Genomic DNA, 57671 nt, shown 5'->3' with positions numbered 1-57671 from the left:
GTTTCAGAAACCAAACCCTTTTCCAAAATCGATATATGACAATATAGCGTATGGTCCTAGGATACATGGGATTAGGAACAAGAAAATACTAGATGAAATTGTGGAGAATAGCCTACGCGGAGCAGCTATTTGGGATGAGGTAAAAGATCGTTTAAATGCAAATGCCTATAGCCTTTCTGGTGGGCAACAGCAAAGGATTTGTATAGCACGTTGTCTAGCAATTGAACCTGATGTAATTCTGATGGATGAACCGACTTCAGCGCTTGACCCAATCTCTACTTTAAAAGTAGAAGAGTTAATGGCCGAGCTAAAGAAGGATTATTCCATTATAATTGTTACACACAATATGCAGCAGGCAGCAAGGATTTCAGATAAAACTGCTTTTTTCTTAAATGGCGAAATAATTGAATTTGACCAAACAAATGTTATTTTTTCAACCCCGGAGGATATACGCACAGAGGATTATATTTCGGGCCGCTTTGGATAACGAAAGGGGAAAAACATTATGGTAGGAAGAGAGAAATTTAATGAAGAGCTTAAACAAGTACAGCAGCTATTGGTTGAAATGAGTAACACAGCTATACAAACAATTGACCATGCAATGGATTATTTATTGGCAAATGATATTGAAGGTGCATTAACCATTATTAATAATGATGTTCATATTAACCGAATGGAAGAGGAAATTAATGATCGGGTTATTTTACTTATTGCAAAGCAGCAACCAGTGGCTACAGACTTAAGAAGGCTAATGGTTTTAGTGAAAATTGCTGCAGATATGGAGCGTATAGGGGACTATGCCGTAAATATTGCAAAAGAAACTATTCGTATAGGTAAAGACGAACATATTGCACCCATTTACTTGTTAGATGAAATGCGTGTAAAAACAATTGCTATGTTAAAACAAACGTTAACAGCATTTATAAAAGAAGATATGGAAGAAGCTAAAGCAATCGCTAAGCTAGATGATGAGGTCGATGAAATGTACGGCTACACAATTAAAACTTTATTAGGAGTAGGAGTAAGTGATCCCACTCAATTGAGTCAGGTAACACAACTATCCTTTGTCTGTCGATATCTCGAAAGGTCTGCCGATCATGCAACTAACATGGCAGAGCGTCTTTTATATTTACTTAAAGGAAGACATTATGAGTTAAACAATTAAAGCATACGAATATAGCTAAAACTATATTTTATAAAGTGTAAAAAGCTCCTTCCATTTTACTGAATGATAAAATGGAGGGAGCTTTTCTAGATGTATTTATTCTCGCCGTTTAGTTAGTGATCAACTCTGTAATTTGTTTGATAGTCATGGAAGAGTTAACTTCATAATTCCCTATTTGGATTCGTCCTGCCAAATTTTGATCTACTATATAATCGTGTAAATCCATTTGGTTTTGAATGATTCCAGCTTCCTCTAATAAAGAACTAATATCAGAGGATGTCATGCCTGAAGTGATGGATAAAGTAAAGCCTTGAACAGGCGGAGAAGATGCTTGTTGTTTGTTTTCTTCTTTATGTGGTTCATTTGGTTGCTCTTTTTGTGCATTTTCCAAGTTTAGTTGGAGTTGAGCAAGCTGTTCTTTGACACTCGATAGCTCTTTTTGAGATTGCTCATATGCTTGGTTCGTAACAACACCAGTCGAAGTTATATCTTCTTGGAAAAACCGTTGATCTATTTGAATCATGGTGCCGCCAAGGAATAAGCCAATGCCTAAGAAAAGAATAGATGTTTTTTTCATCCCTGAGAACCGCCTATTACTGATTTAACTTCCTCTACAGAAAGGGAGGAGCGAGTGCTAATTTCCTTTAAGGAGTATCCTTGCTTATGTAATTCCAGTACTTGATTTCTTATTATTTCATGTACAATTGGTTTTACCACGGTTTGACTTTTTTTAGGGGCAGCATGGATAGGTTCTATCATTAATTCTTCTTCAATAACCTTCATTCGCCGTTTAAGAGCACTTGTTTCCTGGTAAACAGTAAAAGAAAGGTCCTCTACTTCTGCTTCCACTTTTTTAGAAGTGTCCTTAACAAAGAAAGAAATTGCGATTAAAAGTACCCCGAGAACCATAATTATAAATGATAAGTCCACTTTTTTTCACCTCAAAATTTAAATATCTTCTATCTATACTACCATATTGGAAAAAACTTTAAACAAATTCTTCTATAATATTGTAGATTTTCTTCAATTGTGTGCTATAATTGGTTAGTCGTATAAATCATGCTCAAGTTTTATATTTAATCCTGGCAAAGAGTGGGAGGGACAACCATGCGCGTTAATATTACATTAGCTTGTACAGATTGCGGAGAGCGCAACTATATTTCTAAGAAAAACAAGCGTAACAATCCAGAACGTCTTGAACTTAAAAAATATTGCTCTCGTGAAAAGAAAATGACTCTTCATAGAGAAACTAAATAATAACCTAAACCAAAACCTTTAATGGTTTTGGTTTTTTTCTTTAGCTAATCTAATATTGGGGGTAAAAATATGTCCAAACAATTAATAAGAAAAAAAATGCAGGAGAATTTATCTAGATTAGATTATGATTCATACATATTATATTCCGAGCAAATAAAAATAAATTTTTTACAAGAAATTTCTACCTTAAATTTTCAAACGATTGGCCTTACGATATCTTCTTTTCCAGAGGTAGATACGGAGGGACTCATTAAGGAACTTTGGAGTATGGGGAAGACAGTAGTTGTACCAAAATGTTCTCCCAAAAGTCGAGTGATGACTTTTTATCACATAGAAAGCTACGATCAGCTTGAAACGGTCTACATGAATCTAAGGGAGCCAAATCCAAATATTACGAGGGCTATTAGTTCGGATGCAATTGAGTTGTTAATAGTCCCTGGTATTGTGTATAATAAGTCAGGTTATCGGATCGGGTACGGTGGTGGATATTATGATCGATTCTTATCTACTTACCTTGGCTTAACAATGTCCTTGGCTTTTGATATGCAGGTTAATGATGAAGTAGTACGAGAACAGTTCGATCTACCGGTTGACCGCATAATAACTGAGAGTGCAACCATACCATGTTATGAATATCGAAAAAAGGATGATTGTAATTGAAGTCTGTATATGATGTGATGCAGTTATTAAAACGTTTTGGAATTTATGTATACACGAAGGATCGAGTAGCAGATCTTGAAATAATGGAAGAGGAAATAAAAGAATTATATGCTTTGCAGATGATCCAGCCTCAAGATTTTCAACAGGCTGTATTATTACTTAGACAAGAAAAAAGTAGAATCATTAAAACTTTATGACTAGTAACTAATAAGCTGGCATAAGACTAAAAAGCTATATTACGAAAGAAATGAAACTTTTCGGGTTTGAGAACGTCTAATAAAGGGTATATAAAAAGGGATTGTAAAATTTTATATGAATATCCCAATTCATTGATATTGATTTATTGTCAATAAAGGATTAATATATACACTGTTACTTTACTCGCATAAGGAGTAAATAAGGAGGATGTAGGCATTGAAAAATAACTGGCCCAAACATTCTATTCTTGTAATTGCAATTGTGGCAACTTGGATAAAAACGTATATTGTGTACCACACGAGCTTTGATATGAAAATCGAGAATATAATGCAACAATTTATTTTATTTATTAACCCATTGAGCTTTTTGCTCCTGATCTATGGAATTTCTTTATTTTATAAAACCAATAAGGCTCGAAATAGACATATAGTAATTACTAGTGTGATACTTTCCATCGTGCTTTATGCAAATGCTGTATTTTATCGCTTTTTCACGGATTTCATAACCATTCCAGTCTTGTTTCAAACAAGTAATTTTGGAGATTTAGGTTCTTCTGCAGCAGCAAGTATCTTCCTTACTGATATTTTCTATTTCACCGATATTGCGATTATTTTAATCGCGATGAAATGGTTAAAAACTAGAGAAAAAGGTACGAGTATTAAACCAGCAACAAGAAGAGCATATTTTGTGCTTTCTGCTGCTATATTATTTTTAAATTTAGGACTTTCTGAAATTGAGAGACCTCAGCTTCTAACAAGAAGTTTTGACAGAGAGATGCTTGTTAAAAATCTTGGCTCATACAATTACCATTTATACGACATTTATATTCAATCCAAGTCCCATGCTCAACGTGCACTTGCAGATGGAAGTGAGTTAGTCGAAGTAAATAACTATGTACGCTCAAATCAAGCAGATCCGAATGAGGAAATGTTTGGCTTAGCTAAAGACAGAAACCTAATTGTTGTTTCTATGGAATCTTTACAGTCGTTTGTTTTAAATAACGAAATGAACGGGCATGAAGTAACACCATTCTTAAACAGTCTAACGAACGATAAAGATACATTCTATTTTTCAAATTTCTATCATCAAACAGGATTAGGGAAAACATCTGATTCAGAGTTTCTTATAGAAAATTCTCTTTATCCTTTAGGTGGCGGTGCGGTATTCTTTACACACGGAGAAAACACATACCACTCAATGGCAGAACGTTTAAATGAGGAAGGTTACTTTACGAACGTCATGCACTCTAACAAGAAAAGCTTTTGGAACCGAGATATGATGTACCAGTCACTTAATATTCAAAAGTTTTATGATGTAATGAGTTATGATGTAAATGATGAAAACTCAGTAAACTGGGGACTAAAGGATATTCCATTCCTAGAGCAATCTGTAGATTTAATGACAGAAATGCCTGAGCCTTTTTATTCACGTTTAATCACGTTGACGAATCACCATCCATTTACATTGGATGAAGAAGATATGTTAATACCTGAATATGATTCTAATTCTGGAACATTAAATAGATACTTCCAATCCGTTCGTTACATGGATGAATCATTAAAAGTATTCTTTGATGAATTAAAAGAAAAAGGATTATATGATAATTCTATTATTGTAATGTATGGAGACCATTATGGTATTTCTGAAAATCATAATGCTGCAATGTCTAAGTATTTAGGTAAAGAAATCACGCCTTATGAATCTGCTAAGTTACAAAGCGTTCCTATGTTCGTTCATATACCAAATAGTGATGCTGGGAAAGAAATTACGGATATTTCCGGTCAAATTGACTTACGTCCAACAATTTTACACTTATTAGGTTTAGAAACGAATAAGGATATGCAATTAGGTGCAGATATTTTCTCTGAGGATCACGAGGAATTTGTTATTTTCCGTAATGGTGGATTTGTTACAGAAGATTATTTATACACTGCAAACACATGTTATGAGAATGGAACAGGTTTAGAGGTCGAGATGGAAAACTGTCAACCATATGTTGATCGAGCAACACAGGCACTAGGCTATTCTGATAAAATTATCAATGGAGATTTGCTACGATTCTATGATTTGAAGACAGGTAATCTTTTAATTGATGAAACGAAGGATTCAACTGAATAATTTCTTAAAAGCACAGACTAAAAAGTCTGTGCTTTTTTAGCTGATAAATAAAATTCGTAAAAATTACTGGCGTCTTTTAGTTAAATCTTAAGCAGTTAGAAAAGTCTTAATTTTATTATGCCCTTTTCAAAATTTTAAGCTAAAAAATATGTAGATAATGTAAAGTGGTGTGACTTTTTGTGTTATCCTATAAAATAACGATTATTATTTTATTGAATTAGCTCATTAGAAAAAGTTAGAGAATAAAATATAAGATGTTTACTTTTTTTGAAACAAAATGTAGTTTGAATCGTCTAATGTGTATAGGATGAAGGGGGGAGAATGTTGAAAAAAGCTTTATTATTTATATTTTGTATAATGTTTTTACAGGCCTGCACAGAAACAGAGAAGTCACCAGAAGTTCCCCCTGACGATATCTCCGAGCAGCCCACATCTGCAAATGAAAATGATATCACAAATAATATCCCATCCATTCATTTAGAACGTAACAAATTTCATAGTGTTATTGGTTGGTTATCTGATGATGAAATCTTACTTATATTGGTCGACAAAGGAGAGTGGATTTTAAAATCTTACTCGGTCACTAAAGAAGAATGGAAAGAGATTTATAGAACTAAAACACCAGTGATTCAAGGAATGATTCATCCGAGCAAAGAAATGATAGTTTTACATACTTCTAACAATTCCTCCTCAGCTGAAGTGCAATTAATACATATGAACGGTGTAGTGGAGCAAAGCTTGTATTTTGAATCTGCTGAACTGTACATGGATTGGCATCCAACAGATCCAAATTTAATTGCTTTCACTGCTTTTTATGAAGATTGGAGTTATAACAGCGTAGTTTACAATGGACATACGCAAGAAATGGAAGCGATTGATGTAGAGAATCCATTTGTAAAGTGGTTGGACAGCGAGAATTTAATGGTATTCGATTGGAGTGAAACTAGTTTAGATGGAAGTAATCTAAAACAGTATTCTATAGCTGATCATTCCATTAAGGCTACGGAGTGGAGTAATATTATAGATGTACAAAACTTAGGGGATTCTCTAGTCTATATTCAAATAGATGAAGAAAACATGCAATTTAAGTATCACTTAGTGAACAAAAGTAGTGGAAAGAGCTTTGACTGGGTATCTCCAGCCGTAAGTAATTACTCCGAGTGGGTTATACCTACCATATCCATAATCTCTCCAAATAGCTTTATTGCCTTCCAAGCGAAAGAAAAGGGAAATAAGGATGAAACAAACGAAAAAAGTATAATAGGTATGTACTCCATAGAAGGGGAAAAACAATATGGGGAAATAATAGAACGTCCTATTGACTGCTCGCCAAACGGTATGATTTGTCTTGGTGGATATGAGAAAGAACAATGGATTAACTTAAATACCTTAAAAGAAGGTAAATGGTTAAATATATTGGAATAGAAAAAGCTGCTATACATTTGTATAGCAGCTTTTTTCTGTATGTTTTAGTGTAAGCTTGGTGGAAAGCCTTGGTTGATTACTGTCATAACTGTAAAGAAACCAAAAACTGCAAATGTACCAAAGTTAAATAAAACACTTAGTAAATTTTTTTCTTTGATTGCTTGGTAAGTGCCTATAATAGCTAGCACTGTAACAAGACCAAAAATAACTATTAATAAGTTCATGAAAGACACTCCTTCCGACATATAAAATAAATGTCGCGATTGCATATTCCTCTTCTATTGTAATTGTTATCTGTTCTTTTGTCGAGTAATAAAAGTGGCGAAAGATTGAACAAAGGTAAACAAATCGTTTAATATAGAGAAGAGGTGAAATTATGTTAAATATACGTACATACCCATTAGGTTTTATACAAACGAATTGCTACGTCATTTCCAATGCTAAAAAAGAATGCCTAATTTTTGATCCAGGAGGCAACGGAGAGCAGTTAATTAAGGAGCTAAACAGGCTGCATTTAAAACCAATTGCCATACTGCTGACCCATGCTCACTTTGATCATATTGGGGCTGTAGATGACGTAAGAGATGCATATCATATTCCAGTCTATATACATCCTACAGAAAAGTCATGGTTAACTAATGCGGAGAAGAATGGTTCTGCCAAATATGCAGAAATCCCAAATATTATTGCTAAGGAAGCCGACGTAATGTTAAACCTTGAAGAAAAGATTAGTATTGGTGATTTTGAATTTACCATCTCTCACACACCAGGACATTCTCCAGGCAGCATAACCTATTACTTTGAATCAGATGGCTTTGCAATAGTTGGAGATACGTTATTCCAAAACAGTATAGGTCGTACAGATCTACCTGGTGGTAACGAGAAGCAGCTGTTAAAGTCGATACACACAAAGCTATTAACACTTCCTGTAGAAACTGTAATATATCCTGGGCATGGCCCAGCATCAACTGTTCAAGTAGAAATGGACAGCAATCCATTTTTGAATGGGTTTTAATAAAGACCAAATAAAAAGCAGCCTCCATTATATGTGGAAGCTGCTTTGGACTTTATTAATGTCCACCTGGTACATGTATGAATGTAGTGTAGTATGTAAAACCAGCGAAGAAGAACATTAAGTAAGCCCCGAAGATGTACATATACATACGCTCAGATAGGTTTAAGAACCCTAAAAGAAGGAATAACCCCGTATTTGCTAAAAATAGTAAAGACGCTTCTGTCATATCACCTAAATAAAACATAACTGCAAAAATCCCTGTCCAGAATGCCATTACTTTATACATATTGCCCAATTGTAGTCCCTCCTTTTGCAAAGAATACAAATAATTCTCCTATTCATTATAAATGAAAGTGTTCTTACATGTAAACTGATTATTAGATATCTACATATGAATAACATAAGTTTGTCACAATTAAGATACATCTTCAATTCATTATAGAACTTCGACGTGATATACGCAATTAATACAGTGATTTTGCTTACTTTCTAACTGGATGAATGAATTCTCTGGGAATAACTTGTCAAACTGTCCTTTTAGAAAGGATTCATGTAATAAGCATATAAATTGTGGGTATTTATTTAAAAAATCTTTATAAGGACAATTGAATATAGAAAAAGTGATAACTTTTTTATTGTTCTTTTCCATGATAGTAGGGATATAACCTATAGAGTGGGCAGTTTCCTTTAAAATATCCAGTTTCTCTTCAAAGGACATGCTATCCATTAGTGTATGATTAACCACTTTTTGTCCGTTTTGATAAGCGATATCCTTAGCTTTTTCAAGCGCTTCCTCACCCATTGTATCCACTAATTCCAATAGCCATTCAAGCAGTAAATGATTTTCTTGTTTAGGAAAACTTAAATGTATTGGTTCTTCAGCAACAACATAAACTCTTGCTGGCCGACCACCTTTTTCGTTTTTAACGAATTTCGAAGTCAGTAGCTTCGCTTCGTTTAGTTTTGTAAGATGTAGTCTAGCCACATTTGGATGAATACCAAAATGTTGGGCAATTTGCTGTACATTTACTTCCTTATTTTCTTTTATAATATATTGATAGATTGAGAATCTAGTCTCATCTGCCAGGGTACCTGTTAGTTTTAATGTATCGGACAAGTATATCCCACCTTCCATTAATTTTATTATAAGGGAGAATTTAAGAATGACAAACGATATCATCTAATAAATAAAAATTGTGAAAAATCACTTTATTTATTTAGGAATAGGAAGTATACTATGTTTTATAAGCTTCGTGCGGCCAAGCTTGTGACTGGGGAAAGGACGACTAAATGCAGCAAGAAGAAAATGTAGTGGAACAAAGATGCTTCCAACTATTAAAGAAGGCACATCAATTTGGAGCTTCTGATCTTCACATGATTCCCAATGAAGAAAATTACATCTATTATTTCAAGAAGACATCCCAAATGTTCGAGGCAGGTCAGCTGCCATTAAATCTCGGGATTAGAATCATATCATACTTCAAGTTTTTATCCTCTCTTGATATCAGCGAAAAACGAAAACCACAAAGCGGTTCCTTCCAACATATGTTTAACTCACAAAAATTTTCGTTTCGAGTTTCTACCTTACCATCTGTGTATGGAAAGGAGAGCTTAGTCATTCGACTTCAACAGCATGACAATGCAAAAATTATCCACTCACTTTCCTTATTTAGAGGAGCATCAGACAAAATCGTAGAGCTTGCTAACCAACGGCAAGGAATGATTCTATTTGTTGGACCAACTGGCTCAGGTAAGTCTACCTCTATGTATTCATTGACAAAATACTGTGCAGAAAATATGAACCGGCATGTCATCTCTTTAGAGGACCCTGTTGAAAATAGCCAATCATATCTACTTCAAATTCAAGTGAATGAGCGCTCAGGTGTTACGTATGCCAAAGGGCTAAAAGCCATCTTAAGGCACTCGCCAGACGTGATTATGATTGGAGAGATAAGAGATGAGGATACGGCTAAAGCGGCAATACAGGCTTCCTTAACGGGCCACTTAGTAGTATCCACGATTCATGCCAAGGATGGATTAGGTGCTTTATATAGACTAATGGATCTTGGTGTTAAATCTCATTATCCATGGCATTGAGTTAACATCCTTGGCATTTCTTTCAACTCCTTGGCACGAGCGAAGCTTAAAACTATTGGTATGTCTAGAGTCTGTTTCAAGTAGTTTGGCGAGACATGATTTTCTAATGTAGAAGAAGAAACACCATTTCAAAGTTTGGCAATGGAAGGTATTTCGGTCAGCATGTTAGGCGCCACACGAATCAAAGTTTGACACCACAAGTAATATTGAGCAACAAGCTTGGCAAAAGTGTGATTAAACGAACAAATATAGCTATGATATTTAAAAATATTCATTTTGGTTTTAATCCATTAAAACACATAACAGATGATATTTTTAGTGAAATGTAAAGAATATTTTTACTGATACAAATAACAAACAGAAGGATGAGTATAGGGTCTTGGTATATCCGCACAGACACAGACAATAATTATTTAAATATCAAACGCTTGATTATATTTTTAATAGAAATTCCCCTAAACAGTTGTTAATGGACATGATTAGGGGAATTTCTATTATTCTATTGAATTGATAGAAAGGATAGATTCTTTTGGAAATTTACTGGTATAATAATAAATAATGAAACTAAAATTAACCAAGATTGAATCTTGCTATTTTCTTGCGGTGTAAGGAGGAAATAATTTATGTCGAATATGTTTTCTGCTGGAAATTCAGCAATTGGGTACCTTTATCAAATAAGATACGCATTACTAATGATTTTGAAAAACAATGATAAGGATATTTCTATTGAAAATTTAGATGATATTGAATTTGGAAAAGAAGGTACCCCTATCGAGCTTCTTCAGTTAAAACACCATTCAAGCAAACGAGTGGCTAATCTATCTAATGGTTCTAGTGATTTTTGGAAAAGCATTCGTATTTGGGCTGAGGCGGTTAAAAATAATAGCATAAGAGTACCAGGAGTATTTTTCAGTCTTGTTACAACTGCGTTAGCATCACCAAATTCTGCTATTTATTATTTGAAAAATGATAATAACAGGAATTCAAAAGAAGCACACATAGCGTTATTGAATCATATTACAGCGTCAAAGAGCGAGGGGAATAAGGTAGCATATGATTCATTTCTTTCACTTGATAGTGACCAACAATTTAGATTAATAGATAGCATCTATGTATTGGATCAAGCTGAGAATATGATTGACGTTGTCGATACAATCAAAAATGAGTTGCGTCTTGTTGTAAAACACGAGCTAATAGAACCTTTCTACGAAAGACTGGAAGGATGGTGGTTTGAGGAGACAGTTAAACATCTATTTTATGGCTCTAAAGATCCGATTAGAGGATCTGAAGTGCATAGAAAAATACAAGATATTCGTGATAACTTAAAGCCAGATGCACTTCCAATTGATTTTGCCAATGCAGAACCCAGTGAAACCGAACAAATTTGGGATGAAAGAATTTTCGTCCATCAGTTAAATGCAATCGCTGTTTCTCATCCACGAGTGAAAAGAGCAATAAAAGATTTTTATCGGGCTTCCAACCAAAGAGCTAGATGGATTGCGGATCAGCTAGTGAGTATAAGTGAGTTGGAAGATTACGAAAGAAAATTAATAGAAGAATGGGAAGAACAGTTTGCAATGGCTGAGGAGGGTATATCTGATTATTCAGACGAACATTTACAAAAAAGTGGTAGGGTACTATACAATGAGGTAATGAGGATTCCTTATTTAAATATAAGACAAAATGTAACAGAGCGGTATGTAATGCAAGGGAGTTTCCATATACTTTCGGATCAAATTCCATTTAGAATAGGATGGCATCTACAATATAATGATAAATTAGCCTATCTAAAGAAAAAGGAGTTGGATAAACATGAATAGTTGGGAAAATCGCCCTGTTGAAATTGCTAATCTCATTAATCCAGCCTTTTGTGGATTTTTAATTTACGAGTTCATTAAAGGGTATGAGGAGAAGGATGATAGCGAAACTGGTACACCATACGATCTATTTTTTTTAATGTTACCAATAATATTACACAAACCAACAAAGCTTGTCTTACCCCGTTCTGTCAGTACATATATGCATGTATGGCTCCAAGAGAAACCAGAAGTACGAGTTGGGTTTGCATTAAGAGCTAAAGAGTTAGTTCCCTATACAAAAGAAGCAATTCATTTTTTGATGAAAAGAGAAATAGTTACTGTAAACGAGAGTGGAAATTTCAAAATTTCCAAAAAATTAAAACCTTCTTTAATAAATTCATTAGAAAATGATTCAAAGATGTATCTAAACGATTATCAAACTAAAGCTAAAATGCTAGGTAGATGGTTCGCTGTTACAGGAACAAGTTCAACGATTTATACAATGTGGGGGGTAAGTCCATGACCATGCAAATAAAAGAAATAATACTTTACAATAAACAAGGTAAGTTAAGAACGATTCCTTTTGAAACTGGCAAAGTCAATATCATTACTGGTAAATCGAAAACAGGAAAATCAGCAATAATAGAAATCGTTGAATATTGTTTAGGTAGATCGGAATTTTTAATTCCCGAGGGAATTATTCGTAAAAATGTAGCAATGTATGGAGTAAAATTTCAATTAAACAAAGAAGAATTATTTATTGCTAAAGCCCCCCCAGAAGGGAATAATCAAAGTCAAAATAGGGTTTATATGGAAATAGGGAATGATATAATACCACCTGAACTAACAAAAATAATTCCAAATACAAACGACGATGGCTTGACAGATTACTTGGGAAATTTTATAGGAATATCTCCGAATTTGAATACTCCAAAAACAACAGAATCAAGAAACCCATTAGAAGCTAATTATAAACATTCAAGACTTTTTCTTTTTCAAAAACAAAGTGTAATTGCAGATGAAAGTATATTATTTCATCGTCAAAAAGAACCTTTCCTGCCGCAAGCAATAAAAGATGTATTACCTTATTTTCTGGGAGCTGTAAGAGAGGATCACTTAAAATTAGAAGCAGAATTACGTGCGACTAAAAGAGAATTGAAGATTCTAAAGAAGAGAGAAATCGAAGCTGAGCTACTAAGTACCAGCGGTTCAACAAAAGCGCAAAATCTACTCGATGAAGCAAAACAAGTTGGACTAATAGAGGAAAGTTTTTATGTGGACAACCAAGAAGAACTTATAGATAGGTTAAAAAAAGCCCTGTTATGGAAACCTTCTGGTATGTTAGGAATAGAAATGAATCAATTAGAAAAACTTCGGGAAGAAAGAGCGCAACATGTTGAGCAACTAAATGATATTATTGAGCAAATTCGTGCAGCAGAGTCTTTTGCTGCCGAAGCATCAGGTTATTCTAAAAACGGCAATGAACAAAGATTAAGGTTAGAGTCAATTGCTTTGTTCAATGAAGAACCAGATGATGAAAGTTGTAAATGTCCTCTGTGTTCATCAATTCTTGAAGAAAAGATGCCAAGAATAGAAAATATGACTAATTCGCTTAGAAGATTGAATATAAATTTACAAGCAGTGGTTAGAGAACAACCAAAGCTCCGTAATTATATAGAGAGTTTGGGAAATGAAAAGGAAGCAAAAAAACAACTAGTAAATAATTTCTCTAGGTCAATCGAAACACTGATACATGAACAAGATGTAGCTAGAGAGATAGAGGACTTAAATAGACGAGTATCGCGAGTAGTTGGAAGAATAAGCCTTTATTTAGACAATTATCAAGAATTACAGGAAGATAATGATTTACTAGAAAAGGTAAGAGCGACAGAAAGTCATATTGAATATCTTGAAACCTTACTTGACCAAGAGAAAAAAGAAGAAATTTTATCCTCTATTTTAAGTCGCATATCTAAGTACATGACAGAATGGGCGAAAGAGTTGGAATTAGAGCATTCAGACGCTCCGTATCGCTTGGATATAAAAAACCTTACAGTAATCGCAGACCAAGAAGAGCGTCCAATACCAATGAATCGCATGGGTAGTGGTGAAAACTGGTTAGGTTGTCATTTAATAAGTCATTTAGCATTACATAAATATTTCATTCAAAAGAATAGACCAGTCCCTTCATTTTTAATACTTGATCAACCAACGCAAGTGTATTTTCCTCCTGAAAAATACGGAAATATGGAAGGGGATGTCGAGGAATTAGATGACGAGGATAGGAAAGCAGTAAAGATGATGTTTGATCTATTGTTTAAAGTATGTAAAGAACTTTATCCAAATTTGCAAATAATCGTTCTTGATCATGCTAATTTACAGGACGATGAATTCCAAAGTGCTTTAGTTGAAAAACCTTGGAGAAACGGAAGGGCACTGATACCTTCTGAATGGTTATAGTCAAAAATAAACAAAAGACCGAACTTCTATGTTCTTTTACTTTGAGCATATTTTTTAATGAATTATAATCCGAAAAGTAATTTCAAATTTATAATATATTTTTACAATTGTTTGGAGCAAACAAGCAGTGCTAGGAAACGAGTGAGCAAAGGATGGAGCGTACTTACGTACGTGACTGACTGACTGAACGAGCGAAGTTGACAACGCAATGCGCAGTGGTTTGAAAGCCGTAAAGTCTAGTGATGATGGCGAAGAGGTCACACCCGTTCCCATACCGAACACCTAACTAATCAAGTAACGGGTGCTTTATTTAAAGTAGGAGTAAAGCACAGTTCATTAAATAGTTGGGTTACCAAACCTTCTCTAGTAGGAGAAAATTCTTTTTTTAACCAAAAAGAATTAAATTAGACAAATTAGGAGAGAAGTTTAAAGGCATTCATAAGAAAGAAATTAAAGAATTGAATAAGCAAAGTTTATAAAAAGCGGGAAAAGCTTACGATAAATTTGATAGTTTTCTGTCTCATTTGTATAAATGGAGGCGTATTGGTCTTAACAGTTTCAAGAAGGAACTAACTCAAACACTGTTATGGATTACATTTTTTATATAAACATTTTGATATGTTTTTAGACCATTGGAAACTGCTTTTGGAGTAAAATATATATATATCTATTAATGGGATTTATTGCTAAAATATTAATAAAAAGAGTTTTGTCCAGGAGGATTTATGTGGAAAATAGCTGCAATAATTTTGATTGGAATTTCCGTTTTTTTATTCTTTAGAAACTTATTACATAGTTGGGTCCTTTCTATTAAACTAAAAAAAATTCCTAATGGAATAAGCCCTAACTCCTTATTAAATATAATAAGTGTTTTATTGGCAGTTTTATCAGTGGCATTTACAATAAATGCTTCACTAGTCAGTCTAATTAATACTCATATTACTAACAACGGACAAACATATTTAATCATATTCCTAATAATTTTAGCAATCACATTCTATGCTATGAACTTAAAGGTAGATAGAATTCAGTATCTTGAAAAACAATTAGATTCTGACACAAAGAAATTATGGGAAAACTACGCTGAGTTAAATGAATTTTACAGACAAAAATCATTAATTAGTGCAATTGAAATTTTTACAAATTCGACACCAACAGTAGTATCTGTACAAAGATATAGATATCGAGTACTAAAAAATCATAAAAAATTAGGCTATGTTAAAGGTAAAGGTTGATTTATAGTGAAATGGTATTGTGACATGTACCCTACATCTGTAAAAATAAGTTCACTTTAACTGGATATTTATGTTAAAATAGGAACAAGTTTGTGAAGGTTTACACTTAAACTAACGCAGCAGGTTAGAGCAACAAGAACTATCGTCAGATTTACACCGCTAAGTAAAGAAGTGCTACCAAAAGACGGGCTGGTAACTTGACTTGTTATTGCAAATTATTTAGGTTCCCGCAAATCGCTACAACGTTAAAGATTCCAAAGACCGCTTGGGGAACTAATATTATAATTATGAATGTCTAGCTAATTCTACTTTTCAAAAGTTGAATTATACATATTTAAAGAGTCATAACTATATTTGGAAGGTGAGATTGCTTTGCTAGAGTTAAGAAAAATTAATAGTGACAATTATGAAGAATGTTTAAACTTGCGTACAACTGATACAAGTGTGGAATTTGTAGATTCTGTGGCGTTTTCATTAGCCGAAGCGTGGGTATTTTATGAAGAGTCACGTCCTTTTGCAATTTATGCTGATAATGTGATGGTAGGCTTTGTTTCAATGTCTATTGGCGATAATAACCCCCAAATTATCAATTTTATGATTGATAGCCGTTTTCAAAAAAGAGGCTATGGATCAGCAGCGGCAAAGCTTTGCATTGAATATTTGTGTAAAGAATTCAATGCACGTCGGATTTCCTTACCAGTTAATTTAGAAAATAAAACCGCACGAAAATTTTGGAGTAGCTTAGGCTTTGAGCGATCGGACAATATAGAAAATGGTTATCTTTATATGCGGTTGTACATAGCAGAAAAATAGGTGAGCTACAAAAAGACTTTTCAAGGTTTTGCAGAAAATGTTATGGGGGTTGTCTGAATAAAAACCTGTATATAGAAATAATTTATTAACACTGTAAACCTCATTTTTTCGTCCCTATACTACAATTCCAGGAGTTTTAGTGGGATAAGCTTTCCTTTTCTTATTCCACTAACGGGTGCTTTAGTAAAAAATGGACATCAAATACAATGAGCTTGGAGACACATTTTCCAGCTCTTTTTTATGTGCACTTTTATTTAGAATGCATAGTCTCTCAGTCTTAACTTGTCTGCGGTTTCCCACGTTCCATGAACGCTTGCCAAGATAAGCATTTGTTTTTTCTTGCTTAAATCGCTTTCCATTTTCCTGTTGTCGAGGAATTGAAACCACACTAAATAAAGTTGTAAATACTTCGTAGAAACACCATTGAACCGACTTATCCATTTCTTTAAACGAGAATGGTAATTATTAATATTATTGAGGTGGTAGATGCCTTTCTTTACATATTCTTTCTTACTGCCGTTTATAATGATGTGCTCCACATCGTTACTAGATGTATAAGATTTGTAAGAATTGTGAGCATCGGAAATAAGCACCGTATCATTCTTAAAATGCGATGTAAGGGTGTTATCAATTTGTTCCATTAGAATTCTACCTGAACCGACCCGTTTTGAAAGGGTTGTTTTGTTTCGGTCTCTAGCGACTAATACACAGATTTGTTCATTAGAAATACCTCTTTTGGAAGCAGAACCCCCACGTTTTCTTGGTTTACGATTTGGAATAACTCTTCGTCCTTTATGGCTTTCTAAGAAGTATGTTTCATCTACTTCTACTAGTCCTTCAAATATACCGATACTTTCTTTTGCGAGTGCAGAGAGCACTTTATGCCTCCAGTAAAATGCAGTTACGTGAGTAATACCAATATTTTTAGCGGTTTCCCGAAGTGAGAGACCATTCAACATACACTCAATAAATGGAATCCATTTGTCTGCCTTTTTCGAACGATACATAGGGGAATTAGTCAAATCACTGCTTAATTTATAACAGTCCTTGCACTTATAACGTTGGCGACCATCTCGCTTCCCGTAACGAACCACAAATGTACTTCCACAATGGCGACAATGAAAACCATGAGAAAACTTTCTCTCTCTCAATTCACCGATTAAAGCTCCTTGTTGTGAGGATGACGGCGAGAAATGGCGAGTTAGATAATCTAAGATGTATTCTTTTTCTTTATCATTCAAGGAAGAAATATTAGCTATTATGTTCGTTAAAGTCATTTGAATTGCCCCTTTTGTAATGTATACAGTCAGAATACTACAAAAGAGGACGTTTTATTCAAAATCAACCAATAACTTTAACATAGCCAAAAATTAAAAATAATAATAAATGGTGATCATACTACCGTTAGAGAAGGTGATGATTTAAACCTCGTTTCACAAGCATATTTTGAATTTAATTTGGATGAAATTAATACGATTATAAGTGCGTATTTGAAAGCGACTGTTAGTTTTAAAACTTATAATGAACGGGACGATGACATCGAAGAATTGCAAGATATCTATTTAAAGCTTCTTGAAGAATTAGATAAACTATCAACTGAGCGAATTGATAATTTCTATACATATAAATTCGAACTAGTTAAGTTGCTACACCCATTATTAGAAAAAAGCATGAATGTAAACTTTAATATCGAATTACCTCCAGATAAAATAGAAAAACTAAATGGACGTAAATCGGGTATCGACATAGCAATGTTTTTACTTAAAGATTATATGTCAATAAAAGCAAATCTAGATCTTTTCAATTACAAAGGTACTTCGGATTCAAAAAAAGCAAGAATGTATTCTAACTTACAATTAACAAATAAACTTGGAGAAAATTTCATATATGTGATAGCCCATCAAACTGATGAAAATTGGACTCAAGAAAAAGTAATTCAAAAGATTGAAGAAGACACGGAAAAATTCCTCGATATAGTTGATGCAGAAATTCATTTTATTTCATAAAATATGATATCATATCATTAGGAGGTGTTTTAAATGCGTCATTCAATTTTTAATGTTGAAAAAACAATCAATGTGCCAGTAAATCCTTCGATTCAAGAAGAACGACGCAAACGTTTTAATGAAAAATACAAAAAGACTTTTAATTCTGATTTAAATATGGTCGAAAATCCAACTTCTACACCTAAGCAAGTAGTGGTTAATGTATATGGATTAAAATCCAAATGGTTATAACTTTCTCCCCATCCAGGTTACAAATATGGATGGGGATTTATATTACAATTCGTTAAATGAATACCGTAAGCCCGAAATAAAAAGAAACCTTTCCGATATGCATGACAAATAACCGTATCATTTCTTGGACAAGCCGTATAAAGAGATTGTCTTGCTACGGATACTCGGTGTCTTATTCATTAAAGAAATCGGAGAAATACACCGAAAAAAAGAAAATTGGGCAAGGGTGACCTTTTACCGAGCCAAGATAAAATTAAGAGAGCGAAGAATAAATGAAGAACAGATAGAAATACCAGCGATTAGCTAATCAAAAATGGATAGTACAATATGGATATAAAGAGTCCTATATGGAAACGATTGAAAACGAACATCAAATTAAATACTATGCGCCTTCTAATTGGATAGTCTTTCATATACCAATACTTTTTACTATCATTACAGTGTACCTTTTAGGAAACTTCCTGTACCAAAAGCGCATTACAAAACGTGGTGAAATTCTTCTGATTCACTATGTCTGTGTACTTTCGTAGAATGAACGATACATTGTGCGTGACTTATTACCACTTATATAGATCATCCATGTACTGAGGAAACTGTCGAATTTGTAGAGCAACATATATATCCACTTCTGAACAATTTTTTCAAATCTTGAATCAAATGCGTGACGAATTCGATTCTTAGTGATAATGCTTCTCTCAACTAACCCCTTATATTTCGCTTCAATTAAACTATATAATTCTTCGTATCTAGGACTTTTCAATGCTGCATTAATTTCTTCCACATCAACTACATGTAGTTGATGAAGCAATGCTAAAGCTGAAACCACTACATCCTTTTGTGTTTTCGAAACACTTCCCCCTTTATTTATAATATGACAATACCAAATCGTCCTTTGGCTAATTCTTATTTAATAACCAAGCAAAAAATGGATGCATAGAGTATCTATTTTCCTTACTTCTTTACTTTTATGTGTTAATATTAGTTACTAAAGATTTAATTTCAATTATTTTCTAAAATATTGACCTTTTTCGACTATTTATATATAATACTATTAATAAAACAAATGTTCTTATTTTGGAGTGGTGGAAGGAAGAGATTGCCCTTGTTATTTACCAATCGGGATTTAAAAAAATTTATTGAAAATAAAGTAAATGTTGACTCGGAAAAAGTAAAAAAATATAGAAAACAAGTGAATAACTTAAGAGATAATTTAACTGACTACATTAAAGAAAATCCTGATTTCGGTTTAGTAAAAATGCTCCATTCAGGCTCTGTTAGGAAAGGAACTGCTATCAGCACTCTTAATGATATGGATGTTGCTGTTTATGTGAAGCCTGAAAAGATTGAAAATTATACAGAAGAGCAAGTGCTTTCTTATATAAAAGATGGATTGGTGAAAGTGTACAAACGTCATAACATGACGGAAGATCAATTCAGTTTAGGAAAACATTGTCTGAAGGTTTCCTTTAAAGGTTCTGGATTAGATGTTGATGTGGTTCCAGTAATTCCTACTGGAGCGCCAAATGATATGGGTCATTTAATTGCTCAGGATACGGGTGAAAGAGTCCTAACTTCTATTCCTCTACACTTGTCATTTATTCAGTCAAGAAAAGCTAGTAACCCTAACTACGCAACAATGGTGCGTATTACAAAGTGGTGGAGAAATAAAAATGAATTTAAGATGAAATCATTTTTAATAGAAATGATATGGGCACATATTGCGGATACAGAAGGAATTTCAGACGACATTGTTACAGCCCTGCAACAGTTTTTTCGGTACATCGTTAATACGGAATTGAAAGATCCGATTGTTTTTGAAGATAATTACAAAAAGTCTGAGGTGATCCTAGTAGAAGGAGAAGTTAATATTTTTGATCCAGTGAACCCTGAAAATAACCTCGGATATAGCTTGGATTATACAAAGCTTGAGCGGATCTTAGATGAGGCGGATGAAGCGTTGGGTTATCTTTCTCTTGCTATGCAAGCTTCTACAAAAAATGTTGCTGAGGCATCATTAAAACAGATTTTTGGATCGTCATTTTCATTATAAGGGGTCTTGTCCATGTCATTTTCATATACGCAATCTAGCACAAAGTCGTATACATATGCGAATACAAGATATGTTAACGATAAAATTATTGCTGATTTAACATACCTTGCTGCTCGGTTTCCTGGATTATTTACAGAAGAACGTTTAACTAGTTGGAAAAGTGACTTTTACCAATGGTTAAATGACGGATATGCCAAAGTGATAAAAGTTCAATTCAAAAGAAATAACGTGTGTTTTTACCAAATTGAGTATGGTATGAAAGATGATGGTACGATAACATCTGATGATAATGTAGGACGATTTAGAGGAATTGATCTATCCGATTCATCTACTTATATAGTTATTGAAATGACTCCCAAATGGTACGAGTTATCGAAAGAAGAACAAGTAAAATACAAGGGAACACTCATTTTAAGTTGGGGAGCTGCTGAGCAGACTACATATGCAAGCGGTCTAATGCGAACTTATGATAAACAATATTCGAGTGGTTCTCTAGGTGTTCAACGATCAATTTTAGGTGGGTAAAATATGCAGATCAATTTATTTGATGAAAAAGAATGTTTGGTCCAAAAGCTTGACTATGACTTCGATTCAATAATGGAAAATGCAGAATCACAAAGCGGTGATACTTTTTCTAACGCAGTACAGTTAATTGAACAAGCAATTATGGAAGAATGGGAATACGAAATCAGTCCCACTCCTTCAAGTATCGTTAAATATTTGAAGTCATATGCAGCGCTCGGATATGCAAACGAGCCTTTAGCAATCAGTGTGATAAAAAGAATCGAGGGGAACGCTCCTATGAAGGATATTTCGTCCACAACATTTGAAGAAATTATACATTTCCCTAATGAAGAGTTTCAAGGTAGATACCATAGATTGGTTGGGTTAGATAATTTAAAAAGCCTTATTCAAAAAGAGGGTGCCACTATCATGGCACCTGAAATACTTCGGAAATGGAGTAACCAGTATCACAACAAAATGATAGAAGCTTTACAAGCATTTAGTGATCGTTATCCTTTTTTTATATTTGAAGGAGACGTAGGTACGGGGAAAACTGAATTTGCTATGACGTTTGGTAGCGAACTTGCACAGTTTACAAATCAAGAAATCATCTTAGCGCGTATGAGCATGAAGTCCCGAGGAAATGGTGTAGTTGGGGAGATTAGTAAGCTGATTACTAAATCATTTCAGGATGCAAGACAAATAGCTTCAAGTTCCAAAAAACCTGTAATTATGTTATTAGATGAAGCTGATAGTCTTGCTCAATCAAGAGAAGAAAATCAAATGCATCACGAAGATAGAGCTGGTGTAAATGCATTAATACAGGGAATTGATCATATTCGTAGTTCGGAGATTCCTATTCTAGTAGTTTTCTGTACAAATAGACTTGGAGCAATTGATCCCGCTATTAAGAGGAGAGCAGCACTAGTTCATACTTTTTCTCGCCCTAATCTAGAACAAAGATACGAAGTTTTCCAAAAATATTTTGGTGATATAGCCTTAACACCTAAGGAATTAGCATTACTTGCTCAGATTACAGGTGAGAATGAAAAATATGGTTATGGATTTACCTATTCGGATTTATTGACCAGGGTCGTACCTCAATCTATTTTATATGCCTACCCTGATAAACCAGTAACATTCGATATTATTGAACATGCTATTCAATCGATTAAGCCATCTGCTCCATTTGTCGAACAGAGCCAAAAAGGGGGTAATGACTTGGGGTAAAGTCAGCTAAACTTTATGAAATATCCGATTCCAAAAAAAATCCAGTTATAATTTTCATTCATGGACTTAATGGTGACCCGATGGATACGTGGAAACGGGACAGGTTTACAAAATCACTTCCTGACTTAATTGATTCTGACTTAGATATTAAAGATTTTGATGTGTATTCATTTGGGTATAAAACAGGATTTACACCTGTACAATATGATTTTAAACAAGTAGCAAGACTTCTTTATTCTGAAATCATGGCAAAAGTACCTAATCGAGAAATTGTATTTGTAGGACATAGCATGGGTGGATTGGTTATTCAACAATACATCATTGATCGTTTTAAAGCGAATGAAGAAATAACTCTAAAGCTAATTAAAGGGGCTGTTTTTTTATGCGTCCCTTTTAAGGGAGCACCATTGGCTAGCGTTTTCGGTAGTTTTAATAAACAAATTCGATCACTACAAAAAAGAAGTAACCATCTTAAAGAACTAAAGGAAGATTGGACAACGTATACCCTTCGAGGTGGTTCCAAAATTGTTCCCAAAAACTTGGTGCATTCCATCCCTCAACTGTTGATGTACGGTGCCCAGGATGGCGTTGTCAAGGAACAATCCTCATCGCCACTTCATCTGGATGATGCTATTAAATATGCTGTTGATGTAGATCATAAAGGGGTTTGCAAAATAGATGAAGGCGATACAATCTATAAACACATTAAAACCTTTCTATTAACCTGTGTGAAAGAAACAAAGATTTCGATGATGCTTAGTATACAGGGTTATGACAAACAAAAGGGTGATGGAGAAGGAGTTTCCTTAGATTGGACTTCGCACTTTAAGTATAAACCGCGTCTCATTCCCACAAAAGAAATATGGGAAACAAAATTAAACCCTGAATTAGCTTACTCTATGAATACTTGGGAAGAAAATTGGTCGAAAAAAACCAACAGAATAAGAGTGCATGGTAAATTGCCTCTTACGGCAGGTATTGCAATAGGGTCACACTTTTCTAAAACAAAAGGAATTATTTTAGAATTCGAACATTATGGAGAACTCTGGTCTACTGAAAAAATTGATAAGACCTATAAACCATATGCTGAATATCATACTGGAAATTCATTACAAAATAAAAGGGCGGTATTAGTTTTAAGCGTTTGCAAAGATATTCATTCAGAAGTAAAAGAGGCATTAGATTTAGAGAATAAAAGTTACAGCATGTTAGTTAATGTCCTGCCTGAAACTGGTCCGAGTCAGACCTCAATTGAAACTGCGGAACAAGCAGTTGCATATGCATCAAAGGTAAAAGAAGTTGCTGAATATTTTAAAAGCAAAGGAGTAAATGAGATATATTTATTTCTAAATACCCCTTATAGCTTGGCTTTATTTGTTGGACATTATCTTACTGCCATGCCAGCAATTCAAACGTATGATTACGCCATGCCAGGATATTTGGAGTCATGCTTGATATAATTTTTAAAACTGACATATAGGAAGATGGATGAATGTTTATACAGGAATTCTTCTTATATGTTTTTTGTTTTTTCACAAATATTGTATATCAACAAAAGCTGAAATGGAAAAGTTTTTTTCAAACCCTACGAACCTTAGCCTTGTGAAAGTGGAAACAAATATAAATCCAAAAATAATTACTACATGTTGTAAAAGGTAGGCATCCATTTGTAATAATAACAGGGATGCCTTTTTTGAAATTACAAAGTCAAAGGACAACAAATCATTTTGAGGACGGTGTGATACATAAATGAACACAGCTTTTCGTAAAACGTCGGATGTAATGGGTATGTTTATTACTTATTCCGATTTATTTAATAGGAAGCCAAAAGTAGAAGAGGTTGTAGAGGACATTCGGAAAATTGAATTAAAAAAAGCCTTGACAATTATATCTAATTACAACTTATATACGGACGAACAAAAAAGGGAGTTAACTAAACGTTTACATCCTTTTATAAGCACCCCATTCATTTTAGAAAATATAAATTTGACACATGTATTTGATATACTTAATTTAACTTATTCGTTGAAAATGTTCTTAGCTTATGGAACCGAAAAGCCAGTTAATAAATTTGATAATACGTTTGATGACTTTTGGAATGTTTTAATGACTATATTCAAAATTAGTGATTTGATGGAAGATAGTTTAGCTGATGATATACAAGTACAACAGACTTTTCAAAAACTGTTGCTAATAAATAGAGATCGATCTTTTTTACCAACTCTTGCGAGACAACAATTATTCTTTGAAGAAATTTCAAAGAATCGACTTCTATTTGGTAATGAATTTGTGGATATACACACATATTTCGAAGCGGAATACGGTTATACAATTCGAGATTATCTATCAGTATTAGCATCTGTATGTGCAAATATAGAATCCAGAACGCAAGGGTTTGAAGATAAAAAGCTAATTGGAGTTTCTGTTGATTACTTCAAAACAACTAAAAAACAAGATATTGCTCAAGCCATTTTTAGTGATTTAACCGCAAATTTATCTGTTTTGAAAAAACAAGCAAATCAAAGCTTAGCCAACATTTATGATAATGAGTTTTTGATAAGTAAGCCTTTTTTTAAATATGACAATCACTATGTCTTATTTTCACTACCTCTATTAAATTTAGGGTTGTTTGATAGTTTATGTTTTAAGTTACAAAGAGTTTGTCAAAAAAATAAAAAAGACTTTTTCACATTTTTCGGAAGGTTATTTGAAAAATATGTCGAGTTTATTTTAGATGATGTTACAAAAAAGGCTAAAGGGATTTCCTATGCATTTACCCCTGAGTATAAATATACTCCAGGTAAGGACTCGTCTGATGCTTATATAAGATTGGGAAATAATTTGTTAATTATTGAATGTAAAGGAGGAAGAATTACTAAAGAAGCAAAAGTAAATGCTGATTTAACCGATACGGAAGATAAATTTCAAAAGTATGTAATAGAACCAATAAAACAAGCAAATGAAGCGTTTGAAAATATATTAAAAATAGACCGAAAGAAATTTTATGGTGTAAAAAAAGTTTATATTTTGTCTGTTGCTTTGCAGCGATTTCCTAAACTCCCTATGTATCATGAGCGATTAGAAAGTGAACTCCAAGGCTTACATCCAACCATCGTGCACTATGATTATATGAGTTTACTTGATTTAGAAGTGATTGCTGCCTATATTGAGAAACAAAAAAAGAGTGTGTTTAAATTTATAGAGAATAAGAAGTATTATCATGAATATCTCTCATATGAACATTATTATGCTAAGAAATATGGAGAGGTACCTTATTTAACGTTGCATAAACAACATTTTTTTTCTTCGACTGAAAAAATATTGGAGAATCTTAAACAAAATGAGGTAGGGACCACTCTTCCGAAGATTGTACTTTAATGTATACAATTACTATTCGGGTTTTACTTAACTATTGTTGATCTTTTATTTGCTAATAGGTAGCTTAATTGTGAGAATTGTTTCTATTTATAAATTGAGCAAGGTCGTGATGATTACTTAAGAGTTAAGAAATGCGAAGTAACTAAATTGATTTTAATGGCTCATCCAATTGATAACCTTTCCGTTCCTTCGGGATTTGTATTGGATTAATGCTTTAAGAAAATACTTTGTTGCAATAAACATAAAACAACTATTATGGGTAAATTTTGATAATTGTTGTTAAATATTCAATTATGTGTTGAATGAAAACAAAGAAGGTACTGAACATTTTATCTAATAGGTTTCCGTACAGTTGAGGGGTTTTAGGAACAATTATGTTTATAAAAATATTATTTTTAAAATGGGGCAATTACAATAGGATATTGTGTATATTACAAAAGTCCGAACAATTCTTACATTTTGATAAAGCAGAACACATAATACCAGCTGGCTTAGGAGGAATACAAAAACTTGAAAAAGGTTCTGTATCAGATGAAGCGAATGAGAAGTTTTCAAAAACAGAAACAGTAGCTTTAAGAAATTCATTTATTGCTTTCAATAGATTGAATTTTGGACTTATATCCCCAGTTATGAGGTTACTGAGGCAAGAAGAAAATAAAGGTGCAGAATTTTTATTAGGATTTATATTCGCAGGACAATCATATATTATCCCACAATTAATTCTTGATTTTAACGATAAAGAGAATACGCTTTTACCGATGGTATATGGCTACAATTTTAAATGAAGAGTTTGTAGATGATTTTCAAAATAAATTAAATAAGAAACTTATCCAGTTTTTAAAAAATAAGAAAAGAGTATATAAACTAGTTCATATGCCATTTAAGGTGAGGCTTTTAGAGAGGGGCTTATTTGCGATTGGAAAAATAGGAAAGAATTTAAATTAGAAAAGTTCCAGGAGTGAACTGTTATGATGCAAAAAACTATTGTACTAGAAGTTTTATACAGTACCTGCATCATTAACCACAGCTAATCTTGTCTTATTCTATTTTTCAAATTAAATTGATTAAGACTACATGAATTGTGATACGATCAAATCAAATGAGACTTGAGGAACACTCACTGCTTTTTTTTGTGGATAGCAATAGCGCGCTACTTCTTATTGTAATGCCGCTGTTCGCTATCGGGCAGGTTGAAATAGTTGTCGCGTAATCATTTTACTAAGAATAGAAATATTATGGTAAAATTTGAGGAGGTATAAAGTAGGAAGGAAAGAAGATAAGTGAATATATTTAATTTAATATCTAATTATTTTAAGAAAAGAAAGTCTTTAAAAACCATATCAGAAGTAGATAGTTATTTAAAAAATATTGAAGAGGTTAATAAAGTAAGCTTGGAAAAGAAAGTTGATAAATTAGCACTAATACGGATTTATATAGATGAAGGTTTGATAAATGAAATGATGGTACCTTTCCAAAAGGTAATAAAGTATCTTGAGCAAGATCAACCTTTTTCAATTAACGAAAAATCCGTTGCTTTTTTTACAAAAGAGCAGAAGTTTATTAGTACGATACCAGAATTTCAAAAGTTAAATGAATTGTTTATTACAGTAAAAAAAGATTTTCTAATGGTTATAGATAGTATTCCAACTCTTGTTGAGAAAACTAATAAGCAAATTGAAGTGGAATATAATAGTGCAAAAAAGTTTGTAATAGAGGTAAATAAAAATAAGGAAAACTATTTTGCCAATTCTATTAGCCAAAGACTGCTTAGTACATATGCTAAAACTTATTCATTTTATATAAATGGCGATATTGATAATGTGCAAGATCAAGTGGTTAAAGAATTCTTGGGATGGTATAAAAATTTAAACGAATTGGTACCCACATGGAATAAAGAATTTGTTAGTCGCGAACTAAAAGAACAGGAACAATTATTTAGCAATATTGATGGAAAGTCACTAGACCTCCAACAACGAACTGCAATTATTACAAATGAAGATAATAACTTAGTAATAGCAGGAGCAGGTAGTGGAAAGACTTTAACGATTTCAGGGAAAGTAAAATATTTGATTGATGTTAAGAAAGTTAAACCAGAAGAAATATTATTGATATCCTTTACGAGAAAAGCTGCTGATGAAATGTATGAAAGAATTTCCAAAAAATTAGGCGTAAATGTGGAGGTTAAGACCTTTCATAAATTGGGGTTAGAAATAATTTCAAATGATAATGAAGCGAGACCAGATATCTTGGAAAACCCGAGCGAGCTGATTAATGCCTATATGTATGAAGAAATATACAATAATAAAGAGCAAATAAAGAAACTAATTGAGTTTTTTGGATATTACATTAATATCCCAAAGAACCTAGAAGAGTTTGAAAACCTAGGGGAGTATCATGAACATTTTAAGAATGTAGATTTTGAAACCATAAAAGGCAAAATGGATAAAGTAAAATATGTTAATAAAACAACGCTTGAATTAGCACAAAGTTTGAGAACCATCAGTGGAGAAAATGTAAAAAGTCTCGAAGAATTATTAATTGCTAACTTTTTATTTTTGAATGGAATTGAGTATGAATACGAAAAACCTTATGAGTTTGATACAAGAGATGAAAACCATAGACAATATAAACCTGATTTTTATTTACCTGAATATGATCTATACCTGGAACACTATGGTGTAAATGAACAAATGCGGTTGCCTTGGATGAGTAAATTTGAGGAGAAAGAGTATATTGAGGGGATGCATTGGAAGAGGAATCTACATAAAGAAAAAAACACAAAGTTAATAGAATCATACTCATATTATAATAAGCATGGAATCCTCTTAGAAAAACTGGAAGATAATTTGAAGAAGAATAATGTTCGATTGAAAGAAGTAGATTTTTTAGACATTTTCTCTTCCGTATATGATCAGGGTAAGGATCGTTTTTTTAAGGAATTTATAAAGTTAGTCGGAACATTTATAAATTTATTTAAATCAAATGGATTTGATGTTGGACAATTTGAGGCATTCATTATAGAAAACTATAAGGTAAATCAAAGTAATCCCTTTTTTCTTCAAAGAACACAAGTCTTTTTTGAAATAGTTGAGCCTATTTTTATTTACTACCAAGAAGCATTAAAGGCACATAAACAGATTGACTTTAATGACATGATAAATATGGCTACTAAAATTATACGAAATGGTACTGTTCATTTTAATTATAAATATATCATCATAGATGAGTTTCAAGATATATCTAAGAGTAGGTTCAATTTAATCAATGCTATTAAGGAGCAGACACATGCAAAACTAATGTGCGTAGGAGATGATTGGCAATCTATTTTTAAGTTTGCTGGTAGTGATTTAAAGCTTTTTACTAGTTTCGAGAAATATTTTGGATATAGCAAAATATTAAGGATTGAGAAAACATATCGAAATGCACAAGAACTTATAGATATTGCTGGTGATTTTATAATGAAAAATCCAATCCAATATAAGAAGGACTTAAAATCCGATAAACAAAATAATAACCCACTAAAGTTAATAGGATTTCAAAAAGATAAAGCAACAGCTTTGATACGTGCCATTGATGATATTGTCTCTAAATATGGAGAAGACACGGAGATTATGCTGTTGGGGAGAAACAACTTTGACATATCCTTCTTAGAACAAAGTATGGGTTTCACTACACGTATAGACAAAAAATCAGGACATACGAAAATATTTTATAGAAAATATGAAAAGTTGAATCTTTTCTTTTTAACTGTTCATAAATCTAAAGGGCTTGAAGCGGAGAATGTCATTATTATTAATGCAGAAAATAGTATGGTTGGCTTTCCAAACAAAATTGCAGATGACCCACTTCTGAGTTGGGTAATGACCGACAGTGAAGAATATGCGTTTGCTGAAGAGAGAAGGCTGTTTTATGTAGCTCTTTCACGCACAAAAAATGATACTTATATTCTTACACCAGAATATAAAATGTCTTCCTTTGTTAAGGAGTTACAAATATTTTATAAAATTCCATATGTAGTTTCTACTAATGAGCCCTCGATCTTAAACAACCCGAATTGTCCAAGATGTCAGAGCGGATTTATGGTTCTACGCTCATCTAATAATGGTACTTTTTTAGGCTGTACAAACTTTCCGAAATGCGATTATACAATTAACAGAACGGAAGTAATAAAAAATCAAATTAAATGCGGACATTGTGGATCATATATGGTTAAAAGAAAAGGGAGATATGGTGTATTTTATGGCTGTACAAACTTCCCTAGATGCAAAAATACTAAAAAGCTAAACAATAACTAGCGATTTCCTTGCACGTAACTCAAGGTTTAACTTTGGATTTATAGATGACAAATGACAGCAGGGGGATTAATGTTGAAAAGTTATATTAGTATCAGTGAAAATACGAAACTTTCTACAAGTTGTATTTGTTGTGAAATCCAAAACGAAACACCGAAATTATGGGATGTACAATTTACCTTTGGTAGCCATGTAGAAATAGTGAAATTATGCGAAATGCATTTGAAGGATTTAAAAAACCAAATTGACTTTACGCTTTCCTAATAGCAACTGGTAAACTTTAATAGAAGAGCAAATATCAAGGTGTTTAAATTTTACTATGGGCAAGGGACAAACCCTTGCCTTTTTTATACTTGTGAAATAATGTGTAGGTTAACTTTATAAATAGATGCGTTATACTTTACTTCTATTAAATTTGGTAAGGAAACTGAAAGGGGTTCTCTTTTCCATAGCTGTTTCGTACTCCTTGATCAAAAGCTGTAAGCCATCACGGTCAATCATTTCAATGTTATTCGATTTAGCTGAAATTAATGCCTCTTTACTAAAATATCGATTTGTGATAACCATCTTCTTTTGAACTTTCCAAACTCCTGCTCCACCACAGACTTCATTTACAGCTTCAACTCCAATGGTTCGCCCTTCTCCATAGCACTTGGCTTGAATTCCAGTTTTTATCTTATCTTTGATTGTAAGTACATCGATTCCATAGTCATTATGAGGTGTAAGTTCTACATAATAACCCATTCCATCATATAATTTGGATAGAAACGCTTCAAACTCCTTGCCTTCCATTTGATCAATTTCCTCAATAGCGAAATTACGAATCGTGGTAAGTATTGTTTTTTGCCGATGGGGAAGTACAAAACTGAAATTCTTGAAACTTTGCCACACAAAATTTATACCGAGATAGATTAATACAAGAAAGAATAACAAATTTAAAACTTCTCCATATGGAAAAGTTGCTCCAATCATTGACAAGGTTAAAAATAGATATAGTCCAAAAATGATTTTCTGTTTAAATTTCCAATATTGGACACGATGTGAACGTTTAAATGCTAGATGTAGATCCATAATTCGAAACAACCAAACGTTAATGAAGAAGAGTATACCTAATAATAAAAACGTGGATTGCACATCATCTTTAATCTGGTAGATTTCAGTAGCCACGGTCATACCGATGAAAAATAAAACTATAATCTCTATGATCGTTGACAATTCATTGGATTGGTTAGTGCTTTTAATTGTTTTTGCTCTAGGTTTCCTGCCCATTAACAACACCCTTTTAATATTTGTTAAGTGTATTATGTCCAAAAAAATAATAAAAATAAAAAAGTGTAATGAGTTATTTAATAAATTAGTACTTTAATGAAATCGATAAAGAGTCGGCAAGTATTTAACGTATACAATTATGAAATTCGCCGAATTAGGTTTCGTTGAGAAGCCAATCCCCGAATTTTAACATGTAAAGAGAAAAAACGCTTGGAGACTTCTCCGAGCGTTTTTTGTATATGTTTAATTTCCAAATAAATTTAATCCGTATGTGAGTCTTCATGAAACAGTCAAAACATAAAAGTAACATTAAACTGTGTTAGTTCATGCAGGTACAAAAGCGACTAATATTTTCATACTATCCTAATCAACTCTTTTACAAATTCATCTAGGTTTATTGTATTGTTGCCTTTAAAATGGTGCTTTTATTTGTATAGCTGTGGCCGCAAGAACTTATAACTTGAATGATAATAAAACATGGTTGTTATGTGGAAGGTAGATACAGAGGAGAATTGAATAGACTGGACTTGATAATTTTTAGTGTGAAAAGTATCTGCGAGTATACATACCTATTATTCTGGAAATAATCAGAATAAAAGGAGATATTTCAATGCAGCCATTTTTAAATAGATTACCGATTATAGAGTCGGAAACACTAAGTAGTTATCTTTTCAGAAGTTTCATAGTTAATTATCATAATAGTCCTTATCCTTTAATAAATGATTTGCTCACCAAACATGACTTGTGTTCAAATCAAATAAATGAGGAAATTTGTAAAGAATTAACATCATTAGTAAGAACAGAATCTCTCTATTCTTTCTCATATAGAAGTTTGAATATTAAAAGGAATTCGGAAAATATATTTTTTTTAAAAACTAGGACAAAATGTTGTCCAATGTGTCTAGATGAAGAACTTTATCAACGTTTTTCATGGGGATTAAATTTTATCAACGTTTGTATAAAGCATAATGTTTACTTGTTAGATAAATGTCTAATGTGCAAGGGTTCTTTTTCAATATATTCACTCTTCAACAATAAATGTGATCAGTGTGGTTGTAAACTTTCACATTTAAAAACGGTAGAAATTATAGAAAGTGTCACCCTAGAATCACAAAAAAACCTAATTGATTTCATATTTGGAAAACGGGATTTGTATTTAGGATTAAGTAATATAGAAGATATTATGCTTGTTCTATCAGGGTTTGCGCAGTTATTTCATGGTTTAAATAGTTTTACTCAGTGCGATATGCCTCATTATAAAATAGAATCCACGAACAAAATTCCTTTAAATATTCAAGGGTTAGTTGGTTTGCTTGCTGATGTATATTGGATATTTCAAGAGTTCGATATTCGATTTAAGGAACTTCTCCAACACTCTTTTCAACTAGAAGGAACAAGAGGTAATAGACGGAGAAAATCTAATTTCGAGAAAATAATTAATTCATCAGTAAATCTGAATTTTATTGCGGATACTTACAAAAGACACAAAATTTCCCTATACGAAAAAGATATGAATGCCCCAAAAAATTCAAAAAGTTATTACAGTTATTTATCAGCGTATATTGAAGAAAACTTCCTTACGAAAGGGCAGATAAAAATACAATTCGGTATTTTAGATAGTGAATTGGCGTATTTGATGAAAGTAGATTACTTTGCTGGATGCTTTATAAATAAGGGTGAGACAACCTATTTTCTAAAGAAAAATATCTTGGAACGTATTCAAACATTTTTGAAGTATAAATTGGATAAGGTTACTGCATTAGAAACAGCTAAGATATTAGGGATCCATGTTGATAGCGTTATGGAACTCGTAAACAATAATGTTTTAGAATACACTTCATATTTGAACAAGGAAAAGTTTTTTTCAAAGACTCAAATATTAAGCTTGTTGTATTCATTAAAACCAATAAAAATATCGAAAATTAAAGAAAAGATTTCACTTGCTCGTTGTTTTGAAAAGTATTCGAAATCAGGTCTTTCAATATCCCAAATGATTTTTTTTATAAGAATCAATGATTTAAAAGCTTATAAACAAACTGTTTCATATACATTAAATGATTTGTATTTTGATCCTGTTGAATTAGCAAAAGTAATAAAAGAACATCGCATCCTATCAAAAGGCTACAACTTGAAACAAGTAGCGGTTGAATTAAGATGTAATGAAAGAACTGTACTTAAATATGTAGAAGCAGGTTTGCTAGGGAATCCAACTATTGAACACTTAAATAATCGTGCATTTGCTTATCGATTCGAAACCGAAAAAATCGAATTGTTTAAAATGACGTATTGTTCGGTCAAACAACTTCAAGAACAATTTAATGTTTCAGCAACTCTAGTTAGTAACGCTATTAATAGAGGAACACTCAAAAACTATTTAGCAGGTATTTGCAGAAAAATACTTGTAAGTAAATCGGAATTTGAAAAATATATCATTAAACGAAAAGGGAGAAAAAATCATTAATTTAATGGTTTTTTTTTATTGAATTATCATTTCTATATTGTCAATATGATAATATAAAAATGATTATAATTACCTATATATTTTTTGAACTCTCAAATTTTATACTGGAGACTAATTAATCAGAGGGTTAATGGAAAAAAAATACATCAACCCTTAGAGTATAAAATGTTTCATTAGCGCGCATAAGTAGTATGAGAAGCTAGCAAGCTATCAAAGCGTATCCGATGACCGAGAGGTGAGAAAATTTTAAACACTTCTTTTCGAGCTGTGACAGGTTCCTATGGTCGAAAAACAAAGAACTGCTTATAACATTAACATTTGAGGCTACTATAACTTTAAAAAGATAAGGTGCAAGTAATTTTCTTGCAAGAGAGGGTAATAACTGAAAAATTTCACTCTAATTTACGGGAGGTTGTAATTAATGAGGATGTATATTGGAATTGGAACTAAATTTAAGTTGAATGAAAGATTTTATGAAGTAATGGAGGAAATGGAAAAAAATACTTATCTAGCTAGGGATTTGGATTTCCTAACAACTAGAAGGATATTTTCTTTAACTGAAATGTATAAATACCTTGAAGCAGGGGTTTTGGAATTTCAACTTGATTCTAATGGTAAAAAAAATAAAAGTGATTTTCATGATTTTTCTATGTTGCCCGTAAAATTACAAGAAGAAGCAAAATATAGACATTTCGTTATAAAACCATTGTTGCAGCTCAGAGGAGAAAAATTAAAACCCTATATTCAAGATCGCTTAAAGCAGTTAAGTGACTCAGGTTATAAAGTATCGGAAAGATCGATTTATCGCTGGTTATCTGACTATACAAAATCTGAAGATAGTATTGAATCACTCGTAAGTAATACGCAAGACTCAGGTCCAAGAAACAAGCTAATTCAAGGTGAAATTGATTTAATCATTGAAGAAGTAATGAATACACATTATAAAAGGAGAGAACTTTCTAATCCTAAGAATGTTTATTATGCCGTTATACACAAAATAGATATTGAAAATCTTACACGTAAAGAGGGAGAAGAAAAACTAAAATATCCTTCCATTTCAACTATTAGAAGGAGAATTAAGGAATCGGATTCTTATGATAGAGACAAACAGAGAATAGGGCATGCAGAAGCTAGAAAGAAGCATGGAAGTGTTCAAATGTTGAATAATGTGAAGCATCCTCTACAAAGAGTGGAAATTGATCATACACCACTTGATTTAATCCTGGTGGATAAAAATGGGATTGTGCTTGATAGACCTACTGTAACTACTGCACTAGATAAATATACGGGATATCCACTCGGTATTTATGTTGGATTTGAGCCAGCATCTTATACAGCAGTCATGTATTGCCTGTTGCATGCATTTGCACCCAAGAGCTATCTAAAAGAACGCTATCCAAGTGTTCAAAATGAGTGGCTTGCTTATGGTTTGCCTGAATTATTGGTGACGGATAGAGGAAAAGAATTTAAAAGTAAACATCTAAATGAAGCTTGCTTCCAACTAGATATTCAACTTACTTTCAACCCACCAAGGAAACCATGGTATAAAGGCAGTATAGAACGTCATTTTAGAACTTTGAACGAGGGTCTAGTTCATCAATTACCAGGCACTACATTTTCAAATGTAGTTAAAAAGGGAGATTACGATTCTGAAAAGCATGCGTCACTAACTCTTGATGAATTTCTTGAACATCTGCATATATTTATCGTAGATATTTATGCTAAAGAACCAAGAGGAAATAAACTTTCTCCTGCAAGAATGTGGGAAAAAGCAATAGAGAACGGGTTTACACCCTCTATACCTTCTTTCAAATTAGATTGGAAAGTAGCTCTAATGAAGTTAGGAACTGGTTCTATACAAAGTACTGGTGTTCAAAAAGACTATTTGTTTTACCAATCCCCAGATTTGCAAGGTCTCAGAAGCCAATTGGGATTGAAGGGGAAAGGTTATAAAATTAAGTACAAATACGATCCTAGCGATCTTTCAAAGATTTACGTTTATGATGAACTGAAAAAGGAGTATATCGAGGCAATGTGTACAGATCAAGAATACTCACTTAATCTAAGTGAATACTCTCACAGGGTGTTTGTTGCAAATGCTCGTCTAGAGGGGAATAACCGTACCAATATGAGTGAGATTGCAGCGGCTAGAGCAAGATCCGACGAAAAAATAAAAAATTCAGTCCTGAAAAAGAAGGAAAGACAACAAGCAGCACGAATGGCTAACGAAGGTTCGAATGAACTGTTGAAAGAAAAGGCAAAAGCTAAAGAGATAGGAAAGGTAAAAAATGAAGAAATATTTGGAGAAACCAACTCATTACCAAATAAATTAGAGGATGATGAAAGAAAAGAGTTGGACTTTGATCAAGATTGGGAGGCGTATGAAGTTGACTACTAAGGATGACATTACTCTTTTAACAAAGGAAGAAAAGTTAAAGAAAATAGATATATTACGTATTGCACACCCTGAATTCAAAAAAGCGTTAGAATTAATCCGCATGTGTCATGCAACCCATTTAAATTATAGTGAGCCTCAGTGCTTATTAATTACAGGTAACTATGGCACAGGAAAATCATCTATTATGGAGATTTATCTTCAAAAACATCAAAAAATCATCCCATTAGAGCGAACAACCAAAGTAGCTATATTAGCAGGTGACATTCGGTACCCAACGACTATCAATACATTTTTAGAATCGATGCTATATCATCTAGGTGATTCACACCCTACTAAAGGAACTATCGGTAATAAACAACATCGTCTTATCAAGTTTATTAGTGATTCGGAAGTAGAATTAATAATGTTAGATGAATTTCAGCATTTTGTTAACAGAGATGGCAATGACAAAATTAATCACAGTGTAGCTGATTGTTTAAAATCAATAATAAATTCTACCAAAGTTCCTGTTGTGTTGATTGGAATGGATGAATCTGAACTAGTACTAAAAGCAAATGGACAATTAAAAAGGCGTTTTTCATTTAGACATCATCTAAATAGTTTTAATTGCGTAAATGCGGAAAGAACAGATTATTTTAGATTATTACTAAATAATCTTGATGAAAAACTCCCATTTAAAAATCTGGCAGGCTTGAAGGAGCATGGAATGTGGGAGAAGTTCAATGGTGCTACCAATGGAAATATGAATTCACTTATGAAAATAGTTCGTACAGCAGCCAAATATGCAGTAGAAGCTGAACAGGAAAAAATAGAAATGGAACATTTTTCAAAAGCTTTTGAATTACACATTAGTATTATGAATGGAGCTAATCCGTTTAAGTAAGTGGCTTTGCCCAATATTTCCTTGAATATAGTGGTGACACAATTTTAAAATTATCTAAACCTAGAAAAGAGGTGTAGCATATCAAACAGAAGCTACCGTTAAATAGAACAAAGCCAATAGATCATGAAAGTCTTTATTCATTTCTACACCGCTTGGCTATTGTGAATCATTATGAACACTTCGGGTCTATGTTTAAAGAATATAAAATGTCATCATATGATGACAATTGTAATGAAATACATGCTGATTTATTTTGGGTGAGTTTTATAACTGACCTACTATACCAAATGAAGATAGATATTCAACCTTTAATTGTAAACCAATACGATGACCTACTTGTGCGCAAGAACATGGAATCAAGTTACCGACGTATTAGTTATAGAAAATATTATCATAGATATTCAACCAAGTTTTGCCCTGAATGCTTAAAAGAAGATTTTTTTCATCGAATTTACTGGGATGTAAGTTATGTGACGACTTGTGTTCAACACAATATAGACCTTATTTCTAATTGTACTACATGTGGTGAATATGTACGTATGTCTCGATTAATGAGAGATTCTTGTATGTGTGGTGCAGGGTATACTACAATGATAGCTAAAAACACTGATCCAATAACATCAGAAGTTCAAAATGTTTTCCAAGAATTTCTTCTAGGTAAACGAAAAAAAATAGTAAGAGCTGATTACAATATCTTATCTTCAGAAGAATATTTAGAATTTTTTTACTTTTTCAGTTTATTAATACATGGACTAGATTCTAATAAATTCTTCTTTTCTAGCCTGTATCAATTTGAACAAAATTTTTACATGATAGCTCCATCCATAACAAAAATTAATACTGACAAATCTAATCTAATAGTGAATACTGCACATTTTCTTACATTAGATCCTTCCAAGGATCTTATTACTCTAGTGGATATGGTTTCTGAATTAGGGCGAGGATTAGCGTATTCTATGGTTTTGAAAAGTAAGAAAACTAAGATTTTTAATAACTTGTTTAAGCAACCAAAGGGGAGATATTACCATGAAATTTATACGGACTATCTTAATAATAAAAAGGATGAATATATCAACCAAAGAATTGCTCTGCCGCCATTGGAGCTTAGAAGAAAAAAGTATTTAACATTCTTTGAAGCTACTAGTCTATTAAATTCGCAAATTAATACAACAAAAAATTTATGTCACCATGGCATACTTAAACTTCACGAAACATATAAAAATGGGAGGAAAATATCCTTAATTGAGCGTAAGAGTGTGGATGAGTACATTAAAATGAAGCTTAATTGCTTTTCTTTCCTACAAGCAACCGAATACTTGGAGCTAACTTTTAGACACATGATGGCACTAATTGAGTTAAAGCGGATTAACCCTCTTCATGGTCCAAGCATTGATGGATATGAACGATGGTATATTAAGAAAAAAGAGATTCTACGATTTCAAAAATTACTTTATAGCAAATTTCTACCCCTATCATCAGTAAAAGGGAAAAGAGGAATTACTATTAAAGAAGCGTGCTTTAAACTAAGGTTGGCTCAAGTCAATATTGAGGGTGTTTATAAGTATATCCTAGATGACAGATTACGAGTTTATCAAGATGAAAAAGCTAGATCAATAGATAAGATAAAAATCCTGGATGAAGATGTGAAACAACTTGCAAAAGAATTATATTACAAAAAGATCATTCAAAAAGGTTATTTTGGAAAACAGATTCAAAGGGCTTGCAAAACTGATCAAAAAACAATTAAACGACTCCTCGAAGATGATATCCTAAGGGTAAATATTATTGAAACATATGGTAAGCATACTCCAGTGAAATTTATACAGAAGCAACAAATCATTGAGTATTTGAATAAATATAAAGGAATGTCCAAGCAAGAGATAAAAAAGCATTTAACGACAGTTGAAGTTTTTTTTGAACCGAAAGACTAATGTATAACCGTTTTTGCTCTAAGGGAAATCTATTGCTGACTTCATATGAACAATAACATATGAAGTCACAAAAATTAAATTCCATTTATGTAATTGTACAGATGAGGTATGGTGATCTTAGGAAGATATATCGTGTGTTAATTACTTACACAAGTATTTAAAAACTGAAGGCTATGTTAAAGGTAGGGGTTGATTTAAGACAAAAAATGAGCTGGGAGATCTCCTCCAAGCTCATTTTAATTTGATTTCCTCTTTACTAAAGCACCCGTTAATTTAATAAGAATAGAGATGCTTATTAAACAATCAAGCCCATTTGTGGAATATCAAGGTAGAAAAAAACTTAACTAAATGTCATATCTCGTTCAACCAAGGAAAATGTATTCTTAGCGTCTGAAATAGTCTAAGGAAGAAGAATTTCAATGGAATCCGCTAATGAGTTTAGAGCATGTTGAACAGCACCATTCTCAAATTAATCTAATGTCTCAGGTAACTCATCCTCGTCTAAAATAAAGTAGTCCCCATTAGGAAGAATCATAATATCAATAACCAAATCTTCAAAGGATATCAACTTATCGGTTTTATAGTATTTTTCACGATATTAAAATAGGAACCTAAATAGTTTCCTTCTCATCCTTTTTTGATAAATAGTTTCCCTGTCGCCAATTCCACAGCGCAATAATGCTATATGCTTTTTCAGATTCGTCATCATTTTCAGCATCGATTTGATTCAGATCATTTTCTTCAACATCATCCAAATTCAGTTCTTTATGTACTATTTTTCGTTCCAATAAAAAAAGGTAGCCCATGCCACCCTTCTTCCGCAATCGCACCCGATTGAGGAAAACGATATAATGATTACTTCCAATAGCTTTTTTAATTATAGCACCCAATATAGTAAGCAAAGAAATAATAAAAAATCTTAACCAACTATATTAGGGTCTATTCTTAATACTTCTGTTATTTTAGTTAACGTCCATTTTTGTCCCAGTCTTCGTACGAATCAAAATTATTATTTGGATCTACAAAGTCTCTTCCAGCTTCCATTAAGCTGCTAGCACATCCTTTACAAAAAGACTCACCATCTTTCAGCAATTCTGAATCGAGTTGATTTTTGGAGAATTCTCCTCCACACTCATTACAAATATACTTTGTCATAAGTTCCCTCCCTTTCCAATTTTAATAGTGTATCTAAATACTGATTATACAGCAAAAGTAATATAAACTACATCGCTTCACTAAAAAACAACCCTAGCTTTTAACATAGCCAAACTGAAAAACATGTCTAATGCCAAACATTGAAATACGTATTGCCAAAGAAGCTGGAATAAAATTTCCAAAGCTAAGCATATTGAACAATTTTAGTTGTAGTGCCAAACATTGATTTTCTAGTGCCAGAAGCCTTGGAATGAAATCCAGGTTTTCTCTTTGTTTTCGGTTATCATTTTGCCAACATAGTTGGAAGACAACACTTGGTATTAGTATTGATGAATTAAAACAAACGGTAACCGGTGTTGTCACTCAAAGATTGGTAAGTGTAGTAAAAACAAAAAGTCCAGAACTATCTGCCATATATGAAATTATTGCAGATGATGTTTTAGAGGATGCCTTACTCTCGATAAGTGAAGGAAATACTTTCAAGGTTCCAGTTCCCTTAACTCTTTCGTACCAAATAGAAAGGGGGATCAGGGAAGGTGTTATTAAAATCAATTAAAAATTATCTCCGTATGAAGGATGAAACCATACACGCTTCTATGCATGCCTCTTTTTTGAAAAGGTTAAGTGAGTTGCTTAATGAGGGATATACATTTCATGAAGCAATTACTATGTTATTACCATTTCATGTGAAGAACATACATGTGGTACAAACGAAAGTGACGGACATACAAAAAAGAGGGCTTGGCGTAATAGAAGTATTTAGGGTGCTAGGTTTTCCTAATCGTTTACTTCTTCCCATTTATTTGGCTTCCCAGCATGGACATTTAGCAGAGACAACAGAAGTTTTAGCTGTTAACTCTGCTTTCAATGAGCAAGCAAGAAAACGTTTGAAGAACCTCTTGTTATATCCCTTATTTTTGTTTGTCATAATATTTTTGTTGTTTTCTGTTTTTCGAATTTACTTTATTCCCAATATGGAAACCTTGCTTTCTAAAAACTCCGCCCAATCTGACAGTTCCCTAGCATTAACCAATACCCTACTAAACCTTCCTAACATCTTTATAGTTTCTCTCTTCTCTATGATATTACTCTGTCTAGTTCTATGGCTCCTGCTTAGAAGGAAAAGTATGGAGATTAAAATTATATTCTTTAAACGAACTCCCATTTTGAATAGTTGGTTTCGTTTACTAGTAACCAGAATATTCTCTAGGGAGATAGGGGTACTTCTAGAGAGTGGTATGTCTCTTCAAGAATCCTTTACTGCTTTAATCCACCAAAAAGAAAATAAAATACTGCAGTACATTGTATTTCAAATGAACGAAAAAGTAATTTATGGCTCCTCGTTTTCAGAAGGTGTCATACTAGTGGATTGTTTTACTGATGATTTTCATCAATTTATTGTTCATGGAGAAAATAATGGCTACCTAGGCAAAGAACTTTCACTTTATAGTGACTTTATAAACAAGCGCGTGGAGGAAAAACTATCCCGTTACTTAAGTATTATTCAACCTTTGATGTTCTTAATACTTGCAGTTTTTATAGTGGGTGCTTATTTGGCAATCTTACTACCAGTATATGAAATGATTAATATAATTTAAAGGAGCTAATCAAATGAAAAACTTATTAAAATCTAATAGAGGTTTTACTTTAATTGAAATGATGATTGTACTGCTAATTATATCTGTACTAATATTAATCTCGATTCCAAATGTCACAAAGCATTCAGCAAATATTGATAAGAAGGGCTGTGCAGCCTACATTAAAATGGTTGAAGGACAAGTGCAAGCCTATAAGATAGATAATAATAAAACTCCTTTACTTTCAGATTTAACTGTAGATGAATATTTGGGAGCAAATAATAAAAGCTGTCCTAACGGGGATGAAATTGATATTGAAAATGGAAAAGTGATTATTAAGGAAGTAGCTAATGGAGGAAATTAAAAAACAAGCTGGATTTACTTTGATCGAGACTACATTAATTCTAATGATTGTTATGGTAATTAGCTCTGCGGTTATTTATGGAACGTCTAATAAGGTAATCGAGCTAGAGGAAAAAAGATTTTTTCGCCAATTTCAGTTAGATGTGCAACGAGCGCAAGCTCTGGCTTTAAGTCAGGAGCAATATATCGTTTTAAAATTTGGAAACAAAGGAACAAGCTATTCCACGACAAACTCCAATATAACTTTATTTGAAAATAGGCTGCCTTCACATATTAGTTTATCGGAGGACAGTAAATTAAAGGAACTTATTTTTCTGCCGAGTGGTATGGTTAGGAATTTTGGGAGCTTTGCTTTCTTGACTTCAAAAGAAACGAAACTAGTTACTGTGCATATTGGTACTGGTAAATTAGCGTATGAACAATAAGGGATTCTCATGGGCAGAAACCATATTAACTTTATTTATTACTTTTATGATTGCTACAATACTTCTACCTTTACTCACAAATATGAATGTGAAGCTTGAAGACAAAAAGAGAAAATATCACTCGGCGATTGTCATGAATGAAGCAGCTAAATTATTCGTGACAGAAAATATAAAAAACGGATCTCTTACTATAGAAAGTGTAACATTTAACTTTCAAATAGATGAACAACAGGTTTGTGTAGAATATGAAGGTGCGAGAGGAGAGATGATTAACTGTATAGAGATCTCATCGGTAAATTAAAAAAGCAAAATGGTTATACTTTTATCGATGGTATTTTACAACTATCGGTATTTATTATCTTTGCTCAAATACTGGTACTAATAATGTGGTCGTTATATACGACAGAAAAAAAGGTGACGGATCCACAAGAAGTGGAATGGGGTTTATTCATACAATACGTGGAAGCTTACCTAAATAATGTAGATAGTATCATGGTCCAAAAAAGCCAGCCAGGAATCCGCTTTATAAAAGAAGGGGAAGAGTTTGATGTGGAATACGCATCAAACGTAATTCGAAAACAAAAGAATAGATTGGGGAACGAGCCTCTCCTCTTAAATGTACAAGCACTTAAAGTTAGTATGGAAGGACAAAATATTACATTCTTCGTCACTTTTTTTAATGGTCAACAGAAGGAGCACACCATGTATGTTACGTATTCTAAATGAGCAAAAAGGTGCTTTGCTACTAGCTTCCGCCATACTACTTTCCATTGTCTGTTTTTCCATTCTCACCATTACTGCCGCATACCAATCTAAATATCGAACGTATGATTTGTTGGAAATCCGTCATATTAGTGATACTATCAATAAAATGAGTATTTTTATTGATCAAGAAAATAATCCTGGTATGTAGTGAGTTGATGAAAAATGTACAAGATCTATTTAGTAGGCTTTATGGGGAGCGGTAAGAGCGCTGTCGGAAGAAGGCTGAGCTACCATTTAAAAATGCCTTACTATGATATGGATAAAGAAATTGTCAAAAAACAGAAAATGTCGATACCTGAAATATTTGAGCAGCACGGTGAGGCATATTTTAGGAAATTAGAGACGGAGTTTTTGCAAACCTTTCGAAATGAATCTTGTATTATTTCTACGGGTGGTGGTGTAGCCACACTTGAACGGAATATTAAAATTATGAGAAATAATGGACTAGTTTTATTTTTAGACGCAACATTCGAAGATATTTGGATGCGTATAAAAACGGATAAAAATAGGCCAATCGTTCAAAGGAGTACGAAGGAAGAATTACAGCAACTTTATAATACGCGGAGAAGAAGCTACAAAAAGGCTGCTCATATTACTATTAGAACCGAAAACAGGCATATTCGACAAATAACAGAATACGCAGGATTTCAAGTAAATCGACTCAAAGGCGAATGATTTATCAATTTCTTTAAATATTCGTTCGTCTTTAGATAGTTTTTGTAAAAATGATTGCGCTCTCTTATGTTCAATGTTAGGATATAGACAAAGCTAGTGATATTTCTATATTTAGCGGATGATTATACGGGGAGAGAACGCATCACTGCGTCGCCGAAGGAGCAAGTAATTATTTATGAATCTCTCAGGCAAATGGACTCGTATAGGACGCAACTCTGGAGAGTGCTTTCAAAGTTAAGTGGAAAGCCACCAAAGGGGAAAGCCATCTTATGGTAAACTTTCAGGTGCCAGGACAGAGAACCCTTGTTAAGTTAAAGGGGGTTTTCTGTCCTTTTTGTGATTTTTAAACCATGTACCTTTAATGCCCTATGCTTTTTCTACCTATTTAAAGGAGGAATTTAAATTGTCAGAACAGTTAAAACGAACGCCGTTGTATGATGTCTACTCATCGTATGGAGGAAAAACAATCGATTTTGGTGGCTGGGAATTACCTGTTCAGTTTTCAAGTATTAAGGAAGAGCACGAAGCTGTTCGTACGAAGGCTGGATTGTTTGATGTTTCCCATATGGGAGAAATTTTCGTAAGTGGGCCACAAAGTGAAAACTACATACAAGGTTTAGTTACCAATGACATTTCTAAATTAGTTAATGGTCAAGCACAGTATAATGTCATGTGTTATAAAGACGGCGGAATTGTTGACGACCTATTGGTTTATAAGCTAGAGGATCAGCATTATTTATTGGTTGTGAATGCTGGTAATATAGAAAAAGATTTTGAGTGGATGAAAGAAAATCTTATTGATGATGTTAAGTTAAATAATAGCTCCAATGACTATGGACTATTAGCTTTGCAAGGTCCAAAAGCACAAGAAATCCTTCAAAAGTTAACGACACAGGATTTAGCAGAAATTAAATTTTTCCGCTTTAAAGACAAAGTAGAAGTCGCTGGCAAAGAAGTAATCGTATCAAGAACTGGTTATACGGGAGAAGATGGTTTTGAAATCTATGCACCTAGTAATGATCTAACAGATTTATGGAGCAGCATACTAGAGGCAGGTAAAGATGAAGGATTACTTCCATGTGGGCTTGGAGCTCGAGACACATTACGCTTTGAAGCTTGCCTACCATTATATGGCCAAGAATTATCTAAAGATATTACTCCATTAGAAGCAGGGCTTGGATTCGTAGTGAAACTGAATAAAGAGCAAGATTTTAATGGGAAGTCAGTATTGGTAGAACAAAAAGAAAATGGTGTTCCGAGAAAGAGTATTGGAATCGAAATGATTGATAAAGGAATTCCACGTACTGGTTATCCAGTATACAAAGATGGAGTTCAAATTGGTTTTGTTACTACCGGTACGCAATCACCTACATCTAAAAAGAATATCGGTCTAGCTTTAATTGACGCAACATTTGCTGAAATCGGACAGGAACTTGAAATTGAAATACGTAACAAACGATTAAAAGCAGTAACTGTAGCTACTCCGTTTTATAAAAGAGAAAAATAAGACAAAGAAAGAGGTTGTCCATTGATGAAGCAGCATCGTTATTTACCAATGACTGAACAAGATCAAAAAGAAATGTTAGACGTAATCGGCATTTCTTCTATTGATGAATTGTTTGCAGATATCCCAGAAAAGGTTCGTTTTAAAGGGGAATATAATATTAAACCTGCTAAAGCAGAATCTGCTCTTCTTAAGGAATTAAGCCAGCTAGCTGCTAAAAATGCAGATAGTAGACAATATGCGTCTTTCTTAGGTGCTGGAGTATATGATCATTTCAAGCCTATCGTTGTGGATCATGTTATTTCACGTTCTGAATTTTATACAGCTTATACACCATATCAACCCGAGATTTCTCAAGGGGAGCTTCAAGCTATTTTTGAATTCCAAACGATGATTTGCGAATTGACTGGAATGGATCTTGCAAACTCCTCTATGTATGACGGAGGTACTGCGCTTGCAGAAGCAGGTAACCTTGCAGCAGGACACACAAAGCGTAAGAAGTTAGTAGTTTCTGAGGCAATCCATCCGGAGTATATTGATGTAGTGAAGGTTTATGCAAAGGGTCAAAATGTAGATGTAGTTACTGTACCGATGAAAGATGGGGTTACAGACGTAATTAAGCTAGAAGAAGCAGTCGATGAGGATACAGCAGCAGTTATGGTTCAATATCCTAACTTCTTCGGTCAAATTGAAGACCTAGCAAAAATTGAGCAAGTAACACATGAGAAAAAAGCGTTGTTTGTTGTTTCAGCTAACCCTCTTGCATTGGGTGCTTTAACACCACCTGGTAAGTTTGGTGCCGATATTACAGTAGGGGATGCACAGCCTTTTGGTATTGCGGAAGCATTTGGTGGACCACATTGTGGTTACTTCGCGGTAACTTCTAAGCTGATGCGTAAGGTACCTGGTCGTCTTGTTGGAGAAACAACAGATGAGGAAGGTCGCCGTGGTTTTGTGTTAACACTACAAGCACGCGAACAGCACATTCGTCGTGACAAAGCTACTTCTAATATCTGTTCTAACCAAGCTTTAAATGCACTTGCTGCATCTGTAGCGATGACAGCTCTTGGTAAAAAAGGTGTAAAAGAAATGGCTGTTCAAAATATAACTAAGACTCACTATGCAAAGCTGGCATTTGAAAAAGCTGGATTTGAAGTACCTTTCCAAGGAGCTCATTTTAATGAAATCGTCGTGAAGGTGAATGGTTCAGTAGCTGATGCAAATAGTAAACTTTTAGAAAAAGGTATAATCGGTGGATTTGATTTGGGTCGTATCAACTTGGATCTGAAAAACCACGTATTGATTGCAGTAACGGAACAACGTACAAAAGAAGAAATAGATGCACTCGTGCAAGAAATGGGGGCTCTTTATGCATAAGGACAATCAACCACTAATTTTTGAAATAACAAAAGAAGGTCGAGTAGGATATAGCCTACCTGAGCTAGATGTTCCAGAAGTAGATTTGTCATCCATCTTGCCTGCAGGGATGTTACGTGAAGAAGAGGCAGAGCTACCAGAAGTATCTGAGCTAGACATCATGCGTCACTATACAGCTTTATCTAACCGAAACCATGGTGTGGATACAGGATTCTATCCACTAGGTTCTTGTACGATGAAATACAACCCGAAAATCAATGAATCTGTTGCAAGATTCCCTGGATTTGCAAATATTCACCCACTTCAAGAAGAGTCAACTGTTCAAGGTGCAATGGAACTGTTATATGAATTACAAACATCTCTAGTTGAAATAACTGGTATGGATGAGGTTACTCTTCAACCTGCAGCTGGTGCCCACGGTGAGTGGACAGCGCTGATGATGATTCGTGCTTTCCATGAATCGAATGGGGACACACAGCGTACGAAGGTAATCGTACCTGACTCTGCGCATGGAACAAATCCAGCATCTGCAACGGTAGCAGGGTTCGAAACGATTACTGTTAAGTCTAATGAGGACGGCTTAGTAGATTTAGAGGATCTACGTCGTGTAGCTGGTCCTGATACAGCTGCCTTGATGCTTACAAACCCTAACACATTAGGTTTATTTGAGGAGCATATTTTAGAGCTAGCAGAGATTATTCACGGGGTAGGCGGCAAGCTTTACTATGATGGTGCCAACTTAAATGCGGTAATGTCGAAAGCACGTCCAGGAGACATGGGCTTTGACTGTGTACATTTAAATCTGCACAAGACATTCACAGGACCACATGGTGGGGGAGGCCCGGGTTCTGGACCGGTTGGAGTGAAGGCTGATCTTATTCCATTCCTGCCAAGCCCAGTATTAGTTAAAGAAGATACCAAGTATACATTCGACTATAATCGTCCACAAACTATTGGCCGAGTAAAACCGTTCTACGGTAACTTTGGTATCAATGTTCGTGCGTACACATATATTCGTTCTATGGGACCAGATGGTTTAAAGGCAGTGACAGAATACGCGGTGTTAAATGCTAACTATATGATGAGACGCTTGGAAGCTTATTACGACCTTCCATACAATCGTCATTGTAAGCATGAATTCGTATTAAGTGGACGTCGTCAGAAGAAATTAGGCGTTCGTACATTAGATATGGCTAAGCGTCTGTTAGACTTTGGTTATCATCCGCCAACAATCTACTTCCCATTGAATGTAGAAGAAGGCATGATGATTGAGCCAACTGAAACAGAATCGAAAGAAACGTTAGATGCATTCTGTGATGCAATGATTCAAATTGCTAAAGAGGTTGAAGAAAACCCAGAAATCGTTCAAAATGCACCACATACAACCGTGATCAATCGTTTAGACGAAACAAAAGCTGCACGTAAGCCAGTACTACGATACACTAAAGCATAATGAAAAGTGCGATCCTTAAGGGTCGCACTTTTTTTATGTTTAAATCAGAAGAATTAGTTCCATTAATAACCAACGGAAACAAAGAACGAAAACGGGTATTAGCGATGTTAAACATTCTCCTCGGCAAATGTAATTTATCACCGTTCGGTGGGGCTTTATCACCGTTCACGAAGATTTTATCACCGGTAGAGTGTTTTGAGGTAGCTCTACATATGCATTAGAAAAATTGATATCAAAAATGAGCTTGGAGATTCATTTTCCAACTCATTTTATTTATATTTTTAATCAATCTTCCGCTTTAAAGTAGCTTTTATTTAAGAAACACTATATTCAGTTAAATAAAAATCATAACACCATTTTTGGATTTCTTCTAAATTTGAAACTAATTAGCTATTTTTTCGTAGCAATAATAAAAGTTAAAGTCGAAAGGAAGATATAATCATGAACCTAGAAGAGTATAAAAAGCGAGCGGCAACGCAAGAGGATTGGTCACCAGGATGGGATGCAATCGATAGAGTTTTTGAGGAGCTTTATCCGAACCAAGAACCTGCTCATTTTGGGACAGACCTACATGCTCGGGCTTGGTTAGGTGGGGACCAATATATTGATGGATATAGTATTTATCAGTCACCTAATGGGTACAAGCATATGGTGACTTATGGGATGACCGACTTGTATGTGAATGATCAATCGTTCGGGGGTAAATGGAGTGGCTGGGGATATGAAATGACGATTAAATTGGCAGAGGAAAATGTAGAGGATTGTTTATGGGCAGTATCCATGCTTTCTAATCTTGCCAGTTATACATATACGCAGAAAAAACCTTTTGAGCCATTTCAGTATGTTGCTGGTAATGGGGGTTCCATCCATATTGGAGTAGACTCTGCGATTACAGCGTTGCTTGTTATAGATGATCCAGAGCTTACAGGGATAGATAGTGTTCATGGTAGAGTTGACTTTCTTCAAGTGGTTGGAATCACCCAAAGGGAATTAGAATTATTAATAGAGGATCCAAGTAACGTCGTGCTTCTTTCGGAGAGAATGAAAAAAGATAACCCTTACTTCATTACTGATATGAAAAGAACTAAGTCGTATATTTGATAAACCGAGTCAACTATAAAAGTAGCAATTTACCATTAAATTTCTTTAGAGGTAAGAGAGGATTCCAGTGGGATGAGAATGTTAAGTGCTACAGCCTTACGAGCGACAGCGACTGGTGGTATTTTATCAGTTAACCACGGGAATTGCATCCTCCAAAATCAAAGAGGAAAAAGATAATTTATGATCAAAAACAAATATTTAACATTTTTGAAACTTTTACCTAAATAGGTTCGTATACCCTTATAGAGCGATAGGAGAGGTCTACCTAGGGGGAACAATATGTACAGATGGATTAATTTGTTAGGTAAATTTCTTTTGGGTATTATTGGGATTGTTTTAATTAGCTGCGTTCCCATCGTCTTGTTTCAAGTAGGTAGCCTCTTTGACTTTTCTTTCTATTTACGAACAATTTTTGAGGTATGTAAAAGTTTGTTTTTACCGTCTGAATGGCATCTTAGCTATCTAGTAATGCAAACAATGGAGATTATTCCGATTAGCATATCGGAATATCTGAAGGGTCCTTATTTGTATTCGATGACTATATTGATAGTCTCTTTGTTGTTTTCCTTGTTTATTTCATTTATATTGGCTATTTTTACGACTATTTCAAATGGTCTGGTCCAAAAGCTTTTACTACAATTTGCAAATATACTAACTGCGATTCCTGATTTTGCATACATATTTCTTATCCAACTAGCCGTAGTACAACTGTATACGATGACAGGTTTACGAATTCTTTCTTTTTATAGCTTAGGGGGAGAGAGGGTTTATGCGGCTCCTGTCATTTGCCTATCGGTGATACCAGCCATTTTGTTTTATAAATTATTGGTGCTTTTATTTAAACAAGAGCTGGACCAGCCATATGTAGAGCTTGCTAGATCCAAGGGGCTTTCTAATGTCGGGGTGCTGATTAAGCACTGTACCCGTAATGTTCTGCAGAGTGTCTTCTTTCAATCAAAATCAATCGTCTGGCTCACATTGTCCTCCTTGTTCATAGTAGAGTATCTTTTTGGGATAGAAGGGATTCTACACTATTTAACGAATGATTTTAGTCCAAAGGGTATTACTTTCATCTTACTATCGATATTCATACCATTTTTTCTATTCTATTCGGTTGTTGAGAATCTGGTTAAACGGGGTCGACAGGAAAAAAGCGTTATGTTTGAAGGGTTGCGAGTTCCGCTCTTAGATCGATTGCAGTGGAAAGCAATTTTTCGATACAAAACTAAGGCACATACACGGAGCTTCAATATATTCTCCAGACAACGTCTGAATATCACAATTCCTGCATTAATAATTGTTGGACTATTCAGTGTGTCCGTCGCCTATTATTTTATCTTTCATGACGATGTAGAGCAGGTAAATTTTTTATATGACGAGAACGGTAGCCTTATCGGAAGGCCACCACTGCCACCATCTAGTAGTATTATTTTTGGTACAGATCCATATGGATATTCTATTCTTCAGCAACTGCTTGTTGGAACAAAATATACAATTGGTATGACTGTGTTAATCGCTACGATCAGAGTAGGCGGAGGATATTTACTAGGAATTCTATATGCATTCTTTTTGAACGAAAGATGGAGAAAGGTAATAAATAGTATCGCCGATGGTATGCACTTTTTACCATTAACATTATTAATGTTTATTTTACTTTTACCAATTTTAACTATTTCAACAAGTGGATTAGAAACAAGCTTAGGAGAAAGGCTTTTCATCCAAGCTTTGATCATGTCCGTGTTAGTCCTTCCCATAACTACTAGTCTTATAGGGAATGAAATGAATGAGGCAATAAAAAAAGAATATGTGCAAAGTTCTGCTGTAATGGGCGGGTCATTAATATGGGTTATTCTGAAGCATATCAACCCACAAATAGGAAGAAAACTTTGGTTATATTGGTCTCAGCATGTAGTACAAGTACTTCAAACACTAGTACATTTAGGGGTTTTATCTATTTTTGTCGGGGGAGCGATAAGCTTTCCAGATAGTGCGAGACTTTCTCCAGTCATTTACGAATTATCTGGAATGATATCTATTGCAAAGGAAGTATTTTTAACGAGACAACTATGGCTGATTCTACCACCATTAGCTATATTTATGCTGCTTATCTTTTGCTTTCAGAAGATAGCAGAGGGCTTCACAGAAAAAGAAATGCAGTTAGGTATACAAAAGAAACGGCGGGAGTTTAAATGGCTTTATATTACAAGGAAGATGGGGAACAAAACGAACAAATAATACTCTTTCTACATGGCGGGGGAGTCGGAGGCTGGATGTGGGACGAACAGGTTCAGTACTTTAAAGGAAAATATCATTGTATAGTACCTGATCTCCCAGGGCATGGTCGTAGTAGGGAGACTGATTTTGTCTCTATTAAAGATTGCGCATTTCAACTCATACACTTACTTGAGGGAAAAAAAGAAGATAAAAAGATAATAGTCGTGGGATTTTCACTTGGTGCTCAAATTGCTATTCAGATGCTTAGTCAGTCTCCCGATTTAATCGATTATGCAATGATTAACAGTGCTCTCGTAAGAAAAGTACCATTTGGAAAGGAAATGGTTAAACCTACTATAAGGTTAACATATCCTTTGATAAAATATAGATTCTTTTCCAAGCTACAAGCTAAACAATTGTATATTGGCCCAAACCTTTTTGAAAAGTACTTTAAAGATAGCAATCGAATGTCTTTAGATACATTAACAATGGTTCTAGAAGAGAATATGTCTTTTCAAGTACCAGATTCCTATGCTGACGTAAAAGCAAGCCTTTTAATAACAGTAGGCGAGAAAGAAAGAAAAGTGATGAAAAGTTCAGCAATTGACCTTTTAAGTAAGCGAGACAGAGCTCAGGCAATTACGATCACTGGTATTGGTCATGGTATTCCAATAGCTGCTCCAGAGTTTTTTAATGATATATTAGAAAACTGGTTAGAAGGTGCAGGACTACTTCTGAACACTAAAGTAATTCCGAAATGTTGAACTAATAATGGAGCTTCTTTAACCAGAAATTACGTAGTCTAGTAAGAAGAATGGCTGTTAGCATGCTTCATTGCATCCCAACTACTATTCAGAATTCTTATGAACGCAAAATTCTTCTAATATATAGAAGAAACTCAATATTTATTGAAGTTAAAATTTAATTGTCGTATGCTTTTTACCTTAAATGTTATCTAAAAAAAAATAAAACACTCCCTTTTTAGTGTTGGGAGTGTTTTACTTTTTTAAAAACCAATAGAATGATTGTCTTCTTCCCAGTCATTTTTTATGGTTCGTTTATTTTGTTTGATCAGCTCGTCGATCCGTGTTTCGTATTCCAGCTTGCCATCATAATGCCAGTTAAGTGCAATGGACATGTACAGCTCGTTTAGTTGAGAAACGGATAAGCCTTTTGATCGTTTAGCTATATCTACTAAGACGTGGTCAAGGAGAATCTTCTTTATATCAAGCTTACGTAAATAATTTTCTCTCACTTGTTGGGGTGGTGAAGGAATTTCATATGCACGATCGAATCTTCCGGCACGGTTAATTAATGCTGGATCAATCTTCTGTGGGTAGTTAGTTGTTCCAATGATAAATAGACCCTCTCTAGATTGTGTTCCGTCTAATGTGTTTAAAAAGACAGATCTTGTATACTCGGGCATCGAGTCAATGTCCTCAATCACCAGAATAGCTGGGGCTAATCTAGAAACAATTCCAAAAACCTCTTGGATGGAGTGACTTCCTGTGAACTCAGTGATTTGCCAATAGACTACAGGAGCTTTCGTAGAGCCGGTAATCGATTTTACTAGTGTCGTTTTCCCGTTTCCAGGGGAACCATATAGTAATATACCTCTTTTATAAGGAAGACCATATTCCTTAAAAAACAAACCGTCCTCTTTAAAAAATTCATCGATGGATCGAAAAATATCTTGTTTGATTTGATTCTCTAGTAGAACCTCTTCTCGAGGAACGACTGCTTGCTCACTATATTTTCTTCGCTGAACCCCTTGATCCGTGTCAACTAAATAGGTGACCGACTGCATTAGAAGCTCGCGAAGCTTTTCATTGATCTCCTCTAAAAAGAAAAGGGCGGCTTGAGGGGAGGTGGAAAAGAAAAAGTAATCCGGCCAAGAGTTACCTTGAGAATAGTTAAATGCCATAGTTACTGCCACCTGATAATCCGGAAACATTATGAGTGTATTCTCAAATGTACTAACCATTCCCAGTTGATTTTCCATAGAAAGTAGGGATTTGCTTGTTATTTTACTTAAAGGCTTAGCTTCGTAAATATTTGCTAAAATTTTATAAGGAATCAATTGATGTTCCATCATTTCAATTAAATTAGTATCTAACTGATTAAATTGATTGTCAATGTTGACTAATTGCCAGTTGCCTGCCTGTTCTTCATTTAAAACATTTGTGATTCGCCTTGTCAGAATAGCAAAATCCTCATAACTTGGATGAATCTCCCGAAATTGTTCTTCGTGGGAAAATATTACTTTCATAGTAGTTCATGCCCCCTTAGTGTAAGCTCTAAACAAAAAAGGTTCCTCTTGTTAAGAAGAACCTTATGTTATACTATTTAGATTTGATTTTGCCGGTCCAGCCCTTAAAGCCGCCTTGTAACTGGTTAAGTTGCGTATGTCCTTTTTTCTTTAAGAACATAGCTGCACGTCCACTTCTTGCACCATTTTGACAATACAGATATACTGGTTTGTCTGGGCGAATTTCTTTGTGGCGTTGTCTTAACTGGGAGGAAGGAATATTTCTTGCTCCAAGGATATGGCCACCATCAAATTCTTTAGGCTCGCGTACATCGATTAATTGAGCTTTACGATAGCCCTCGATGAATTGCTCCTGCGTAAGGTTTGTAACTGTTTTCTTTAGTCGGTATGCTGAAATTCCTGCATAAACTAATAATACGACCAATATTGCTATAATAATATAAAGAGTCTCTAACACGGTCTTTCCCCTTTCTATACTTCCATTATCTATTATAAAAGATTTGCTAGATACAATTCAATCATTTTGGTAAAATGAATAGCGTTGTTAGGGGGGAGAAAGTTTGAAAAAGACAAAATGGTATTTTATTGATTCAGGTCCTTGCGCCCCGTCCTATAATATGGCGCTTGACGAGGCCCTTTTAGATTGGCATAGTGAAGGGTTGATTCCACCAGTGATTCGATTTTATGAATGGAATCCAGCAACTCTATCGATTGGTTATTTTCAATCGGTAGAAAAAGAGATAGATATGGAAGCAGTTAGAAGACTCGGTTTAGGATTTGTCCGCAGACCGACGGGAGGACGAGGAGTTCTTCATGAGCATGAACTTACATATAGCGTGATTGTTTCGGAAAACTATCCAGATATGCCAGCAACAGTGACTGAAGCTTATCGAGTGATCAGTGAGGGACTATTAAAGGGATTTCAAAGTCTGGGATTAGAGGCATATTTTTCTATTCCTAATACTCCAGATAAACTGCAAGCCTTAAAAAGTCCGAAAACTGCTGTTTGCTTTGACACACCAAGCTGGTATGAGCTCGTAGTAGAAGGCAGGAAAGTAGCTGGAAGTGCTCAAACTAGACAAAAGGGTGTTATACTTCAGCATGGTGCAATTCTTTTAGACTTAGATGATGAAAAACTTGTGCAAACCTTTAAATTTTCTTCCGATGAAGTCCGGGAAAAAGTGAAAAATAGCATTAATCAAAAAGCTGTTGCTATAAACAAATTATTACAAAAATCGATACCAATAGACATATGTAAGGATGCTTTTAAAAAGGGATTTTCTGAAGCCTTAAACATTGAATTGGTACCATTTCATTTAAATAATGAACAAAATGAATACGTGAAAATGCTGGAAAGACGGCGTTATGATAATGACGCCTGGAATTTTAAAAAATAAAAGTATGAAAGACATATGGAGAATATGAGGTATAGGAATTAATACTTAAAAATTAATTTGAACAACTAAATTGCTTTACACCTCTATATGTAGTGCCGTATGATAAATGAAACTACTACATCTTGTGTCAATACGAGTTGTAGAAAGGAGGAAAAGAATTGGTAACTACTACAAATGAATCTCAAATAAAATTAAATGTAAAAGAATTAAATCACGATATCGAATTATTTCCTCAAGTACATCCAATAACAGAAGATATGAATCTAACACACAAAGGTGTGTCACGTTTGGTGATGATTGATCGATATTCATTCAAGGATACCGAAAAGAAAACACTAAAAGTAGGGGATTTTGTCGTTTTAACGGTGAAAGAAGACCCTAAATTTCCTGCACGAGGTCTTGGTTATATTGTTTCCATTAACCAGGAAGATAAAACGGCAGAAGTTTTGATCGAAGAAGATTATCGTAGTGCAATCGATGATAGTACTAAAGTTAAATCAGGAATTGTACGCCGTCCTTTAAGTGTTATTGAAAAACCTTTGGAGGTTTTCTATGAGCAAATTGCTAAGCGTAATGCGACTGGACTTGCTTCTGTTGAAGTGACAGAAGAAAAAAGAGCAGAATGGTTCGAAAAGTTCTATCAGCAATTAGTATCACTAAAATTTATCCCTGCTGGACGAGTTCTATATGGAGCAGGTACAGGTACAGATGTAACTTACTTTAATTGTTACGTTATGCCTTTTGTTGCTGACTCACGTGAAGGCATCAGTGATCATCGAAAACAAGTGATGGAGATCATGAGTCGTGGCGGTGGAGTTGGAACAAACGGATCTACATTACGTCCTCGTAATACTTTAGCTCGAGGAGTTAATGGTAAGTCTTCAGGGTCTGTTTCTTGGTTAGATGACATTGCTAAACTGACACACCTAGTGGAACAAGGCGGTTCAAGACGCGGTGCGCAAATGATTATGCTTGCAGATTGGCATCCAGACATCGCAGAGTTTATCATTTCTAAAATGCAAAACCCACGTATCCTTCGCTTCTTGATTGAGAACACAAATGATGAAACAATCAAACAACTTGCAAAGGACAAGCTTAAGTTTAAGCCGCTAACTGCACAAGAAGAAGCAATGTATCAAGGAATTGTAAACTATCAACACATCCCTGGCTTAGGTGGTTTTAGCGATGAAATCATACGCGACGCTCAAACGAAACTAAGAGATGGCGGAACTTTTTCTGTTCACAATCCGGAGTTTTTAACAGGAGCGAATATTTCTGTAACTTTAACTGAGGATTTCATGAAAGCTGTAGAAAAAGATGAAGACTTCGCTCTTCGCTTCCCTGCAACAGAAACTTATACAGAAGAAGAGATGGCTTTTTATAACGAAAATTGGCACAAAATTGGTGATGTTCGTGAGTGGGAGCGTATGGGCTACAAGGTTCGTACCTATCGCACAGTGAAAGCGAAAGAATTGTGGAACTTAATCAATATTTGTGCAACTTATTCTGCTGAGCCAGGCGTATTCTTTATCGATAATGCTAACGAAAAAACAAATGCAACTGCATATGGTCAAAAGGTTGTTGCAACAAATCCATGTGGAGAGCAGCCGCTTGCTCCGTATTCCGTTTGTAACCTTGCAGCAGTCAACCTAGCTCAGTTTGCTAACAAAGATACAAAAACAGTTGATTTTGAAGCATTAAAAGAAACTGTTCGTGTGGGAGTTCGTATGCAAGATAACGTAATCGATGCTACGCCTTATTTCTTAGAGGAAAATAAAGTTCAAGCACTTGGTGAAAGACGTGTAGGTCTAGGTGTCATGGGATTAGCTGACCTTTTAATCTATTGCCAAAAAGAATACGGCTCTGAGGAAGGAAATCTTCTTGTTGATGAAATCTTCAAGACGATTGCAATAGCTGCTTACGAAACATCTGCAGACCTAGCAAACGAAAGAGGTAGCTTCCCGTTCCTGACTGGAGAAACAGAAGAGGAAACGAACAGACTTCGTAAGGCATTTACGGAAACTGGATTTATGCAAACAATGCCACAGGAGATTCGTGAAGCAGTACTTGAAAAAGGTATTCGCAATTCTCACTTATTAACTGTTGCACCTACTGGATCCACGGGTACTATGGTTGGAGTTTCTACTGGTTTAGAACCTTATTATTCATTTACGTATTACCGTAGTGGTCGTTTAGGTAAATTCATCGAGGTAAAAGCGGATATTGTACAAGAATACTTAGATGCAAATCCAGATACTAAAGAAGATGAATTACCTAATTGGTTTGTTACTGCAATGGAATTGCCACCAGAAGCCCATGCAGACGTACAATGTATTATTCAACGTTGGATTGATAGCTCTATTTCGAAGACTGTAAATGCTCCTAGAGGATATACAGTAGAACAAGTAGAAGGTGTTTACGAACGTCTATATAATGGTGGAGCAAAAGGCGGAACAGTATATGTAGATGGAAGCCGTGACTCGCAAGTTCTTACGCTTAAGGCGGAAGAAAACACTGTAAA

General features: G+C 34.1%; 54 protein-coding genes, 1 pseudogene and 1 riboswitch (2 of these 56 cut by a window edge). Of the genes and pseudogenes, 43 read left to right on the top strand and 12 right to left on the bottom strand.

Translation table 11 applies throughout. The annotated features are described in order from the left end of the window. Together pstB and phoU are read left to right on the top strand one after the other, a co-directional pair. On the top strand, window positions 1–487 hold the 3' portion of the coding sequence (gene pstB / locus Q0371_RS15965) for a phosphate ABC transporter ATP-binding protein PstB (RefSeq protein ID WP_298472802.1). 314 nt of this gene lie to the left of the window's left edge; only the last 487 of its 801 coding nucleotides appear in the window; its start codon lies off the left edge, out of view; the stop codon is at window positions 485–487. Between the two features lie 18 nt (window positions 488–505). Next, the gene (gene phoU, locus Q0371_RS15960; RefSeq protein ID WP_251555551.1) at window positions 506–1165 is read left to right on the top strand and encodes a phosphate signaling complex protein PhoU; all 660 of its coding nucleotides are present in this window, start codon (window positions 506–508) and stop codon (window positions 1163–1165) included. Between the two features lie 109 nt (window positions 1166–1274). On the opposite strand, the gene Q0371_RS15955 is transcribed toward phoU, so the two are convergent. Then, complete coding sequence (locus Q0371_RS15955) at window positions 1275–1742, bottom strand: hypothetical protein (RefSeq protein ID WP_298472799.1); 468 nt, start codon at window positions 1740–1742, stop codon at window positions 1275–1277. After that, window positions 1739–2095 (bottom strand): hypothetical protein, encoded by a 357-nt coding sequence (locus tag Q0371_RS15950; RefSeq protein ID WP_298472797.1) that lies wholly within the window; start codon window positions 2093–2095, stop codon window positions 1739–1741. Before Q0371_RS15950 ends, Q0371_RS15955 begins: the two co-directional genes overlap by 4 nt. A gap of 177 nt (window positions 2096–2272) precedes the next feature. Between Q0371_RS15950 and rpmG the strand changes: the two genes are divergently transcribed. The 5 genes from rpmG (at window position 2273) to Q0371_RS15925 (ending at window position 6823) form a co-directional block, all read left to right on the top strand. Then, entirely contained in the window at window positions 2273–2422 is a 150-nt protein-coding gene (gene rpmG / locus Q0371_RS15945; protein WP_053588882.1) for a 50S ribosomal protein L33, read from the top strand. A gap of 69 nt (window positions 2423–2491) precedes the next feature. Continuing rightward, window positions 2492–3082, top strand: a complete 591-nt coding sequence (locus tag Q0371_RS15940) for a 5-formyltetrahydrofolate cyclo-ligase (protein WP_298472793.1) — start codon at window positions 2492–2494, stop codon at window positions 3080–3082. Further along, on the top strand, window positions 3079–3279 hold the full coding sequence (locus Q0371_RS15935) for a YqgQ family protein (RefSeq protein WP_298472791.1): 201 nt from the start codon (window positions 3079–3081) through the stop codon (window positions 3277–3279). Before Q0371_RS15940 ends, Q0371_RS15935 begins: the two co-directional genes overlap by 4 nt. Before the next feature lie 217 nt (window positions 3280–3496). Next, on the top strand, window positions 3497–5398 hold the full coding sequence (locus tag Q0371_RS15930) for an LTA synthase family protein (protein WP_298472789.1): 1902 nt from the start codon (window positions 3497–3499) through the stop codon (window positions 5396–5398). Window positions 5399–5722: 324 nt separating this feature from the next. Next, complete coding sequence (locus tag Q0371_RS15925; RefSeq protein WP_298472787.1) at window positions 5723–6823, top strand: hypothetical protein; 1101 nt, start codon at window positions 5723–5725, stop codon at window positions 6821–6823. A 44-nt stretch (window positions 6824–6867) separates the two neighbouring features. Here the strand turns inward: Q0371_RS15925 and Q0371_RS15920 are convergent, their stop codons facing one another. Next, window positions 6868–7047 carry a DUF2759 domain-containing protein gene (locus Q0371_RS15920; protein ID WP_169358108.1) on the bottom strand — a complete coding sequence of 60 codons (180 nt, stop codon included), beginning with the start codon at window positions 7045–7047 and terminating at the stop codon, window positions 6868–6870. A gap of 152 nt (window positions 7048–7199) precedes the next feature. On the opposite strand from Q0371_RS15920, the gene Q0371_RS15915 reads away from it, so the two are divergent. Continuing rightward, window positions 7200–7838, top strand: a complete 639-nt coding sequence (locus tag Q0371_RS15915) for an MBL fold metallo-hydrolase (RefSeq protein ID WP_298472785.1) — start codon at window positions 7200–7202, stop codon at window positions 7836–7838. 55 nt (window positions 7839–7893) lie between these two features. On the opposite strand, the gene Q0371_RS15910 is transcribed toward Q0371_RS15915, so the two are convergent. Together Q0371_RS15910 and Q0371_RS15905 are read right to left on the bottom strand one after the other, a co-directional pair. Then, on the bottom strand, window positions 7894–8133 hold the full coding sequence (locus Q0371_RS15910) for a DUF2626 family protein (RefSeq protein ID WP_169358110.1): 240 nt from the start codon (window positions 8131–8133) through the stop codon (window positions 7894–7896). Between the two features lie 141 nt (window positions 8134–8274). Beyond that, entirely contained in the window at window positions 8275–8955 is a 681-nt protein-coding gene (locus Q0371_RS15905; protein ID WP_298472782.1) for a helix-turn-helix domain-containing protein, read from the bottom strand. A gap of 173 nt (window positions 8956–9128) precedes the next feature. Between Q0371_RS15905 and comGA the strand changes: the two genes are divergently transcribed. The 6 genes from comGA to Q0371_RS15875 all read left to right on the top strand — a co-directional run bounded on the left by comGA (window position 9129) and on the right by Q0371_RS15875 (window position 16242). Continuing rightward, a complete protein-coding gene (comGA, locus tag Q0371_RS15900) occupies window positions 9129–9935 on the top strand; it encodes a competence type IV pilus ATPase ComGA (RefSeq protein WP_366518605.1) in 807 nt (268 codons plus the stop codon). Window positions 9936–10558: 623 nt separating this feature from the next. After that, window positions 10559–11755 carry an ABC-three component system protein gene (locus Q0371_RS15895; protein WP_298472780.1) on the top strand — a complete coding sequence of 399 codons (1197 nt, stop codon included), beginning with the start codon at window positions 10559–10561 and terminating at the stop codon, window positions 11753–11755. Continuing rightward, window positions 11748–12257, top strand: a complete 510-nt coding sequence (locus Q0371_RS15890) for a three component ABC system middle component (RefSeq protein WP_298472778.1) — start codon at window positions 11748–11750, stop codon at window positions 12255–12257. The genes Q0371_RS15895 and Q0371_RS15890 overlap by 8 nt, the downstream gene beginning before the upstream one ends. Next, window positions 12254–14194 (top strand): DUF3732 domain-containing protein, encoded by a 1941-nt coding sequence (locus tag Q0371_RS15885; RefSeq protein ID WP_298472776.1) that lies wholly within the window; start codon window positions 12254–12256, stop codon window positions 14192–14194. The genes Q0371_RS15890 and Q0371_RS15885 overlap by 4 nt, the downstream gene beginning before the upstream one ends. Window positions 14195–14919: 725 nt before the next feature. Further along, complete coding sequence (locus Q0371_RS15880) at window positions 14920–15429, top strand: hypothetical protein (protein ID WP_298472774.1); 510 nt, start codon at window positions 14920–14922, stop codon at window positions 15427–15429. A 372-nt stretch (window positions 15430–15801) separates the two neighbouring features. After that, on the top strand, window positions 15802–16242 hold the full coding sequence (locus Q0371_RS15875; protein ID WP_298472772.1) for a GNAT family N-acetyltransferase: 441 nt from the start codon (window positions 15802–15804) through the stop codon (window positions 16240–16242). Between the two features lie 254 nt (window positions 16243–16496). On the opposite strand, the gene Q0371_RS15870 is transcribed toward Q0371_RS15875, so the two are convergent. After that, complete coding sequence (locus tag Q0371_RS15870) at window positions 16497–17519, bottom strand: IS1595 family transposase (RefSeq protein WP_298472770.1); 1023 nt, start codon at window positions 17517–17519, stop codon at window positions 16497–16499. Between the two features lie 180 nt (window positions 17520–17699). Between Q0371_RS15870 and Q0371_RS15865 the strand changes: the two genes are divergently transcribed. The 9 genes from Q0371_RS15865 (at window position 17700) to Q0371_RS15825 (ending at window position 29936) form a co-directional block, all read left to right on the top strand. Continuing rightward, window positions 17700–18248, top strand: coding sequence for a hypothetical protein (locus tag Q0371_RS15865; protein WP_298472768.1), 549 nt, complete (start codon window positions 17700–17702; stop codon window positions 18246–18248). A 33-nt stretch (window positions 18249–18281) separates the two neighbouring features. Beyond that, on the top strand, window positions 18282–18479 hold the full coding sequence (locus Q0371_RS15860; RefSeq protein ID WP_298472765.1) for a hypothetical protein: 198 nt from the start codon (window positions 18282–18284) through the stop codon (window positions 18477–18479). A 1102-nt stretch (window positions 18480–19581) separates the two neighbouring features. Next, window positions 19582–20529, top strand: a complete 948-nt coding sequence (locus tag Q0371_RS15855) for a CBASS oligonucleotide cyclase (RefSeq protein WP_298472762.1) — start codon at window positions 19582–19584, stop codon at window positions 20527–20529. A gap of 12 nt (window positions 20530–20541) precedes the next feature. Continuing rightward, window positions 20542–21054, top strand: coding sequence for a hypothetical protein (locus Q0371_RS15850; protein WP_298472759.1), 513 nt, complete (start codon window positions 20542–20544; stop codon window positions 21052–21054). 3 nt (window positions 21055–21057) lie between these two features. Further along, complete coding sequence (locus tag Q0371_RS15845) at window positions 21058–22263, top strand: ATP-binding protein (RefSeq protein WP_298472757.1); 1206 nt, start codon at window positions 21058–21060, stop codon at window positions 22261–22263. Window positions 22264–22283: 20 nt separating this feature from the next. Continuing rightward, entirely contained in the window at window positions 22284–23723 is a 1440-nt protein-coding gene (locus tag Q0371_RS15840) for an alpha/beta fold hydrolase (protein ID WP_298472922.1), read from the top strand. Window positions 23724–24012: 289 nt separating this feature from the next. After that, window positions 24013–25641: a hypothetical protein gene (locus tag Q0371_RS15835; RefSeq protein ID WP_298472754.1), complete on the top strand. Its 1629-nt coding sequence runs from the start codon at window positions 24013–24015 to the stop codon at window positions 25639–25641. Between the two features lie 374 nt (window positions 25642–26015). After that, complete coding sequence (locus tag Q0371_RS15830; protein WP_298472752.1) at window positions 26016–26426, top strand: hypothetical protein; 411 nt, start codon at window positions 26016–26018, stop codon at window positions 26424–26426. Between the two features lie 495 nt (window positions 26427–26921). Continuing rightward, window positions 26922–29936: a UvrD-helicase domain-containing protein gene (locus Q0371_RS15825; RefSeq protein WP_298472750.1), complete on the top strand. Its 3015-nt coding sequence runs from the start codon at window positions 26922–26924 to the stop codon at window positions 29934–29936. Window positions 29937–30326: 390 nt separating this feature from the next. On the opposite strand, the gene Q0371_RS15820 is transcribed toward Q0371_RS15825, so the two are convergent. After that, window positions 30327–31202, bottom strand: a complete 876-nt coding sequence (locus Q0371_RS15820) for a restriction endonuclease (RefSeq protein ID WP_298472747.1) — start codon at window positions 31200–31202, stop codon at window positions 30327–30329. 610 nt (window positions 31203–31812) lie between these two features. On the opposite strand from Q0371_RS15820, the gene Q0371_RS15815 reads away from it, so the two are divergent. The 4 genes from Q0371_RS15815 to Q0371_RS15800 all read left to right on the top strand — a co-directional run bounded on the left by Q0371_RS15815 (window position 31813) and on the right by Q0371_RS15800 (window position 38875). Further along, the gene (locus tag Q0371_RS15815) at window positions 31813–33663 is read left to right on the top strand and encodes a TniQ family protein (protein ID WP_298472744.1); all 1851 of its coding nucleotides are present in this window, start codon (window positions 31813–31815) and stop codon (window positions 33661–33663) included. A 427-nt stretch (window positions 33664–34090) separates the two neighbouring features. Then, on the top strand, window positions 34091–36061 hold the full coding sequence (locus Q0371_RS15810; RefSeq protein WP_298472740.1) for a DDE-type integrase/transposase/recombinase: 1971 nt from the start codon (window positions 34091–34093) through the stop codon (window positions 36059–36061). Then, on the top strand, window positions 36051–36944 hold the full coding sequence (locus Q0371_RS15805; RefSeq protein ID WP_298472737.1) for a TniB family NTP-binding protein: 894 nt from the start codon (window positions 36051–36053) through the stop codon (window positions 36942–36944). The genes Q0371_RS15810 and Q0371_RS15805 overlap by 11 nt, the downstream gene beginning before the upstream one ends. Before the next feature lie 80 nt (window positions 36945–37024). Then, the gene (locus Q0371_RS15800) at window positions 37025–38875 is read left to right on the top strand and encodes a TniQ family protein (RefSeq protein WP_366518607.1); all 1851 of its coding nucleotides are present in this window, start codon (window positions 37025–37027) and stop codon (window positions 38873–38875) included. A 400-nt stretch (window positions 38876–39275) separates the two neighbouring features. Here the strand turns inward: Q0371_RS15800 and Q0371_RS15795 are convergent. The 3 genes and pseudogenes from Q0371_RS15795 to Q0371_RS15785 form a co-directional block, all read right to left on the bottom strand. Next, window positions 39276–39523 (bottom strand): annotated as a pseudogene (locus Q0371_RS15795) (DUF402 domain-containing protein); the annotation flags it as partial. Next, window positions 39487–39681, bottom strand: a complete 195-nt coding sequence (locus Q0371_RS15790; protein WP_298472936.1) for a hypothetical protein — start codon at window positions 39679–39681, stop codon at window positions 39487–39489. The gene Q0371_RS15790 and the pseudogene Q0371_RS15795, both read right to left, overlap by 37 nt. Window positions 39682–39841: 160 nt before the next feature. Continuing rightward, window positions 39842–40030 (bottom strand): hypothetical protein, encoded by a 189-nt coding sequence (locus tag Q0371_RS15785; protein ID WP_298472734.1) that lies wholly within the window; start codon window positions 40028–40030, stop codon window positions 39842–39844. Window positions 40031–40280: 250 nt separating this feature from the next. On the opposite strand from Q0371_RS15785, the gene Q0371_RS15780 reads away from it, so the two are divergent. The 14 genes from Q0371_RS15780 (at window position 40281) to Q0371_RS15715 (ending at window position 52248) form a co-directional block, all read left to right on the top strand. Beyond that, window positions 40281–40586, top strand: a complete 306-nt coding sequence (locus tag Q0371_RS15780) for a hypothetical protein (RefSeq protein ID WP_298472732.1) — start codon at window positions 40281–40283, stop codon at window positions 40584–40586. Beyond that, window positions 40567–41628: a competence type IV pilus assembly protein ComGB gene (comGB, locus tag Q0371_RS15775; protein WP_298472729.1), complete on the top strand. Its 1062-nt coding sequence runs from the start codon at window positions 40567–40569 to the stop codon at window positions 41626–41628. The genes Q0371_RS15780 and comGB overlap by 20 nt, the downstream gene beginning before the upstream one ends. 13 nt (window positions 41629–41641) lie before the next feature. Beyond that, the gene (comGC, locus tag Q0371_RS15770) at window positions 41642–41971 is read left to right on the top strand and encodes a competence type IV pilus major pilin ComGC (RefSeq protein ID WP_169358114.1); all 330 of its coding nucleotides are present in this window, start codon (window positions 41642–41644) and stop codon (window positions 41969–41971) included. Next, window positions 41958–42395 (top strand): competence type IV pilus minor pilin ComGD, encoded by a 438-nt coding sequence (gene comGD / locus Q0371_RS15765; RefSeq protein WP_298472725.1) that lies wholly within the window; start codon window positions 41958–41960, stop codon window positions 42393–42395. The genes comGC and comGD overlap by 14 nt, the downstream gene beginning before the upstream one ends. Continuing rightward, window positions 42385–42696 carry a hypothetical protein gene (locus tag Q0371_RS15760; protein WP_298472722.1) on the top strand — a complete coding sequence of 104 codons (312 nt, stop codon included), beginning with the start codon at window positions 42385–42387 and terminating at the stop codon, window positions 42694–42696. The genes comGD and Q0371_RS15760 overlap by 11 nt, the downstream gene beginning before the upstream one ends. Next, on the top strand, window positions 42669–43121 hold the full coding sequence (gene comGF / locus Q0371_RS15755; RefSeq protein WP_366518606.1) for a competence type IV pilus minor pilin ComGF: 453 nt from the start codon (window positions 42669–42671) through the stop codon (window positions 43119–43121). Before Q0371_RS15760 ends, comGF begins: the two co-directional genes overlap by 28 nt. Next, on the top strand, window positions 43102–43308 hold the full coding sequence (locus Q0371_RS15750) for a hypothetical protein (RefSeq protein WP_298472720.1): 207 nt from the start codon (window positions 43102–43104) through the stop codon (window positions 43306–43308). Before comGF ends, Q0371_RS15750 begins: the two co-directional genes overlap by 20 nt. Window positions 43309–43322: 14 nt before the next feature. Next, window positions 43323–43835 carry a shikimate kinase gene (locus Q0371_RS15745; protein ID WP_169358119.1) on the top strand — a complete coding sequence of 171 codons (513 nt, stop codon included), beginning with the start codon at window positions 43323–43325 and terminating at the stop codon, window positions 43833–43835. 118 nt (window positions 43836–43953) lie between these two features. Beyond that, window positions 43954–44045: riboswitch (glycine riboswitch) on the top strand. A 151-nt stretch (window positions 44046–44196) separates the two neighbouring features. Further along, a complete protein-coding gene (gene gcvT / locus Q0371_RS15740; protein WP_298472718.1) occupies window positions 44197–45342 on the top strand; it encodes a glycine cleavage system aminomethyltransferase GcvT in 1146 nt (381 codons plus the stop codon). A gap of 24 nt (window positions 45343–45366) precedes the next feature. Then, the gene (gcvPA, locus tag Q0371_RS15735; protein ID WP_298472916.1) at window positions 45367–46716 is read left to right on the top strand and encodes an aminomethyl-transferring glycine dehydrogenase subunit GcvPA; all 1350 of its coding nucleotides are present in this window, start codon (window positions 45367–45369) and stop codon (window positions 46714–46716) included. Beyond that, on the top strand, window positions 46709–48169 hold the full coding sequence (gene gcvPB, locus Q0371_RS15730) for an aminomethyl-transferring glycine dehydrogenase subunit GcvPB (protein WP_298472716.1): 1461 nt from the start codon (window positions 46709–46711) through the stop codon (window positions 48167–48169). Before gcvPA ends, gcvPB begins: the two co-directional genes overlap by 8 nt. A 441-nt stretch (window positions 48170–48610) precedes the next feature. Further along, window positions 48611–49270, top strand: a complete 660-nt coding sequence (locus Q0371_RS15725) for a suppressor of fused domain protein (protein ID WP_298472713.1) — start codon at window positions 48611–48613, stop codon at window positions 49268–49270. A 279-nt stretch (window positions 49271–49549) separates the two neighbouring features. After that, complete coding sequence (locus Q0371_RS15720; RefSeq protein WP_298472711.1) at window positions 49550–51505, top strand: ABC transporter permease subunit; 1956 nt, start codon at window positions 49550–49552, stop codon at window positions 51503–51505. Continuing rightward, window positions 51460–52248: an alpha/beta hydrolase gene (locus Q0371_RS15715; protein ID WP_298472708.1), complete on the top strand. Its 789-nt coding sequence runs from the start codon at window positions 51460–51462 to the stop codon at window positions 52246–52248. Before Q0371_RS15720 ends, Q0371_RS15715 begins: the two co-directional genes overlap by 46 nt. A gap of 242 nt (window positions 52249–52490) precedes the next feature. Here Q0371_RS15715 and Q0371_RS15710 read toward each other — a convergent pair whose 3' ends face one another. Together Q0371_RS15710 and Q0371_RS15705 are read right to left on the bottom strand one after the other, a co-directional pair. After that, on the bottom strand, window positions 52491–53753 hold the full coding sequence (locus Q0371_RS15710; RefSeq protein ID WP_298472704.1) for an ATP-binding protein: 1263 nt from the start codon (window positions 53751–53753) through the stop codon (window positions 52491–52493). Between the two features lie 73 nt (window positions 53754–53826). Further along, window positions 53827–54210 (bottom strand): rhodanese-like domain-containing protein, encoded by a 384-nt coding sequence (locus tag Q0371_RS15705; protein ID WP_169358126.1) that lies wholly within the window; start codon window positions 54208–54210, stop codon window positions 53827–53829. Window positions 54211–54313: 103 nt separating this feature from the next. Here Q0371_RS15705 and Q0371_RS15700 point away from each other — a divergent pair, with 103 nt between their 5' ends. Together Q0371_RS15700 and Q0371_RS15695 are read left to right on the top strand one after the other, a co-directional pair. Further along, window positions 54314–55150: a biotin/lipoate A/B protein ligase family protein gene (locus tag Q0371_RS15700; RefSeq protein ID WP_251556889.1), complete on the top strand. Its 837-nt coding sequence runs from the start codon at window positions 54314–54316 to the stop codon at window positions 55148–55150. A 158-nt stretch (window positions 55151–55308) separates the two neighbouring features. Beyond that, window positions 55309–57671: the 5' portion of a vitamin B12-dependent ribonucleotide reductase gene (locus Q0371_RS15695; RefSeq protein WP_298472699.1), read on the top strand. The gene runs 205 nt beyond the window's last position; the window shows 2363 of its 2568 coding nt (coding positions 1–2363); the start codon lies at window positions 55309–55311; the stop codon falls past the right edge of the window.

The sequence above is a fragment of the uncultured Psychrobacillus sp. genome (genome assembly GCF_938022135.1).
Lineage (GTDB): Bacteria > Bacillota > Bacilli > Bacillales_A > Planococcaceae > Psychrobacillus.
This window is presented reverse-complemented; position numbering and strand designations above follow the sequence as displayed.

Bases quoted from the DNA above. Each gene is read 5' to 3' on its own strand.
- phoU (WP_251555551.1), top strand. From the start codon at position 506: ATGGTAGGAAGAGAGAAATTTAATGAAGAGCTTAAACAAGTACAGCAG.
- Q0371_RS15955 (WP_298472799.1), bottom strand. From the start codon at position 1,742: ATGAAAAAAACATCTATTCTTTTCTTAGGCATTGGCTTATTCCTTGGC.
- rpmG (WP_053588882.1), top strand. From the start codon at position 2,273: ATGCGCGTTAATATTACATTAGCTTGTACAGATTGCGGAGAGCGCAAC.
- Q0371_RS15940 (WP_298472793.1), top strand. From the start codon at position 2,492: ATGTCCAAACAATTAATAAGAAAAAAAATGCAGGAGAATTTATCTAGA.
- Q0371_RS15920 (WP_169358108.1), bottom strand. From the start codon at position 7,047: ATGAACTTATTAATAGTTATTTTTGGTCTTGTTACAGTGCTAGCTATT.
- Q0371_RS15915 (WP_298472785.1), top strand. From the start codon at position 7,200: ATGTTAAATATACGTACATACCCATTAGGTTTTATACAAACGAATTGC.
- comGA (WP_366518605.1), top strand. From the start codon at position 9,129: ATGCAGCAAGAAGAAAATGTAGTGGAACAAAGATGCTTCCAACTATTA.
- Q0371_RS15895 (WP_298472780.1), top strand. From the start codon at position 10,559: ATGTCGAATATGTTTTCTGCTGGAAATTCAGCAATTGGGTACCTTTAT.
- Q0371_RS15890 (WP_298472778.1), top strand. From the start codon at position 11,748: ATGAATAGTTGGGAAAATCGCCCTGTTGAAATTGCTAATCTCATTAAT.
- Q0371_RS15885 (WP_298472776.1), top strand. From the start codon at position 12,254: ATGACCATGCAAATAAAAGAAATAATACTTTACAATAAACAAGGTAAG.
- Q0371_RS15880 (WP_298472774.1), top strand. From the start codon at position 14,920: ATGTGGAAAATAGCTGCAATAATTTTGATTGGAATTTCCGTTTTTTTA.
- Q0371_RS15870 (WP_298472770.1), bottom strand. From the start codon at position 17,519: ATGACTTTAACGAACATAATAGCTAATATTTCTTCCTTGAATGATAAA.
- Q0371_RS15860 (WP_298472765.1), top strand. From the start codon at position 18,282: ATGCGTCATTCAATTTTTAATGTTGAAAAAACAATCAATGTGCCAGTA.
- Q0371_RS15850 (WP_298472759.1), top strand. From the start codon at position 20,542: ATGTCATTTTCATATACGCAATCTAGCACAAAGTCGTATACATATGCG.
- Q0371_RS15845 (WP_298472757.1), top strand. From the start codon at position 21,058: ATGCAGATCAATTTATTTGATGAAAAAGAATGTTTGGTCCAAAAGCTT.
- Q0371_RS15835 (WP_298472754.1), top strand. From the start codon at position 24,013: ATGAACACAGCTTTTCGTAAAACGTCGGATGTAATGGGTATGTTTATT.
- Q0371_RS15830 (WP_298472752.1), top strand. From the start codon at position 26,016: ATGTTTATAAAAATATTATTTTTAAAATGGGGCAATTACAATAGGATA.
- Q0371_RS15820 (WP_298472747.1), bottom strand. From the start codon at position 31,202: ATGGGCAGGAAACCTAGAGCAAAAACAATTAAAAGCACTAACCAATCC.
- Q0371_RS15815 (WP_298472744.1), top strand. From the start codon at position 31,813: ATGCAGCCATTTTTAAATAGATTACCGATTATAGAGTCGGAAACACTA.
- Q0371_RS15810 (WP_298472740.1), top strand. From the start codon at position 34,091: ATGTATATTGGAATTGGAACTAAATTTAAGTTGAATGAAAGATTTTAT.
- Q0371_RS15790 (WP_298472936.1), bottom strand. From the start codon at position 39,681: ATGGGCTACCTTTTTTTATTGGAACGAAAAATAGTACATAAAGAACTG.
- Q0371_RS15785 (WP_298472734.1), bottom strand. From the start codon at position 40,030: ATGACAAAGTATATTTGTAATGAGTGTGGAGGAGAATTCTCCAAAAAT.
- Q0371_RS15780 (WP_298472732.1), top strand. From the start codon at position 40,281: ATGAAATCCAGGTTTTCTCTTTGTTTTCGGTTATCATTTTGCCAACAT.
- comGC (WP_169358114.1), top strand. From the start codon at position 41,642: ATGAAAAACTTATTAAAATCTAATAGAGGTTTTACTTTAATTGAAATG.
- comGD (WP_298472725.1), top strand. From the start codon at position 41,958: ATGGAGGAAATTAAAAAACAAGCTGGATTTACTTTGATCGAGACTACA.
- Q0371_RS15760 (WP_298472722.1), top strand. From the start codon at position 42,385: ATGAACAATAAGGGATTCTCATGGGCAGAAACCATATTAACTTTATTT.
- Q0371_RS15750 (WP_298472720.1), top strand. From the start codon at position 43,102: ATGTTACGTATTCTAAATGAGCAAAAAGGTGCTTTGCTACTAGCTTCC.
- Q0371_RS15745 (WP_169358119.1), top strand. From the start codon at position 43,323: ATGTACAAGATCTATTTAGTAGGCTTTATGGGGAGCGGTAAGAGCGCT.
- gcvT (WP_298472718.1), top strand. From the start codon at position 44,197: ATGCCCTATGCTTTTTCTACCTATTTAAAGGAGGAATTTAAATTGTCA.
- gcvPA (WP_298472916.1), top strand. From the start codon at position 45,367: ATGAAGCAGCATCGTTATTTACCAATGACTGAACAAGATCAAAAAGAA.
- gcvPB (WP_298472716.1), top strand. From the start codon at position 46,709: ATGCATAAGGACAATCAACCACTAATTTTTGAAATAACAAAAGAAGGT.
- Q0371_RS15725 (WP_298472713.1), top strand. From the start codon at position 48,611: ATGAACCTAGAAGAGTATAAAAAGCGAGCGGCAACGCAAGAGGATTGG.
- Q0371_RS15720 (WP_298472711.1), top strand. From the start codon at position 49,550: ATGTACAGATGGATTAATTTGTTAGGTAAATTTCTTTTGGGTATTATT.
- Q0371_RS15715 (WP_298472708.1), top strand. From the start codon at position 51,460: ATGGCTTTATATTACAAGGAAGATGGGGAACAAAACGAACAAATAATA.
- Q0371_RS15710 (WP_298472704.1), bottom strand. From the start codon at position 53,753: ATGAAAGTAATATTTTCCCACGAAGAACAATTTCGGGAGATTCATCCA.